Genomic DNA, 54036 nt, shown 5'->3' with positions numbered 1-54036 from the left:
GCCGCGCTCCCACGCCAGCTCGCCGAGGCGGTGCAGGGCCTGCGCCTTCTCCACGGGGGTGGTGGCCCGGTCCGCCGCCTCGCGGGCGGTGGCCAGGGCGTCCTCGCGCCAGCCCTGGTTGCGGTACATCTCGGCGGTCCGGGCCAGCGCCGGAACCCCCTTGCGCAGCTGCCCGAACCGCTCCGTCGCCGTGCCGGCCGCCCCGTAGTCGCCGAGGCCGTTGTACGCCTCGATCAGGACCGGGTACGTGCTCCAGGTCTTCGGCTCCCGGGCCCGTACGGTCTCGCCCCACCGCTTCGCCGCGACGAAGTCGTGCCGGGCGTTGGCGAGCGCGGCCAGGCCCACCCAGGCCTCCCCGTTGCCGCGTTCACCGGGCTGCTCCTCCAGCGAACGCCTCAGGGCCGCCTCGGCCCGCGCGTAGTACGCGGCGTCCGCGGAACGCCGCCCCCACTCGACGTACGCCGTGCCGAGCACCGCCCACGAAGGCGCGTCGGAGGGATGCTCCTCCACCCACTTCTGCCGGTCCCCGATGAGCGCCGTCAGGTCCGAGAGCGAGGCGGGGGAGCCGGCGGTCGCTGCCGCCAGGGCCCGGTCGACGGGCCCCGGCACCTTCGGGCGGTCCTGCCCGCCGTCCGGAACGGCCACCACCGCACCGGCCACCAGAACGGCCGCGGCGACCGCGCCGAGCGCGGCCCGGCGCAGCGTCGTACGCGCGGTGGGGGGCGGGGGCGGGAGGGCGGTCGCGCCCTCGGGCTCCTGGGGAGCGGCCGGGAGTTCCTTCGCGTCCGCCGTGCGCGGCGGGAAGGGGGACGGCTCGGGCGGCTGGCGGGGGTCAGGGTCCTGCTGCGGCGTGACATCCATGGCGATCACTCTGCGTCAGTATGAAGAGCACACCGCGCCTTGGGGGTGCCGTCGCAGACGGGTTCACACCATTGGCCCCGGGTGCCAGTCTTGGATCATGAATGATCTCCTCGCACAGCTGCGTGCCGGTCTGCCCGCCGAGGCTCTGATCACCGATCCGGACGTCACGTCCTCCTACGCACGCGACATGGCGGGCTTCTGCGACGCGGGTTCCCCGGCCGTCGTCGTGCTCCCGCGCACGGTCGAGCAGGTCCAGCACGTCATGCGCACCGCCACCGCGCTGCGCGTCCCGGTCGTTCCGCAGGGCGCCCGTACCGGCCTGTCGGGCGCGGCCAACGCCTCCGACGGCTGCATCGTGCTCTCCCTGGTGAAGATGGACCGGATCCTGGAGATCAGCCCGGTCGACCGGATCGCCGTCGTCGAACCGGGTGTCATCAACGCCGTGCTCTCACGCGCGGTGGACGAACACGGCCTCTGCTACCCGCCGGATCCCTCCAGCTGGGAGACGTGCACCATCGGCGGCAACATCGGCACCGCGTCGGGCGGCCTGTGCTGCGTCAAGTACGGGGTCACCGCCGAATACGTGCTCGGTCTCGAAGTCGTCCTCGCCGACGGGCGGCTCCTGACCACCGGGCGCCGTACGGCCAAGGGCGTCGCCGGCTACGACCTCACGCGGCTCTTCGTCGGCTCCGAGGGCAGCCTGGGGATCGTCGTCAAAGCCGTCCTCGCGCTGAGGCCGAAGCCTCCGCGGCAGCTCGTCCTGGCTGCCGAATTCCCCTCCGCGGCCGCTGCCTGCGACGCGGTCTACGCGATCATGGAGCGCGGTCACACGCCCTCACTCCTCGAACTGATGGACCGTACGACCGTCCGCGCGGTCAACGCGATGGCCGGCATGGGCCTCCCCGACTCCACCGAGGCACTGCTGCTCTGCGCCTTCGACACCCCCGATCCGGCCTCCGACCTGGCAGCCGTCGGTGAACTGTGCACCGTCGCCGGCGCCACCGAGGTCGTCCCCGCCGACGACGAGGCCGAGTCCGAACTCCTGCTCCAGGCCCGCCGGATGGCGCTCACCGCGCTGGATACCGTCAAATCCGCCACGATGATCGACGATGTGTGCGTACCGCGCTCGAAGCTCGGAGCGATGCTGGAGGGCACCGCCGCCATCGCCGCGGAGTCCGGCCTCACCATCGGCGTCTGCGCCCACGCCGGCGACGGCAACACCCATCCCGTCGTCTGCTTCGACCACACGGACCCCGACGAGTCCCGCCGGGCCCGCGAGTCCTTCGACAGCATCATGGCGCTCGGTCTCGAACTGGGCGGCACCATCACCGGCGAGCACGGCGTCGGGGTCCTGAAGAGGGAGTGGCTCGCCCGCGAACTGGGCGGGACCGGGGTCGAGCTGCAGCGCGGAATCAAGACGGTCTTCGATCCGCTCGGCCTCCTCAACCCCGGCAAACTCTTCTGACCCCGACACGCCGGGAGCACGGCAGCCGGATAAGGCCCTCACGCCTCACCCTCCTGGGAGGGGGACTCGTCCGCGGACCACGGGTCGCTCAGCCACAGGTCGTCGGCCGGCAGCGGCGCGAGCAGCTCGGCGAGCGCGTCGTCGAGGCCCAGCCGCTCGCTCTCCGTGCCCGGGGGCACCACCCGCAGCGTCCGCTCCACCCACGCGGCCACGGCGGCCGACGGCACCTCCAGCAGGGCGTTGCCATCGGGGGAGGTGAGGGCGATGCAGATGACGTTACGATCGTTGATCTTGGTCGGCCAGATGCGTACGTCTCCGTGTCCGCACGGCCGGAACACCCCTTCCACCAGCAGTTCCCGGGCGAACGTCCAGTGCACGGGGGACTCGGAGCCGATGTGGAAGGCGATGTGCACGGCGTACGGGTCGTTGGTGCGGTAGGTCAGCCTCGCGGGTACGGGGATGGAGAGTTCGGGCGACAGGACCAGCTTCAGTTCCAGCTCGCGTTCCACGACGTTCAGCATGTCAGTGCACGACCTTCCGGTGCTCGTGGACCGGTCCCATGACCGGCCCGCACAAGGAGAGAGCGCCCTCCCCGCCATCCATTACGCGACTTTTCAAAAAAACTTCGGACGGCGTGGAAAGTGGTCCCAAACAGTGGGACCGGCCCGGCGACACGTGGGCGTCTGATAGATGTGGACCCTTGTATTGAGGACGTCCGCACCTGCGACCGGACGGCCTGAGGCCTCGAAGAGATACGGGACCACGGTGATGAGCGCCCCAACCCCGGCACCCGGTGACGAAAGCCCCCGCGAGGGGTACTACCCCGATCCCTCCATTCCTGGATATGTCCGGTATTGGAACGGTGCGGCGTGGGTACCCGGTACGAGTCGGCCCGCGCCCCGGGGCGAAGCCACCTCCGCACCGCGGCAGGCCTCCTCCGTCCCCCGGATGGAGGAGACCGGCCCGATCTTCTTCGACGAGGTCGGCGAGGCGGGCGGTCCTGACGGAGTGCCGGACGGGGCGGGCGGGCCGGAACAGGGCGTCCCCGCCCGTACGGAGCCGGAACCGGCATCGGTCTGGCAGGCCGACACCTCCCGGCAGACCGGCTTCGGCGGCGACCGTGACCGGCGTGTCTCCTGGGGCGGTCCGGAAGCGGCGTCCGGCCGCCCGGACCCGGCGGGTGCCGATCCGCGCACCCCGGCCGGCGGCGCGCGGCCCGAACGCGCCGAACCGGCCCCGGCGGACCCGCGCGTGTCCGGCGCACCGGACCCGATGGGCGGTGCCCTGCCGGGAATGCGGGAGGGCGGTGACAGTGACGGTGGCAGCCGTGACGGTCGTGGCAGCCGTGGCGGTGGCGGTGCCGGGGTCCGTCCGCCGACCGACGGTACGGTCACGATCCGCGCCGTGGGTCCGGGCGGTGGTGCCCGCACTCCGCGTCCGCGCGAGGCGGGGCCGGTGCCCGCGGACGGCACGATGACGATCCGCGCGGCCACTCCGGTCGCCGGTCCGCCGGGCATCATGCCGGGCGGCACGCAGCAGGGGCCGCAAGGGCCGCAAGCGGTGCAGCCGTCGCAGGCACCCCAGGCGCCCCAGAGTCCGCACTCATCGCACGCACCGCAGGCCCCGCACGCTTCACAGCAGCCTCAGGTGCCGCAGCCGACCCGGGTGCAGGAGCCGGCGCGGACGACCGTGCTGCCGTCCGCCGCACTGCCCGCCGCGACCCAGGGCCCGGTGCGGGTGCCCGGCCCCGCCCAGCCCCCGGCCCCCGCTCCCGCGCCCGCCCCCGGACCCGGCGGCTCGACCTCCTGGGGGCAGCAGGCCCACCAGCCGGCCCGGCCGGAACAACACCAGCCGCAGGGGCAACCTCAGCCGCAGGGGCAACACCAGCCGCAGGGCCAACCTCAGCCGCCCCAGCAGCAGATGCCGCCCCAGCAGCGGATGACCGCCCCGCAGCCGGTGCCCGCCCAGCAGCAGGCCGGTGCCGGGGCGGATCAGCCGGTCGTGCCCTGGAAGCCCCCGGTCGACGACCCCTTCCAGCAGCTCGCCAGGGCCCAGACGTCGGCGCGGCCCGCCGGTCTCGGCAAGCGCTTCGCCGCCCGGCTGCTCGACAGCCTGGTCCTCGGCGCCGTTCTCGGTGCCGTCGGTTTCCCGCTGGTCTCCCGGGCGCTGGACCACATCGACGAGAAGATCACCGCGGCGAAGCAGTCCGGCGAGACGGTCACCGTCTGGCTCGTGGACGCCACCACGGCGGGTCTGTTCGGGGCCGTGCTCGGCGCGTTCCTGGTGCTCGGCTTTCTCCTGGAAGCGCTGCCCACTGCCAAGTGGGGCCGTACGCTCGGCAAGAAGCTCCTCGGCCTCGACGTGCGGGACATCGAGTCGCACGACTCGCCCACCCTGGGCGCGGCCCTGCGCCGCTGGCTGGTCTACGGGGTGCTGGGCATCCTGGTCATCGGTGTGTTCAACGTGCTGTGGTGCCTGATCGACCGCCCCTGGCGCCAGTGCTGGCACGACAAGGCGGCCCGCACCTTCGTGGCGGGCTGACCCGGCCGGGCCGACAGTGCGGCCGAGAGAGCCGGGCGGACGCCTTTGGGGGCCGTGGGCTGACGCCCCGTCCCCCGAAAGCACCTGAGCCGTTGCGGGCACCGGTGGGCCGGGGTGCACTGCCCCCATGAGTAACGACCAGCCGACGCCCGGCCAGCCGCCCGAGGACGACGATCCGTTCCTCAAGAAGCCGCAGGAGCCCCCGCCGCCGTCAGCGGGTTCGCCGTACGGCAGCCCTCCTCCGCCGCCTCCTCCGCCGCCGTACGAACCGGGGGGCTACGGCGGATACGGCGGGGCGGATCCGCTGGCCGGGATGCCGCCGCTGGCCCAGCCGGGCAAGCGGATCGTGGCGCGGCTGATCGACTTCCTCATCGTCTCCATTCCGCTGTATCTGATCTCGCTGCCCTGGGGCGGCGCGATCGACGTCACGTCGGACAACGGAAACGACGGATTCGGCGACGCCGTCGGCAACTCGTACAGCGGGCATCAGCTGGTGTGGTCGCTGATCGGGCTGGTGGTCTATGTCGCGTACGACACGTACTTCACCCACAAGGACGGCCGGACCATCGGCAAGCGGCTGCTGAAGCTGCGCGTCGCGATGCTCAACGACGGGCGGGTGCCGGACATCAACCCGTCGCTGATGCGGGCCGTGGTGCTGTGGCTTCCGGCACTGCTGTGCTGCCCGTGTCTGTGGTGGCTGATCAACATCGTGCTGATGTTCACCGACAAGCCCTATCGGCAGGGGCTCCAGGACAAGGCGGCGAAGACCGTTGTGGTCAGCGTCCCGTAGCGCGGCGCGGCAGCCGACGGGCGCCGGGGGCATCCGGGTGTACGGGGTTGCTCAGCGGCGCAGGGAGTGTTCCCCCGCGTGCTCACCGGCATGGGCCGCGGGTATCGCCGTTCCGATGTCGTCCGGGGCCTGCCGCGTGCGGGCCGCGTCCTGTCCTTCCGCCGGCCGGTTCCCGCGCACGGTTTTCACGTGCTTGGGCGCGGGTACGGTCATGGCCACCAGCAGACCGAGCACGAGTGCCGCGGCGCAGGCGAAGGCCATACCGAAGCCCGACTCCGTCCGGGACAGCAGCAGGATGGCGAGGCTGGAGAGGATGACGGTGGCCGAACCGTAGGCGAACTGTGCGGCAGTCGGACGCGGCATGGCGGTATCCGTCCTCGGGACATCGGATGGGACAGTCTCTGCAGCGGAATCGCTCGGCGCGGTCGAAGGGTGGAGCGGTCGAACGGTCGCGTCGACACACGGTCAAACGACTCTACGACGGTGGATGCCCGAGCCGGGCCGGTGGTAAGCACGGCCTAACCCACGGTGTCGGTGCACGGGGGGCGCACGGAGTCACGGAACGCCCCAACCAGCCGTGACCACGCGCCTGTTGGCCTGAGGGAGACGTCCGGATACCGGAAGGCCGCTCCCGCATAGTGCACTTGGTATGTGCAAGTCAAGGTCTGTCTTTTCTTTCATAACTCCGATCAAATGTCGTCACTTGTGACGCGTTGAACGCGCGCGGCCCTTCACCACCCCCCTGGCCGCGATCGCGGACGCCGGGGAGGACTGCATCAAGTGACCACTAAGAGACGGGCGCTCCGCGCCACCGCTGTTGTCGTGGCCATGGCCGCGACCGCCGCGACAGCGTCGGCATTCGCCACCGCTCAGGCAGACGACAAATCGTCGGGCTCGGGCGCGTCCATCGTCGACCGCCGTGACCCGGCACCGGAGAAGGGCCAGGAACACAACCTGGAAGGCCCCTTCAGCGAGCAGCAGGACGCCCAGCGCCAGGCTGCACTGGAGCAGGTTCTCTCCGGCGACAAGAAGGTTTCGACCCGCGGCGGCTCCAAGGTCGTCAGGCTCGACGACAAGAAGTACGTCGAGCTCGGCCGGGAGAAGACCGACAAGATCTTCACCATCCTGGTGGAGTTCGGCGACAAGGTCGACGACACGACCATGTTCGACCCGGACGGCGACGGCCCCAAGCCGCCCGTCAAGAAGTTCGGCGGCACGCCCGGACCGGCGCACAACAAGATCGCCGAGCCGGACCCCAAGAAGGACAACAGCACCGCCTGGAAGGCCGACTACAACCAGAAGCACTTCCAGGACCTCTACTTCGGTGAGGGCGAGGGTGTCGACTCGCTCAAGACCTACTACGAGAAGACGTCCTCCGGGCGCTACTCGGTCGACGGTGAGGTCTCGGACTGGGTGAAGGTCCAGTACAACGAGGCCCGCTACGGCTCCAACTACTGCGGTTCGACCAACTGCGCCAGCGTCTGGGACGCCGTCCGCGACGGTGTCAACGCCTGGGTCGCCGACCAGAAGGCCAAGGGCCGCACCCTGGAGCAGATCAAGGCCGACCTGGCTCAGTACGACCAGTGGGACCGTTACGACTTCGACGGTGACGGCAACTTCAACGAGCCCGACGGCTACATCGACCACTTCCAGCTGGTCCACGCGGGTGAGGACGAGTCCGCGGGCGGCGGCGCCGAGGGCACCAACGCCATCTGGGCGCACCGCTGGTACGCGTACGGCACCAACGCCGGTCTGACGGGCCCCGCGAACAACAAGGCCGGTGGCGCCCAGATCGGTGACACGGGCATCTGGGTCGGTGACTACACCGCGCAGCCCGAGAACGGCGGCCTGGGCGTCTTCGCCCACGAGTACGCCCACGACCTCGGTCTGCCGGACCTGTACGACACCTCCGGCGGCGGCGAGAACTCGGTCGGCTTCTGGTCCCTGATGTCGGCGGGCTCCTGGCTCGGCACCGGCACGGGCGAGATCGGCAACCTCCCGGGCGACATGACCGCGTGGGACAAGCTGCAGCTGGGCTGGCTCGACTACGACAAGGCCAAGGCCGCCACGAAGTCGACCCACAAGCTGGGCGTCGCGGAGTACAACACCAAGAACAAGCAGGCGCTCGTCGTCGAGCTGCCCGAGAAGGCCGTCACCACGACTGTCACCAAGCCCGCCGAGGGCTCGAAGCAGTGGTGGAGCGACATGGGTGACGACCTGTCGAACACCCTGACCCGCTCGGTCGACCTGACCGGCAAGTCCGCCGCGTCGCTGGACCTTTCGGGCTGGTACGACATCGAGGCCGACTACGACTACCTCTACACCGAGGTGTCGGAGAACGGCGGCTCCAGCTGGACCGCGCTCGACGGCACGGCCGACGGCAAGGCGCTCCCGCGCGACGCCAGTGACAAGCCGGCCCTGACCGGTGTCTCCGGCGCCGTCAAGAAGCTCTCCTTCCCGCTGAACGCCTACGCCGGCAAGAAGATCGACCTCCGCTTCCGCTACCAGACGGACGGCGGCGCGGGCGGCAAGGGCTTCACGGCCGACGCCCTCACGATCACCGCCGACGGTGCCGCGATCCTCACGGACAACGCCGAGGGCGACGACAACGGCTGGACCGCCAAGGGCTTCTCGCGGATCGGTGAGTCGTTCACCAGCGACTACCCGCAGTACTACATCGCCGAGAACCGTCAGTACGTGTCGTACGACAAGACCCTCAAGGTCGGCCCGTACAACTTCGGCTTCTCGCAGAGCCGTCCGGACTGGGTGGAGCACTACGCCTACCAGAACGGTCTGATGGTGTGGCTCTGGGACACCTCCCAGAAGGACAACAACACCTCCGCCCACCCGGGCCAGGGTCTGATCCTGCCGGTCGACTCGCACGCCAAGCCGCTGAAGTGGAAGGACGGCTCGGTTCTGCGCAACAAGATCCAGCCGTTCGACGCGCCGTTCAGCTGGTGGCCGAACCAGGGCTTCACCCTGCACAACGCCGACGTGCCGCTGAAGATCAAGCCGTCGCTGGGCGTCCCGGTCTTCGACGACCGCAAGGGCACGTACTGGTACGAGGAGAACCCGACAGGCAGCGTCAAGGTTTCTGACACCAACACCCGGATCTCGATCGTCAACGAGCCGCTCAGCGGCTCGACGATCACCGTGAAGGTTGGTCCGTCGACCAAGTAATTCAGTAAAACCGCAGGTCAAAGCATGATCGGCCGTCGCCCTCTAGCGGGCGGCGGCCGATCGTGTTTAGGTGCCTCTTGTTCTTATCCTTATTGACACGACGTCTCACGGGGGAGCACGGAGCATGGCAGGCGGAGGTTTCTGCAGGTTGCCGAACGGCACGGTGGTGGTGGCACTCGCCCTGACCCGGCCGGCGGACGGGGCCGGGCCCGGAGCCCCGGTACGGGTGCTGGTGCACGCGGCCAACCGGGCGCGGGCCCTGACCCGGCTGCGCAACCTGGGGCTGCGCGCGGTCTATCTCCGCGGCAACGCCCAGCCGCCCACGCCGGACGAGATAACGGCCGTGCTGCACCACCCGGACGGCCTGCTGTGGCGGGCGGCGCCCCAGGCGGCCCAGGAACTCTGGCACCCGATCCGGGCGCTGCTGGGGCCCACCGGCTATGCGGGCCCGGCTCGCCCGGCGGCGTAGGGCCCGCGGGCCCGCGGAGCGCCCTACAGGGGGCCGGCGACGACCGGCTTGCCGGTGAGTTCCACGCCCGCGCCGCGGAGCTCCTCCAGCGCCCGCTGCGTGGTCGCGCCGGCGACCCCGGCGGTCAGGTCCAGCAGTACGTGGGTGGCGAAGCCCTCGCGGGCGGCGTCCAGGGCGGTGGCCCGGACACAGTGGTCGGTCGCGATGCCGACCACGTCGACCTCGGTGACGGAGCGGTCGCGCAGCCACTGGGCGAGCCCGACCCCGTTCTCGTCGAGCCCCTCGAAGCCGCTGTACGCCGCGGCGTACGCCCCCTTGTCGAACACGCTGTCGATGGCACCGGAGGCGACCGCGGGGGCGAAGTTCGGGTGGAAGCCCACGCCCTCCGTTCCGGCCACGCAGTGCACCGGCCAGGAGTGCTCGAAGTCGGGCTGGGCCGAGAAGTGGTCGCCCGGGTCGATGTGGTGGTCCCGGGTGGCCACCACATGGCGGTAGCCGGCCTGGGCCTCGCCGATCAGGTCGGTGATGGCGGCGGCGACATCGGCGCCGCCCGCCACCGCGAGGCTGCCGCCCTCACAGAAGTCGTTCTGAACGTCCACGACGATCAAGGCGCGGTGCATGGCGGGTGTCCTTAGGTGGGGAGAGGCGGCGTGCCGGGCGCGAGCGGGGCTTCGGGGCCGGGGTGTGAACCGGGCTGGAGGGCAGCGGGGAAGGGAGCGGGCCGGGGGCGGGAACGAGCGGGACAGGATGCCATCGAGCGTAGAGACTCGGACGGCACAATCAAGCCCGTCCGGCAATCCCGGCCCCTCGGGCCGTTGCCCCGCCCCGGCCGCCTCACACCTGCCGGCCCGCGCCCGCCGGGTCAGATGTACTCGGTCGGGATCACCGGCTCGCCCCGCGACAGCTGGATCGCCGACATCGGCAGCCCCTTCCGCGCGGCCACATGCCGCTCGCGGGCGGCCTCCAGGGGCTCGCGGGCGACCACCTCGCCGCCCCGCACCAGCTCCACCAGCAGCTGCCGCCCGGCCAGCTCCTCGGGCACCGGACCGGTGCCGATCACCTCGGCCTCGGCCACCCCGTGCTCGTCCAGCCGGCGCGCGGCCCACTTGCGTCCGCCCACCGACGACTTCGCGCCGAGCGACTTCTTCGCGACCGGCCGCATCGTTTCGCCGGGGTCGGCGGAGGCGGCGCGGGCGACCAGCTTGTAGACCATGGAGCAGGTCGGCTGTCCGCTCCCGGTGACCAGCTGCGTGCCCACGCCGTAGGCGTCGACCGGAGCCGCGGCCAGCGAGGCGATGGCGTACTCGTCCAGGTCCGAGGTCACCACGATCTTCGTCGCGGTGGCGCCCAGCTCGTCCAGCTGCTGGCGTACCCGGTGCGCGACCAGCAGGAGATCGCCGGAGTCGATCCGGACCGCGCCGAGCTCGGGCCCGGCGATCTCGACCGCCGTACGGACCGCCTCGGTCACGTCGTACGTGTCGACCAGCAGTGTCGTGTTGCGGCCGAGCGAGTCCACCTGCGCCTGGAACGCGTCGCGCTCGCTGTCGTGCAGCAGGGTGAACGCGTGGGCGCTGGTCCCGACGGTCGGGATGCCGTAGCGGAAGCCCGCCGCCAGGTCGGAGGTGGTGTCGAAGCCGCCGACGTACGCGGCGCGCGCCGAGGCGACGGCCGACAGTTCGTGCGTGCGGCGGGCGCCCATCTCGATCAGCCCGCGGCCGCCCGCCGCGGCCGACATCCGGGAGGCCGCCGCGGCGATCGCCGAGTCGTGGTTGAGGACCGACAGGATCACGGTCTCCAGCAGCACGCACTCGGCGAAGGAGCCCTCCACCCGCAGGATCGGCGAGCCGGGGAAGTACACCTCGCCCTCCGGGTAGCCCCAGATGTCGCCGCTGAAGCGGTAACCGGCCAGCCATTCGAGCGTGGGCTCGTCGACGACGCGCTGCTGGCGCAGGAAGCCGATCATCTCGTCGTCGAAGTGGAAGTTCTCCACGGCGTCGAGCACCCGCCCGGTGCCCGCCACGACGCCGTAGCGCCGCCCCTCCGGCAGCCGCCGGGTGAAGGCCTCGAAAACCGAGCGCCGGTCCGCGGTGCCGGCCTTCAGGGCGGCCTGCACCATGGTCAGCTCGTACTGGTCGGTGAAGAGTGCGGTCGACGGCACACCGACCCGTCGCCCAAGGTCCGCTGAGTTCATGGCTGGGATGCTACCCCCTATTTCGTCAAAGTGACGAGATGTGGGGTCCGTTTGTGCGATGACCCCTTCCGGGTGGCAGCATGGGGTAGGTGAGCGTTGCTGCCCCCGTAGAGATCGAACGTCCAGAGTCGGCCGAAGAGACCGTCGCGGTCCCCGAGCCGGACGTCCCCTGGGTGACGCTGGTGCACAACGACCCGGTCAACCTCATGAGCTATGTGGCCTATGTCTTCCAGGCCTACTTCGGCTACTCGAAGGACAAGGCCCACAAGCTCATGCTCGATGTGCACCAGAAGGGCCGCGCGGTCGTCTCCAGCGGAAGCCGCGAGGAGATGGAGCGCGATGTCCAGGCCATGCACGGCTACGGCCTCTGGGCCACCCTGACCCAGGACCGCAACTAGGGCGGCGGCCGCGCCGGCGGGACGGGGCCGCGCGCCGGCCCCGCCCCACGCGCCCGTCATCCGCCGCTGTCCCGCCCCTGCCCCGCACGACCCACCATCGGAGAATCCATGGCCGGCCATTTCGAGGCCACCCCCGGCGGCGGCGCGTCCGTCGCGCTCGACGAGGTCGAGGTCTCCATCCTGCGCTCCCTCGCCGTCCAGCTGCTGGAGCTGATCGGTCCGGGCGACGAGCCCGCCGAGGGCGAGGACCCGCTCGCCGCGCTCTTCGCCGAGGGTCCGAGCGAACCGCCCGCCGACCCGGCCCTGGCCCGGCTCTTCCCCGAGGCGTACGGGAACGAGGACAAGGAGCTGCGCGAGGCGTCCGCCGAGTTCCGCCGCTACACCGAGAACGACCTGCGCACCCGCAAGCGCGAGGACGCCGTCGCCGTCGTACGCACCCTGGACGGGCTCTCACCCGTGGGGGAGGGCGGTGCCGTGCTCACGCTCACCGCCGACGAGTGCCGCAACTGGCTCGGCGCCCTGAACGACCTGCGGCTCACCATCGGCACCCGGCTGGAGGTGTCCGACGAGGACGAGGGGCAGGAGGGTTCGCTCTACCGCCTCTCCGACAGCGACCCGCGCAAGCCGATGGTGATGGCCTATCTCTGGCTGGGCGCGCTCCAGGAGACGCTCGTCGAGACGCTGATGCCGTAATCCGGACGCGAAGGGCCGTCCTGCGGAGCTGTCCCGCGGGGCGGCCCTTCGGCGCGTCCCGCGGGGCATCCTGCCGCGCTTCCTGCCGTGAGTCCTGCCGTGTGTTCTGCGGGGCGCTCGCTCAGCGGACGCTCAAATCGGAATAACGATCACGTCACCCGAACAGTCGACTTTGCAGCGGCTGGAAACTCTTGTCCGCTTTTTCCTGTGGTGTGCGCCACACAATGTCCCGTGGGTCGCCCGGGAGCCCGTGATAAATCTTCACGACCACCCGGGGACGCCATCCCTGTTCCCGGGGGCGCTACAAGTCGGCCGAACGCCGACGGCACTCCATCCATATCCGGGGGGATCAGGAACTGATCCGTCGCCTGTGAAGGCGCGGATCGGCGTGGAGAAAGGCGCACCACATGACATCGGCACAGGTCGACAAGGGGCACGCAGGCGACGATGCCGAGGGTGCCGGAAACAGCGGCGAGGGATACCGGCGCGGCCTGGGTGCCCGCCAGATCCAGATGATCGCCATCGGCGGAGCCATCGGCACCGGGCTTTTCCTCGGTGCGGGCAAAGCCATCGACCGGGCCGGTCCCAGCCTCATCCTGGCCTACGCGATCGCGGGCCTGGTCATCTTCTTCATCATGCGGGCCCTGGGCGAACTCCTCATGTACCGCCCGGTCTCCGGCTCCTTCTCGGAGTACGCGCGGGAATTCCTCGGCCCGTTCTTCGGGTTCGTGACCGGATGGACGTACTGGCTCTTCTGGGTCTTCACCGGAATCACCGAAGTCACCGCCGCCGCCACCTATATGACGTACTGGTGGAACATTCCGCAGTGGCTGTCGGCACTCGTCTTCACCTTCATTCTGTACGGCGCCAACCTCATCTCCGTGAAGCTCTTCGGTGAGCTGGAGTTCTGGTTCTCGATGGTCAAGGTCACCGCGATCATCGGCATGATCCTGATCTGCGCCGGAGTCCTCACGATCGGCTTCTCCGACGCCGCCGACAACGCGACCGTCGCCAATCTCTGGAACGACGGCGGATTCTTCCCCTCGGGCATCACCGGCACGCTGATGACCCTCCAGATCGTGATGTTCGCCTTCCTCGCCGTCGAACTCGTCGGCGTCACCGCGGGCGAGTCCAAGGACCCCACGACCGTCCTGCCCAAGGCCATCAACACCGTGCCGTGGCGCATCGCCGTCTTCTACGTCGGCGCGCTGATCATGATCCTCTCGGTGGTGCCGTGGAGCACGTTCAAGCCGGGCGTCTCGCCGTTCGTGAAGACCTTCGAGGAGATGGGCCTCGTGGCGGGGGCGGCGATCGTCAACTTCGTCGTCCTGACCGCGGCGCTCTCCTCCTGCAACTCCGGGATGTACTCCACCGGCCGCATGCTGCGTGACCTGGCGCTCAACGGGCAGGGCCCGAAGGCCTTCACCAGGCTGACGAGGAACGGCCTGCCGTTCGCCGGCACCACGTTCTCGGCCGCGCTGATGCTCGTCGGCGTCTGGATCAACTACCAGTGGCCGAGCGAGGCGTTCAACTACGTCGTCTCCTTCGCGACCATCTCCGGCATGTGGGCCTGGGTCATGATCCTGCTCTGCCAGCTCCGCTTCCGCGCGCTGGCCGACCGGGGGGTGCTCCCGCAGTCCGCCTTCAAGGCGCCCGGAGCCCCGTACACCAGCGTCTTCGCGCTCGGCTTCATCGGCATGGTCGTCGTGATGATGGCCATCGACAAGGACGCCCGGGTCTCGCTGTACTGCGCACCGGTCTGGGCCCTGATCCTCGGCGTCTCGTATCTGGTGCTCAAGGCCCGCAACCCCGGCAACACGGCGTTCATCAAGAGCTGACACCCGCGGCCGCCCGAGCCGGAGCGTCCGGCATGCGGACCCGCCCGTACCACTCCCCGGTACGGGCGGGTCCGTTGCCCGGGAGGCCGGTCCTATCCTGGGCGCCATGCTGACCATCACCAAGGAGCTCCACGACCGGATCGTGGCCCACTCCCGCGCGGACCACCCCGACGAGGCGTGCGGAGTCGTCGCGGGACCGGCCGGAACGGGACGGCCCGAACGTTTCATCCCCATGCTCAACGCCGCCCGCTCGCCCACGTTCTACGAGTTCGACTCGGCCGACCTCCTCAAGCTCTACCGCGACCTGGACGACCGCGACGAGGAGCCCGTGATCATCTACCACTCGCACACGGCGACCGAGGCCTACCCCTCCCGCACCGATGTGACGTACGCCAACGAACCCGGCGCCCACTACGTCCTCGTCTCCACCGCGGACACCGACGACGCGGGCCCCTTCCAGTTCCGCTCGTTCCGCATCGTGGACGGCGAGATCACCGAAGAGGACGTCAAGGTCGTCGACGCCTGCTGAAGGACGCCCGAGGGGACACCCGCCGAGGGTCGCCCCGCCTGCGTCGCGATCAGGTCTGGCACACTGCACCCAGACCCAAGGGGCGGCAGGAACCAGGAAGCCGGTGCAAGTCCGGCACGGTCCCGCCACTGTGACCGAACCCCGTCCACCAGGACCGGGGCTCGGCAGTCAGGAACTGGCCTGCCGCCTTCTCGCACCGACCAGGGGACGCGGAAATCCCCCGGAGAGGCCCTGCCATGTCCCGGCGCACCCCCGCGCTCATAGCCGCCGCCGTGCTGCTCCCGCTCGCCCTCACCGCCTGCTCCGCCACGGACGCCGACAACGGCTCCGCGGGCTCGGCCGAGGCCACCGGACCCTCCGCCGAGGGCTTCCCGTACACCGTCACGAACTGCGGTGTCACCACGACGTACAAGGCGCCGCCGAAGCGTGCCGTCACCATGAACCAGCACGTCACCGAAGTGATGCTGGAACTGGGGCTCGCCAAGTCCATGGTCGGCACCGCCTACCTCGACGACAAGGTCCTGCCGGAGTACGAGGACCGGTACGAGGCCATCCCGGTCCTGGCCGGGGAGTACCCCTCGTACGAGAAGCTGCTCGCCGCCGACCCCGACTTCGTCTACGGCGGCTACTCCACCGCGTTCACCGCGGGCGACGGCCGCAGCCGCGAGGCGCTGAAGAAGTCCGGCATCGACACCCGGCTCAACACCGAGTACTGCGCCAGGGACGCGACCGCGATGGAGACCCTCTACCAGGAGGTCCGCGAGGTCGGCCGCACCTTCGGCGTCGTTGCGCGCGCCGACGCGTGGATCGAGGAGGCGAAGGCCGCCAACGCCGCCGCGGCCGAGCGGCTCAAGTCCGCCCGGCCGGTCTCCGTCTTCGTCTACGACAGCGGCGACAAGACCGCGTTCACCGCGGGCGGCAAGGGCATCGGCAACGAGCTGATCACCCGGGCCGGCGGCCGCAATGTCTTCGCCGACCTCGACAAGCCGTTCGGCGACGCCTCGTGGGAGAACGTCGTCGCACGCAAGCCCGACGTCATCGTCATCTACGACTACGGCTCCACCACCGTCGCCCAGAAGAAGAAGCGCCTCCTGGAGGACCCGGCACTCGCCGACGTCCCCGCGATCAGGAACAAGCGCTTCGCCGTCCTCCCGCTCTCCGACGCGGTGCTCGGCGTGCGCGCCCCCGCGGCGGTCGGCAAGCTCGCCGCCCAGCTGCACCCGGAGATACCCGGGGACTCACCCACGAAGGAAGCCACGGACCCGGCCACCGCACCGTGAGCTGCCGCACCCCAGCCGCGCCGCGCCGGCTGCGCTGCGCCCTGGTCCTCGGCGCCCTCGCCGTCGTCCTCGGGGCCGCCGTCCTCGCCGCGCTCGCCCTCGGCTCCGTCCGCATCCCGCCCGGCCAGGTCCTGGACATCCTGACCGGGCGGGCCGGCCCGAGCCCGTTCCGTACGATCGTCCTCGACGTCCGGCTGCCCCGGGTCCTGCTCGGCGTCGTCGTCGGCGCCGGACTCGCCGTGGTCGGCACCGTCCTCCAGGCGCTCGTGCGCAATCCGCTCGCCGACCCGTTCCTCCTGGGCGTCTCCTCCGGAGCCTCCACCGGAGCGGTCCTCGTGATCGTCCTCGGCGTCGGCGCGGGCCTCGCCACCACCGTCACCATCCCGGCCGCCGCCTTCGCGGGCGCGCTCGCCTCACTCCTGCTCGTCTACACCCTGGCCCGCGGCGGATCCGGCCTCACCACCAACCGGCTCGTGCTGGCCGGAGTCGCCGTCTCCTACATCCTCTCCGCCCTCACCAGCCTCATCCTGGTCACCTCCGCCCGCGCCGACCACCTCCAGGAAGTCCTCTACTGGACCCTCGGCGGGCTCGGCGCCGCGCGCTGGGACATGCTCGCGCTCCCCTCGGCCGTCCTCGTCGCGGGTACGGCGCTGCTCCTCACCCTCGCCCGTCCGCTCGACCTGCTGCTCGTCGGCGAGGAGGGTGCCACCGTCCTCGGGCTCGACACCGCACGCTTCCGGGCCGGTGTCTTCGTCCTCGCCTCCCTGCTCACCGGCGCCCTCGTCGCCTACAGCGGGGCGATCGGATTCGTCGGCCTGATGGTGCCGCACATGGCCCGGATGGCCGTCGGCGCGGGCCATCGGGCCCTGCTCCCGGTCGCCGCGCTGGGCGGCGCGGTCTTCCTGGTCCTGGCCGATCTGGCCGCGCGCACGGTCGCCGCTCCCCAGGACATCCCGGTCGGCGTCCTCACCGCCCTGACCGGCGGCCCGTTCTTCCTCTGGATGCTCCGCCGCCGCCCCGAAGGAGCCCCGGCATGACCGGCCTTCGCCCCGAAGGAGTTCCCGCATGACCAGTCTGCGTACCGAAGGCCTCTCGTACGGGACCGGCGGCCGGCACCTCGTGGACTCCGTCGACCTGACCGCCGCCGACGGTGAGACGGTCGGCCTCGTCGGCCCCAACGGCAGCGGCAAGACCACCCTGCTGCGCTGTGTGTACGGAACCCTGCGCCCCACCCACGGCCGGGTCCTGCTCGACGGCGACGACCTCGCCCGCCTCCCCGTCAAGGCCCGCGCCCGGCGGATCGCCACCGTCCCGCAGGACGGCCAGGCCGGTTTCGAACTGACCGTCGCGCAGGTCGTCGCCATGGGCCGGGCCCCGCACAAACGCTTCTGGGAGGCGGACACCGCCGCCGACACCGAACTGGCGGCCGCGGCCCTCGACCGGGTCGGCATCGGCGCACTCGCGTCCCGTGCGTTCGCCTCCCTCTCCGGCGGCGAGCGCCAGCGCGCGCTGGTCGCCCGGACGCTCGTCCAGGAGCCGTCCCTCATCGTCCTGGACGAACCCACCAACCATCTGGACATCCGCTACCAGCTGGAGATCCTCTCGCTGGTCCGCGGACTCGGCACGACGAACCTCCTGGCCCTGCACGACCTGAACCTCGCCGCGTACTACTGCGACCGCCTCTACGTCCTGCGGGCCGGCCGGGTCGTCGCCTCGGGCACCCCCGCCGAGGTCCTCACCCCGGACCTGCTGGCCGACGTCTACGGAGTGACCGCGGAGGTCACCACCCACCCCACGACGGGCGCCCCGACCGTCGTCTACCTCCCGGGCGAGGGCACCCGTTCCGCATAGTGAACGTCTGTCATCCACCATGCGAGATCACACTCCGGATTTCCGGCCGGGAATCGATACGATGACCGCATGGTTCCCCATGACGTGAGCATCAAGACGCCGGGCACGCTGCTCGTCGCGCGGCTGCACGTCGACCTGTGCAGGCTTTCCAGCGCGATCTGTCCCGGCTGACGCCTGCCCGTGAGCCGCACGGCCTGAGCCGCGGTCCGAGCGCCACCCACACGCCCCACCCCCCCAGCGCGGGGGCGGAAACGCGCGCCCCACGCCACTTCCCCGCATCCGACAGGAGCCCACGCCATGGCCATCGAGGTCCGCATTCCGACCATCCTCCGCACCTACACCGACGGCGCCAAGGCGGTCGAAGGCAGCGGGGCGACGCTCGCCGACCTCTTCGTCGACCTGGACAGCCGCCACCAGGGCATCCGCGAGCGTGTCGTCGACGGGGGCGAGCTCCGCCGCTTCGTGAACGTCTACCTCAACGACGAGGACGTCCGCTTCCTCGACGGCATCGACACCAAGCTGAGCGACGGCGACAGCGTCACGATCCTCCCGGCCGTCGCCGGTGGCATGCGCTGATGCGTTACGACTCCCCGCTGGCAGCCGTGGGCAACACACCCCTGGTGCGTCTGCCCCGGCTGTCCCCGTCCGCGGACGTCCGTATCTGGGCCAAGCTGGAGGACCGCAACCCCACCGGCTCGGTCAAGGACCGCCCCGCGCTCCACATGGTCGAACAGGCCGAGCGGGACGGCCGTCTGACACCCGGCTGCACGATCCTGGAGCCGACCAGCGGCAACACCGGCATCTCGCTCGCCATGGCGGCCAAGCTCAAGGGCTACCGCATCGTGTGCGTCATGCCGGAGAACACCTCGCAGGAGCGGCGCGACCTGCTCGCCATGTGGGGCGCCGAGATCGTCTCCTCCCCGGCCGCGGGCGGCTCCAACACGGCCGTCCGCGTCGCCAAGGAGCTGTCGGCCGAGCACCCCGACTGGGTCATGCTCTACCAGTACGGCAACCCGGACAACGCGGGCGCCCACTACGCCACCACCGGCCCGGAGATCCTCAGCGACCTCCCGACCGTCACGCACTTCGTCGCGGGCCTGGGCACCACCGGCACCCTCATGGGCGTGGGCCGCTACCTCCGCGAGAAGAAGCCGGACGTCCGGATCGTCGCCGCCGAACCCCGGTACGACGACATCGTCTACGGCCTCCGCAACCTCGACGAGGGCTTCGTCCCCGAGCTGTACGACGCCTCGGTGCTGACCACCCGCTTCTCGGTCGGCTCGGCCGACGCGGTCGCCCGTACCCGCGAACTCCTCCAGCAGGAAGGCATCTTCGCGGGCGTCTCCACGGGCGCCGCGCTCCACGCGGCGATTGGTGTCGGCAACAAGGCGGTCAAGGCGGGGGAGAGCGCGGACATCGTGTTCGTCGTCGCGGACGGCGGCTGGAAGTATCTGTCCACGGGCGTCTACACCGCGCCCACCACGGAAGCCGCCATCGAAACGCTGCACGGCCAGCTCTGGGCCTGAGGGGCCCGGCCCCTGCGGCGGCCGAGGGCAGCCGGTCCGGAGATTCCGGCCTCTCCGGCGTTCGAGCAGCGGGGGTCCCGGGGCCGAGCACCCGGTTCCGGGAAGGGCGGGCAGGGGAGGGGCCCGCCGGGGGCGCCCCCGGTGGGCCCGCCCGTCACCCCAGCCCCCGTACCCGCTCCCACACCCGCGGGTCCACGCCGCCCACCCGCCGCCGGAATCCCCGTACCGCCACTTCCCGCAGCTCGTCCGTCTCCAGGAAGCTCGTCCGTCCCCGCGGGTCGCCCACCGTCCCGGGCGGCAGCGCGATCACCCCGGGCCGTTCCTCGTGATGCTTGCTGGTGATCTTGGCGACGACCGCCCGTTCACCCCGGACCGAGAGCACCAGGCACGGCCGGTCCTTCGACCCCGGCCCGTCCTCGAACGGCACGTCGGCCCACCAGATCTCGCCCGGCCGCGGTGTCCGGCCGCCCCCACCGCCCGTTCCGCGCCCCGGCGCCGAGGGCTTCCCCGGCGGCCGTGTCCGCCCGCCGGGCCGCTGTGCCCCGCGGCCCCCGCCGGCCCCGGCGCGTTCCCTGCCCGCACCGCGCCCGCCCGGCCGCCGGCCCGACCGGCCCCGCCCGTCCACCACCGCGGCGACGAGTGCGAGCAGGACCACGGCGGCCAGTGCCACCCACAGGGACGTGTTCATCCCCCGACCGTACCGGCGCCCCTACGGGCCCACCGGGCCGCGGTCCCCGGCGGCCTTCCATCGAACCGGTGACAGAGCAGGTGAGTTCCCCCACAACGGCAGGCCGCAGAGGAGCGACCAGCGGTTTCGCACCTTACGCTCGACGAACCGCTCAAATGAACCGCACGACCGCACGAACCCTCCCCGTTCCCACGTCTCGGAGGTTCACGTTCCATGAAGCTCACCGTCGTCGGCTGCTCCGGCTCCTTCCCGTCCGCGGGTTCGGCATGCTCCAGCTACCTCGTAGAGGCCGACGGCTTCCGGCTGCTCCTCGACATGGGCAACGGAGCCCTCGGCGAGCTGCAGCGCCACGTCGGCCTCTACGACCTCGACGCGATCTTTCTCAGCCATCTGCATGCCGATCACTGCATCGACATGTGCGCCTATTTCGTCGTGCGCTACTACCGGCACGACGGCGGGCGCCCCGTCCCGCTCCCGGTCTACGGCCCCGACGGCACCGAGCAGCGGCTGACCACCGCGCACGGCGACACCCCGTCCGACGGGGCGATGGGCGAGGTGTTCGACTTCCACACGCTCAAGTCGGGTTCGTTCGAGATCGGCCCGTTCTCGGTGCGTACGGAGAAGGTCTGCCACCCCGTCGAGACCTTCGGCATCCGCGTCGAACACGGCGGCCGCACCCTCACCTACTCCGGCGACACGGGGACCTGCGAGGCCCTGGACGAACTCGCCGAGGGCGCGGACCTGTTCCTCTGCGAAGCCTCGTTCGCGCACGGCAAGGAGGACATCCCGGACCTCCACCTCAACGGCCGGGAGGCCGGTGAGTGCGCCGCCCGCGCCGGGGCGGGACGCCTCGTCCTCACGCACATCCCGCCGTGGACCGACGCCGCCCGCAACGTCGCCGACGCCCGCGCGGTCTACCGAGGCCCGGTGGCGGTGGCCGCCCCCGGCGCGGTGTACGAGATCTGAGAGCGGCGGGGCACACCGGCCCGCGGGCCCCCGCCCTCCCCACGGACGGCGCGAAGCCCCCGTCCTCCGTGGGGAGGGCGGGGGCTTCGGTGCCGGGCGGCGGCCGGGATCCGGCCGGTCCTACTTCGCCTCGGCCTTGAGGATCTCGGCGAGCTCCTCGTCCGACTCACGGCCCGGGGTCGGCAGGTTGAACTTGGTGATCGCGAAGCGGAAGACCACGTAGTGGACGACCGCGAAAAAGTAACGCGACGGATGGCCACGTGGTCTGGACCACTCGGTGGTGTAGACCAGTTCTAGCACGGTGAGGGTGAGATAAGGAACCTGCGATTTACCACTTCTTCGCAGTAGCAGATCGGGCACGTTCGGTGACATGCCGAAGGCCCCCGGACCACGGGGTCCGAGGGCCTTGCGTGACCGGGTCCGAAGTCCCGGAGAGGTTCTGCTACTTGGTGAGGTCCTTCTCGATCTCCTTCTCCACTTCCTCCGGTTCGCGCCCGGGGGTCTGGAGGTTGAACCTGGTGATCGCGAAACGGAAGATGGCGTAGTAGATCACCGCGAAGCACAGCCCGATGGGGATGATCAGCCACGGTTTCGTGTCCAGATGCCAGTTGACCACGTAGTCGATCAGGCCTGCCGAGAAGCTGAATCCCGCGTGCACCCCCAGCGCCCAGGTGACCCCCATCGAGACACCGGTGAGGACGGCGTGCACGCCGTACAGCAGCGGCGCGACGAACATGAACGAGAACTCCAGCGGCTCGGTGACACCCGTGACGAACGAGGTGAGCGCCACGGACAGCATCAGACCGGCGACCTCCTTGCGCCGCTCCGGCCGCGCGGTGTGGGCGATGGCCAGAGCCGCGGCGGGGAGGCCGAACATCATGATCGGGAAGAAGCCGGAGGTGAACTGTCCCGCCGACGGGTCCTCGGCGAAGAAGCGGGAGATGTCTCCCTGCACCGTCACGCCGTCCGCCCCGGTGAACTCGCCCGCCTGGAACCAGAAGAAGGTGTTCAGGAACTGGTGCATGCCGATCGGGATCAGGAGCCGGTTCGCGAAGCCGAAGATGGCCGAGCCCCACGCTCCGAGGTCGATCAGCTGCTTGGAGAACCAGGTCAGCGCGTCACCGACCGGCTGCCACAGCAGGCCGAACAGCACGCCCAGGACCACACAGAGGAACGCCATCAGGATCGGAACCAGACGGCGCCCGTTGAAGAAGCCCAGCCAGTCCACCAGTTTGGTGCGGTGGTAGCGCTGCCAGACCACGGCGGTGAGCAGGCCGATGAGGATGCCGCCGAGTACGCCGGGGTTCTGCGGGGTGCCGTTGGGCATCGCCTCGGTCACCGAGTCGTCGACGGGGAAGGCGCCGAGCACGCCCCGGTAGACGAGGAAGCCGACCACCGCGGCCAGCGCCGTCGAGCCGTCCGCCTTCTTCGCGAAGCCGATGGCCACACCGATGCAGAACAGCAGGGGCAGGCCGGTGGTGCCGTCGAGGATGGCGTTTCCGCCGTTGAGCAGGACCCTTGAGGTCTTGTCCCAGAAGTCGCCGTGCAGATACGAGTTGAACAGGTTGCCGAGGCTGACCAGCAGGCCGGCCGCCGGGAGGACGGCCACGGGGAGCTGAAGGCTCCGTCCGACTTTCTGCAGACCCTGGACCGGTCCGTTCCACCACTTCTGCTGCGGTGCCGCAGCCGCGCTCGTACTCATCGGCATCCTCCCGGAACACGTCACGTTTGGCGGTCGTTGCAACTGGTGTAGACCAGTTGCGTTACGGTGCGGGGCCCGCCCGGAAGACAGGGCGCCGGTGATCGTCATCCTTTGGGATGGTTCGGTTACTCGCCTGCGAAGTTGGGCCAACCGTGCGTTAACGTGACGAAACGGACCCAGTGGTGGGCGCCGGAAGCATGCGAAATCCAGGGAGAAGCACATGGCCACCAAGGCTGAGAAGATCGTCGCCGGGCTCGGCGGCATCGAGAACATCGACGAGATCGAAGGCTGCATCACCCGCCTCCGCACCGAGGTCCATGACCCCAGCAAGGTCGACGAGGCAGCCCTCAAGGCGGCCGGTGCGCACGGCGTCGTGAAGATGGGCACCGCGATCCAGGTCGTCATCGGTACCGACGCGGACCCGATCGCCGCCGACATCGAAGACATGATGTGACCGCTGCGCCCCGGTGCGCGCACCACGGCACGACCGCGTGACAGGACGACGGCCCCACCCCTGACCGTCCGGGTCCGGTCCGCGCCCGCGGCCCCGCTCCTCCCTGGGGGGAGCAGGGCCCGCGTCGCTCCCGGGCGTTCCTCCCGTCCCCGCCGTACCGCCCGGCCGGAAGCTTCCTTCCCACCCGAACGGAGCCCCGCCGCCAGCGGATAAAGTCGACGCCATGTCTCGCATCGACGGCCGCACCCCCGAACAGCTCCGCCCCGTCACCATCGAACGCGGCTGGAGCAAGCACGCCGAGGGCTCAGTCCTCATCTCCTTCGGCGACACCAAAGTCTTCTGCACCGCCTCCGTCACCGAAGGCGTCCCGCGCTGGCGCAAGGGCAGCGGTGAAGGCTGGGTCACCGCCGAGTACTCCATGCTGCCCCGCTCCACCAACACCCGGGGCGACCGCGAATCCGTCCGCGGCAAGATCGGCGGCCGGACCCACGAGATCAGCCGTCTGATCGGCCGCTCGCTGCGCGCCGTCATCGACTACAAGGCCCTCGGCGAGAACACCATCGTCCTGGACTGCGACGTCCTCCAGGCCGACGGCGGCACCCGTACCGCCGCCATCACCGGCGCCTATGTCGCCCTCGCCGACGCCGTCGCCTGGGCCCAGGGCAAGAAGATCGTCAAGCACGGCCGCAAGCCGCTCACCGACACCGTCGCCGCCATCAGCGTCGGCATCGTCGACGGCGTCCCGCTCCTGGACCTCTGTTACGAGGAGGACGTCCGCGCCGACACCGACATGAACGTCGTCTGCACCGGCGACGGCCGCTTCGTCGAGGTCCAGGGCACCGCGGAGGCCGCGCCCTTCGACCGCACGGAACTGGGCTCCCTCCTGGACCTCGCCACCGCCGGCTGCGTGGACCTCGCCGCACTCCAGAACGAGGCACTCGCCCGCACCTCCGGCGAGTAACCGGGCGCATCGGGCGGGTAAAGAAGCAACCAAGTACGCACCACAGAGCGTCGTTACGTACACGGGCGCACGGGTCGAACCGTGCGCCCGTCCACGTATCGACCCCGGGGAGGGACCGCACCATGGCTTCGCGCCGCCACCACCGCACCGCACTCGCCGTCACCGCCGCCCTGCTGACCCTCACCGCCGCGGCCGGCTGCGGCGCCGTCGACAAGGCCATCGACTGCGTCCGTACCGCCGACGCCATCGCCACCAGCGTCAGCAACCTCCAGCAGGCCATCTCCAGCGCCTCCGACGACCCGACACAGGCCTCCGAGGCCCTCGACGAGATCGACAAGGAACTGAAGAACCTCGGCGACACCACGGACAACGCCGACCTCGGCAAGGCCGTCGACGACCTCCAGGCCGGAGTCACCAACGTCCGTGACGCCATCGAGAAGGGCGATGCCACCCCCGACATCTCGCCGGTCACCGACGCCGCCACCGAGATCGGCAACGTCTGCACGTCCTGAGACCGGAGACGGGCCCCGTGGGCCGTCCTGCCGCCCGCGGCGATAATCGGGGCATGACCCGCCTGATCCTCGCCACCCGCAACGCCGGGAAAATCACCGAACTCCACGCGATCCTCGCCGACGCGGGCCTTGCCCACGACCTCGTCGGCGCGGACGCGTACCCCGAGATCCCCGACGTCAAGGAGACCGGCGTCACCTTCGCCGAGAACGCCCTCCTCAAGGCCCACGCCCTCGCCAGGGCCACCGGCCACCCGGCCGTCGCCGACGACTCCGGCCTCTGCGTCGACGTCCTCGGCGGCGCCCCCGGCATCTTCTCGGCCCGCTGGTCCGGCACCCACGGCGACGACCGGGCCAACCTGGAGCTGCTCCTGGCCCAGCTCGCCGACATCGCCCCCGAACACCGCGGCGCCCACTTCGCCTGCGCCGCCGCGCTGGCCCTCCCCGACGGCAGGGAACGCGTGGTCGTGGGCCGCCTCCCGGGCACCCTGCGCCACACCCCGTCGGGCACGAACGGCTTCGGCTACGACCCGATCCTCCAGCCCGAGGGCGAGTCCCGTACCTGCGCGGAACTGTCCCCCGCGGAGAAGAACGCGATCAGCCACCGGGGCAAGGCGTTCCGGGCGCTGGTCCCGGTGGTCCGGGAGCTGGTGGGCTGAGCGCCCCGCCGTGAACGCGACAGGCCCGGTCCGCCCCGAAGGGCGGGCCGGGCCTGTGACGACGGTGCGCGAGGAGGGACTCGAACCCTCACGCCGCTAGGGCACTGGTACCTAAAACCAGCCTGTCTCACCAATTCCAGCACTCGCGCGTCCGGGGCAGTCTACAAGGGGATGCGGCCGGATCTCCGGGCAATAACGGCGCCGGTGGACCGGCACGGCACCGCCTCCCGGACCGTGCCCCGGACGAACGGACCGCGATCCGGGTCCGGTGGGCGCGGGGACGGCCCGGGGGCGGCGTCAGAACTTCGGATCCGGTGACTGGGCCGCGCAGATCTCCGCGGCCTCCGCCTCCGTCTCCACCGAGGGCGGGGAGCCGGCCAGGGGCTGCTGGGCCGTTTCCTTCATGCAGGCCACGGCGATCACCCCGACCAGCGCCGCCGCCATCGCGTAGTACGCGGGCATCAGGTTCGAACCGCTCCAGCTGATCAGGGCGGTGATCATCAGGGGGGTCGTGCCGCCGAAGAGCGACGCGGAGAGGTTGTAGCCCACCGACAGGGAGCCGTAGCGGACGTGGGTGGGGAACAGGGCGGGCAGCGCCGCGGACATCGTGCCGAGCATGCAGACCAGGGACAGGCCCAGCAGCAGCATCCCGATCGTGACGGCGGGGATGCCTCCCTGCCGGATCAGGAGGAACGACGGCAGGGAGAGGAAGAGGAAGCCGAGCATGCCGGTCATCAGCAGCGGCTTGCGGCCGAAGCGGTCGGAGAGCTTGCCGACCTGGTTGATGATCAGCATCAGGAAGACCATCACGGCGAGCAGGATCAGCAGCCCGTGGGTCTCGCTGTAGCCGAGCTCGTCGGAGAGGTACGTCGGCATGTACGACAGCAGCATGTAGTCGGTGATGTTGTACGCGCCGACCAGGCAGATGCAGAGGATCAGCGTCGGCCAGTACTGCCGGAAGATCTTGGCTAGGTCGCCCTTGGCGGTGGACTCGACGCCGTCCGCCGCCTCGCTCGCGTGGGCGGTGCCGCCCTCCAGCTTCTGGAAGGCCGGGGTCTCGTCGAGCCGCAGCCGCAGATAGAGGCCGACCAGGCCGAGGGGGCCCGCGACGAGGAACGGGATGCGCCAGCCCCAGGACTCCATCTGGGCGGTGTCCAGCAGCGCGTACAGCGCGGTCACCAGTCCTGCGGCGCCGACGTAGCCGGCGAGGGTGCCGAATTCGAGGAAGCTGCCGAAGAAGCCGCGCCGCTTGTCGGGGGCGTACTCCGCGATGAAGGTCGAGGCACCGCCGTACTCACCGCCGGTCGAGAAGCCCTGGAGCATCCGGAAGAAGATCAGCAGGGCGGGGGCCCAGACGCCGATCGTGCCGTGGGAGGGGATGAGGCCGATCGCGAAGGTGCCGACCGCCATCAGGATCATGGTGAGGGCGAGGACCTTCTTCCGGCCGACCTTGTCGCCCATGGGACCGAAGAACATTCCCCCGAGTGGCCTAACGAGGAAGGCCACGGCGAAGGTCGCGAAGGACGAAAGTAGCTGGGTGGTGTCGTTCCCGGACGGGAAGAAGACATGCCCGATGGTGACGGCCAGATAGGAATAGATACCGAAGTCGAACCACTCCATGGCGTTACCGAGCGAGGCCGCTTTCACCGCACGCTTGACCGCCTGGTCGTCCGTGACCGTGATGTCGGTCCGGCGAAGCCTGGGATTCCGGCGCTTGCGGGCGGCCCGGAAGAGCGCGGGGTGACGTTTGACCGCATCGGGGTCGGCCGCCTGCTGGGGGTCGGAGGCCGCCATGGCCGGGTCCTTTCCTCGGAGGGTGTTCCAGGAGAGGCTTCTGCGCGGACATGGCGGCTGCAAACCGAATCAGTGGCCGATTGCGATGTCCCTCACATGTTCCCGTCCGTCGTGAGACCGGTTACGCGTGGGGTCAGATACCCAGATCCCTGATGATCTTGGCTACATGACCGGTCGCCTTGACGTTGTAGAAGGCGTGCTCGATCTTGCCCTGCTCGTCGATGACAACGGTCGAGCGGATGACGCCCGTCACCACTTTGCCGTAGAGCTTCTTCTCGCCGAAGGCACCGTACGCCTCAAGGGTCTCCTTGGACGGGTCGCCGACCAGGGTGACCTTCAGGTTCTCCTTCTCACGGAACTTCGCGAGCTTCTCGGGCTTGTCGGGGGAGACACCGATGACGTCGTACCCGGCCTCGGCCAGCAGGTCCAGATTGTCGGTGAAATCGCAGGCCTGCTTGGTGCAGCCGGGGGTCAGGGCGGCCGGGTAGAAGTACACGATGACCTTGCGGCCCTTGTGGTCCGCGAGCGAGATCTCGTTGCCGTCGGCGTCGGGGAGCGTGAAGGCGGGGGCGGTGTCACCGGGCTGGAGTCGCTCGCTCATGGTTCTCCTCAAGTGGTACGTGGGGTGTACGGGACCGAGCGTAATAGGGGTGCCGCCGGGTGTCCGGGCGGTCGAGCTGACAGACTGTCGATGAAGGTTTACCGGACGACGACCACGGAGGCGGCGCAGTGTCGGATGCCAGGACCCCTGCGCAGATCGAGGCGGACATCATCACCAGGCGTGAGCAGCTCGCGGTGGTGCTCGACGAGATCGGGGTGCGGGTGCACCCGAAGACGATCATCGGCGACGCGAAGGCCAAGGTGGCCCAGTCGGTCGACCGGACGGCCGGGCGCGCGTTCGTCGCGGTGAACCGGTCGGTGTCGGACGTGAAGGCCCAGTTCGTGTCGCAGGACGGTACGCCGCGTCTGGAGCGGGTGATCCCGGCGGCGCTGCTGGTCGTCGGTGTGGTCGGGCTGCTCGCCGTGTCCTCGCGGCGCGGCAAGAAGTAGCGGGCCCTACCCCGGAGGCGTGCGGATCGGTGCGGGGCAGGTAGGTTTCGGGTCGTGAGCGACAACACCCACGACGACAAGCTGCCCATCCGTATGCTGCACGACCGCGTGCTGGTGCGGACCGATACGCCCGAGGGCGAGCGGCGCTCCGGCGGCGGCATCCTGATTCCGGCGACGGCGGCGGTGGGCCGGCGTCTGGCGTGGGCCGTGGTGGTCGCGGTCGGACAGAACGTACGGTCGGTCGAGCCGGGGGACCGGGTGCTGTACGACCCCGAGGACCGCGCCGAGGTCGAGGTGCGGGGCGTGGCGTACGTCCTGATGCGGGAGCGCGATCTGCACGCCGTGGCCGCGGACCGGTTCGAGGGTTCGGTCGATTCGACCGGGCTGTATCTGTAGCCCGCGTCCGCGGCACCCCCCCCCGCACGATGTGCGAAAGGGCCTGGTGACCGGCGTCACCAGGCCTTTTGCGCGTTCTTTGCTACGGTGGGGGGACCCCGACGAGACGCGCCGTACCGGGCTGGAAAAGACGACGCACCCGTGTTTTGTTCGCGAGTTCGCGTCGGAGGTGCCGTCATGGCCTGGGTTCTGTTGATCGTCGCCGGTCTGCTCGAAGTGGGCTGGTCGATCGGGATGAAGTACACCGAGGGGTTCACCCGGCTGTGGCCGAGCGTGTTCACCGGCCTCGGGATCGTCGCGAGCATGGTGTTGCTGTCCCATGCGGCGAAGACGCTGCCGATCGGTACGGCGTACGGCGTCTGGGTCGGTATCGGCGCGGCGGGCGCCGCGGTCCTCGGCATGGTGATCCTCAATGAGCCGGTGACGGCCGCCCGGATCTTCTTCGTGTGTCTGCTGCTGGTCGCCGTGGTGGGGCTGAAGGCGACCTCCGGGCACTGAGTCCGGGAAGCCCGGGGATCTCTCCGGGGGAAACCCACAGGCAGGGCCGGGAGGCCCCCGTACGCGTGGTCAGACGCGCGTACGGGGGCCTCCGGCGCCTTCCATGGAGCCGCCGTTGCCGCCCCCGTCACCGCCCGTGGTGCCGGTGCCGCCGTCCGTCCCGCCCCCGGTGCCTCCGGTTCCGCCGTCGCTCTGGCCGGCGTCCGTGCCTCCGTCGGTCCCGCCCGTGGTGCCGCCGGTGTCCGTACCGCCCGTGTCCGTACCGCCGTCGGTCGGGCCGGGGGTGGTGGGGGCGCTGCTCGGGGGGCTGCTCGGAGGCGTGCTGGAGGGGGTGTCGCTCGGCTCGGCCGGTTCGGTGGTGCCGGGGTCCTCCTCGGCGGGCGGGGCGGTCTCCGCCGCGCCGGGCTCCAGGTCGAGGTCGAATTCCTTGACGTCAGAGGAGCGCAGGGCGGCCCCGGTGTAGGCGGCCCAGGTCGCGGCGGGGGCCCCGCCGCCGTTGACGCGGGGCAGTCCCAGCGCGCCGTAGAGCGGCTTCTGCGCCCCGGTGTCGGGGTCCTGGCCCATGACCGCGACCACGGTCGCGAGGTCGGGGGTGTACCCGGCGAACCAGGCGGCCTTGTCCTCCTCGGCGGTGCCGGTCTTGCCCGCGGCGGGGCGGCCGGCGGCCTGGGCGGCGGTGCCGGTGCCGCCTTCGACGACGCTGCGGAGGATCGAGGTGGTGGTGTCGGCGGCCTCGCGGGAGACGGTCTGCTTGGTGTTCCGGACGGGGAGGGCGATCTCCTCGCCGTCCTTGCCGACCTTGGCGACGAGGGTGTACGCGCCGTGCTTGCCGTGGTTGGCCAGGGTGGCGTACGCCTCGGTCATGTCGAGGACGCTGGCGGTCGCGGGGCCCAGCGCGATGGAGGGGGACGCGGTGAGGTCGGGGGTGTTCTCGGGGATGCCGAGGGCGACGGCGGTGTCCTTGACCTTGCCGGGGCCGACGTCCTGGGCCATCTGTGCGTAGACGGCGTTGACGGACTTGTCGGTGGCCGTGCGGACGGTGACGGGGCCGTAGCTGACGTCGTCCTCGTTGGCCGGGGCGTAACCGGTGGAGCCGTCGCGGCCCTGGACGGTGCGCTTGTTGGTGCCGTCGTAGACGGTGTTGGGGGTGATGCGCCGCCCGTCGAGGGTGGTGGAGCCGTTGGCCACGGCGGAGGTGAAGACGAACGGCTTGAAGGTGGAGCCGACCTGGTAGTCGCGGCGGGTGGCGTTGTTGACGTACTGCTTGGTGTAGTCGATGCCGCCGTACATGGCGACGACCTCGCCGCTGCCGGGGTCGATGGAGGCACCGCCGACGCGCACGTTCCGGTCGGCGGGCCGTTCGTCGCTGGTCTTGGACATCACCTGGGAGTCGACGGCCTTGACCAGCGCGTTCTGCTTCTTCTTCTCCAGCGTGGTGGTGATGCGGTAGCCGCCGGTCGCGAGGGTCTTCTCGTCGATGATCCCGTTGCCCGTGAGGTAGTCCTCGACGGCCTGGACGAGATAGCCGCGCTGTCCGGAGAGCCCGGTGGCGGGCTTGGCCTTGCCGGGCACGGGGAACTCGGTCGCCTCGCGTTCGGCGCTGCTGAGCCAGTCCTCCTTGACCATGCCGTCCAGGACGTAGTTCCAGCGGCCGAGGGCGGCGGGCTTGTTCTCGGGGTGGACGACCACGTCGTACGCGCTGGGGGCGTTCAGCAGCGAGGCGAGATAGGCCCCCTCACCGGTGGTGAGCTCCTCGACGTTCTTGCCGTAGTACGCCTGGGCGGCGGCCTGGATGCCGTAGGCGTTGCGGCCGAAGTAGCTGGTGTTGAGGTAGCCCTCGAAGATCTGGTCCTTGCTCTCCTCGCGGTTGAGCTTGACCGCGATGAAGAACTCCTTGGCCTTGCGGACGACGGTCTGCTCCTGGCCGAGGTAGTAGTTCTTGACGTACTGCTGCGTGATGGTCGAGCCGCCCTGCTTGCCCTTCCCGGTGAGCGTGTTCCAGCCGGCGCGGACCATCGCCTTCACGTCCACGGCCCGCTCGGAGTAGAAGTCCCGGTCCTCGGCGGCGAGCACGGCGTGCTGGACGGTGAGGGGGACCTGCGAGAGCCGGACGTTCTCCCGGTTGACCTCGCCGTCGCGGGCGATGACGCTGCCGTCCTTGTAGAGGTAGACATTGGACTGCGCGGTGGCGCTCGCGTTGGCGGCGGGGATGTCGACGATCTGGTACCCGGCGATGAAGCCGCCGACGAGCAGCAGGGCGATGCCGAGTACGGTGCCGAGCACCATGCGCCAGGTGGGAATGATGCGGCGCCAGCCGGTCCTCCTGGGGCGCTTCGTGCGCCCCTTCCTGCCCTTCGCGCCCGGCGCACCACTGCCGTCGCCGCCCTGACCGGGCGTGGCCGCGGCGGCTGTGTGGTCGCGCGGGGCCCAGTTCTGTGGCTCGTCGTTCATGTCGGTGGTGACTCCTCGGGCGCGGTCGGTTCTCCCAATAGTGCCCGTTTCGCCGGGAAACCATCGGATCATCCTTCAAGGAGGGGGCACGGGAAAAGCGGTCGCGGACCTCGCCCGCACGCCACTAGGGTCGTGCGCTTTGGTGCCGGAGCCCGGTGGCGGCGGGGAATGGGGGAGACGTGCGGCTCTACGCGGTGGTGGCGGCCGGTGGTTTCCGGCGTCATGCCACCTACCGGATGGCGACGGCGGCGGGGGTGTTCACCAACACCGTCTTCGGTTTCATCATGGCGTACGTCTATGTGGCGCTGTGGGACGAGCGCCCGCAGCTCGGCGGCTACGACACCTCGCAGGCACTGACCTACGTGTGGCTGGGACAGGCGCTGCTCATGACCTGCTCCATGATGGGCGGCGGCTTCGAGGACGAGCTGATGGAGCGCATCCGCACCGGCGACATCGCCGTCGACCTCTACCGGCCCGCCGACCTCCAGCTGTGGTGGCTGGCGGGTGACCTGGGCCGGGCGGCGTTCCATCTGCTGGGGCGCGGCATCGTCCCGATGGCACTGGGCGCGCTCGCCTTCGATCTGGCCCTGCCCTCCTCGCCGTGGACCTGGCCGGCGTTCCTCGTCTCGGTGGCGCTGGGTGTGGTGGTCAGCTTCGCCGTGCGCTTCCTGGTCTCGCTGTCGGCGTTCTGGCTGATGGACGGGGCGGGCGCGATGCAGATCGCCTGGCTGATGGGGCTGTTCTTCTCGGGGATGCTGCTGCCGCTGAACCTGTTCCCCGGGGCGCTGGGCGAGGTGGCGCGGGCGTTGCCCTGGTCCTCGCTGCTCCAGGTGCCCGCTGATGTGTTCCTCGGCAAGCACACGGGGTGGGGGCTGGTGCGGGCGTACGCCTTCCAGGCCGGCTGGGCGGTGGCCCTGCTGGGGGCGGGGCGGCTGATGCAGACCGTGGCGACCAGGAGGGTGGTGGTTCAGGGTGGCTGATACGGCGGTGGCCGAGGATTCCGGGGCGGAGCCGGACGGGGCCGCGTCGCGGGAGCCGTGGGCGGCGTTCCCGGGCGGGTCCTCGGCCGGTTTCGCGGGACGGGCCCGGGTGATGGCCGACGGGCTCCGGGCGTACGGGCTGATCGTGGCGATGTGGCTGCGCTCGACGATGGCGTACCGCGCCTCGTTCGTCATGACGACGTTCGGGAACTTCGCGGTGACGGCGTTCGACTTCGTCGCCCTCATGCTGATGTTCTCGCACATCGACGCGCTGGGCGGCTACTCGCTGCCCGAGATCGCCCTGCTGTACGGGACGTCGGCGACCGCGTTCGGGCTGGCCGATCTGACGCTGGGATCGATGGACCGGCTGGGCAGGCGGGTGCGGGACGGGACGCTGGACACCCTGCTGGTGCGCCCGGTTCCGGTACTGGCGCAGGTGGCGGCGGACCGGTTCGCGCTGCGCAGGCTGGGGCGGGTCACCCAGGGGCTGCTGGTGCTCGGGTACGCGCTGATGTCGCTGGACATCGCGTGGACGCCGCTGAAGGTGCTGACGCTGCCGCTGATGGTGCTGAGCGGGGCGGCGATCTTCGGCGCGGTGTTCGTGGCGGGGGCGGCGTTCCAGTTCTTCGCGCAGGACGCCTCCGAGGTGCAGAACTCCCTCACGTACGGGGGGACCACGCTGCTCCAGTACCCGCCGACGGTCTTCGCGAAGGATCTGGTGCGCGGGGTCACGTTCGTGGTGCCGCTGGCCTTCGTCAGCTGGCTGCCCGCGCTGTACGTGCTGGGCCGGGAGTACCCGTTGGACCTGCCGCGCTGGGTGGCGTTCCTGCCGCCGGTGGTGGCGGCGCTGTGCTGGGTGCCGGCGGGGCTGGCCTGGCGGGCGGGGCTGCGGGCGTACCGCAGCACGGGCAGCTGAGAGGCCCGGTCCGGGGATCAGGACACCGAGGGAGAGAGACGGAGCATGGGTTCGGACACGGCCACGGATACGGACACGGATACGGATACGGGGAAGGGCGCGGGCGGCGGCGCGGGCACCGGCGGCGACGCGGACTTCATCGCGCTCGACGGCGTCGAGAAGGTCTTCGACGTACGCCGCAGAACGGGCATCCTGCGCCGGGAGCGGCGCGAGGTCAGGGCGGTCGACGGGATCACCTTCCGTGTGTCGCGCGGCGAGATGGTCGGGTACATCGGCCCGAACGGAGCCGGCAAGTCGACCACGATCAAGATGCTGACGGGGATCCTCACGCCGAGCGGGGGCAGCCTGCGGGTCGCGGGCATCGACCCGTCCCGGGAGCGCACGCGGCTGGCGCACCGGATCGGCGTGGTGTTCGGGCAGCGCACCACGCTGTGGTGGGACCTGCCGCTGCGGGACTCGTACCGGCTGATGCACCGGATGTACCGCATCCCGGACCGCCGCTTCCGGGAGAACCTGGACCGCTGCGTCGAACTCCTCGACCTGGGCGAGCTGTTGGAGGTTCCGGTGCGTCAGCTCTCGCTGGGGCAGCGGATGCGCGGGGACATCGCGGCGGCGCTGCTGCACGATCCCGAGGTGCTGTACCTGGACGAGCCGACGATCGGCCTCGACGTGGTCTCCAAGGCCAAGGTCCGGCAGTTCCTGCGGGACCTGAACGCCGAGCGGTCCACGACCGTGCTGCTGACCACGCACGATCTGACCGATATCGAGCAGCTGTGCAAGCGGGTCATGGTGATCGACCACGGCCGGCTGATGTATGACGGGGCGCTCGCCGGACTCCATGAGGTGGGCGAGAGCGAGCGGACGCTCGTGGTCGATCTGGAACGTGAACTCCCCCCGATCGAGCTGGACTCGGGCCCGGCGGACGGCGAGGGGGCGGGGTCCGTCCCGGGAGTGCGGGTGGTGAAGGTGGAGGGGCCGCGGCAGTGGCTGACCTTCCCCGCGTCGGTGTCGGCCGCCCCGCTGGTGGCGCGGATCGCGGCACGGTATCCGCTGGTCGACCTGTCGGTGAAGGAGCCCGACATCGAGGCCGTGATCGCGAAGATGTACGCGTCGGCACCCTGAGGCCCGTACCGCGGCGGGCGGGCGGTGCGCCGGCCGGGTGCGGCGCATGGGTGGTGCGGGCCGCTGTGCTGTGACGGGAGCGGTTGGTTTCAATAGGCTGCGCGGTATGACAAGTGAACTTCCGGAAATGCGTGCCTCCGACGCCGAACGTGAGCGCATCGCCGAGACTCTGCGCGAGGCGGTGGCCGAGGGACGGCTGGAGATGGAGGAGTTCGAGCAGCGCCTCGACGCGGCCTTCAAGGCCCGTACGCATGGGGAGTTGGAGCCGCTGGTCCGGGATCTCCCGGCGCCGGGCACCGTTGTGGCGCCCGTCGGCGCGACCTCGCCCGCGAGGCCGGGTGCGTCGCGGAACTGGCCGTCCCGGGTCGGGGGTCCCGCGACGTCGAACGGGGCCTTCGCGTTCTGGGGCGGGTTCAACCGCAAGGGGCGCTGGACGGTGGGCCGGAAGTTCACCGCCTTCGCCATGTGGGGCGGCGGTGAGATCGATCTGCGCGAGGCGAACTTCGAGGACCGCGAGGTCGTGATCCGCTGCTTCACGATCATGGGCGGGCTGCATGTGACGGCGCCGCCGGAGCTGAACGTCGAGGTCAAGGGCATCGGCATCATGGGCGGCTTCGGCGAGGGCTCGAACGAGGGGGGCGAGCCGGATCCGGATTCCCCGCGGGTGCGGATCACCGGATTCGCGCTGATGGGCGGCGTCGGCGTGGAGCGCAAGCGGACCAAGGCGGAGCGGCAGCGGCTGAAGGACGCGGAGCTGGCACGGCAGCGGGAGCTGGACCGGGACCGGGACCGGAACGGGCTTGACGGGCCGGGAGGCGCGGACGGGGGCGGCCGCAAGGAGCTGGGCTGAGCCCCCGCCCGCTCCGGCGGACGGCAGGTCGTCGGAGCGGGGTCGGACCTCGTCAGAACGCGTCGGACCTCGGGGCCCCCACCAGGGCCTTGAGGTCGATGTGACGGCCCAGGGTGCGATAGCCGTCGTCGTTGAGGTGCAGATGGTCGCCGGAGTCGAACGACGGCAGGAGGCGGTTGGGCGCGTACGGGTCCCGCACCGCCCGGTCGAAGTCGACGTACGCGTCGAAGACCCCGCCCGCCCGTATCCGCTCGTTGACGGCCACCCGTACGGCGTTGCGGGCGGGGGTCCAGGTCCGGTACCCCTCGTACGGCGTCAGCGTCGCCCCGACGACCCTCAGCCCGCGGGCGTGCGCCCGCTCGGTGAGGGCGCGGAGGCCGTCCACGACGCGCTGCGGGTCCGTCTCCTGCGGGGCCTGCTGCACATCGTTGATGCCCAGCGCGACGAACACGGTCTTCGCCCCGGCCACCGACAGCACATCGCGTTCGAAGCGTCCGGTCCCGCCCTGGCCGCCGATCCGGGTGCGCCCGTCGCGCAGGAGCCGGTTCCCCGCTATGCCCTGGTTGGCGACGCCGTACGTGCCGCGCAGCCGGTCGCTCAGGACGTCGGTCCAGCGGGCGTTGGCGTCGGTGGTGGAGCCGCTGCCCGCGGTGATCGAGTCGCCGAGCACGACGACCGTGCCGGCGGCGGACTCGTTGCGGACGTCGACGGCGGTGAGATAGCGCCACCGGGTGGTGCTCCAGGTGCCGTGGTCGTCGGCCAGGTAGGACGTCTGGTGCGCGTTCGGGTGGAAGGTGACGGGCCCGCCCCCGTGCGGGGTCCGCAGGGTGACCAGCAGGTCGGCGTCCGGGGCGACGGGCACCACGACCGGGTCGCTGACGACCTGTCCGCCCGCGGCGATGGTGACGGTGGGGGCGCCCTTGAAGGTGACCGGGCGGGTGTTGACCGTGGCCTGGTCGACGACGAGGGGGGCCGCGCCGAAGAGGTTGGAGAGGGTGATGCGGGCCGCGTCCCCGCCGACGCTGGTGTGCACGGTGTTACGGATGGTGCGCCCGGGGAAGCCGTGTCCGGTGCCCGGTTCGGCGCTGACGGCCGCTCCGGTCCAGGTGGCGACCCAGGCGCCGGCGGAGTTGGCCTTGGCGGCGGGGTTGCGCGCCGCCGCGTGCGTCTCGGCGGCGGTGAGCGGTGCCGGACGGGGGCCGGAGAACAGCGTCGTACCGAACGCCGCCGCGGCGGCGAGTGCGGCGGTGCCCGCGACAAGGGCGGTGAGCAGGGCATACCCCTGGCGCCTGGGCATGTGCGGTGTGTCTCCTTGTGCTGATCGGGCTGGTCCCATGATGCGACAGGCCGCGGGGAACTCGACGTGCGGCCCGGGAGTAGGTGAGGTAAGGACAATGCGTACGGCACGGGGGAGATGCGTACGCGGACGGGTGGAGCGGATGGAACGGGCCGGAGCCGGAGAGCAGGACGCGGTGCGGAAGTCAGTGGAGGGTCCACAGGACCCGGGTGCCTCGGCGGACCCGGAGGAACCGGCGGACCCGGAGGAACCGGCGGCCCCGGAGGAACCGGCGGCCCCGACGGGGCAGGGCGGTTCGTCCGGTCCGGGCGGGGACGGCGGGTCGGGCGGCGACGGCGGGTCGGGCGGGCAGGGCGGGCCGGGCGCCGCGTCCGGGGACGGGCCGGGCGGTGCGCCGGGGTCCGGGCGCCGGGCGTCCACGCCGCTCGCCTCGTTCGCGTACACCGCCGCCGACGAGGAGAAGCGGCGCGGAGTACGCCGTATGAAGACCACGGCGACCGGCCTCCTTCTGCTCGTCGCGCTCGTGTACGTCCTCGCCACATGGGCGAAGAACGCGGGGGTGGGCGGCTGGCCGGGCTACGTCGCGGCGGCTGCCGAGGCGGGAATGGTGGGTGCGCTGGCGGACTGGTTCGCCGTCACGGCGCTCTTCCGGCGCCCGCTGGGCCTGCCCATCCCCCACACCGCCATCATCCCCACCAAGAAGGATCAGCTCGGAGCGTCACTTGGTTCCTTCGTAGGGGAAAACTTTCTCTCCCCGGGGGTCGTTCGTGACCGAATTCACGCCCTCGGCGTCGGCCGGCGGCTCGGCGCCTGGCTGGCGGAGCCGCAGCACGCGGACCGTGTCACCGCCGAACTGGCGACCGCGCTGCGCGGGGCCCTGACCGTCCTGCGGGACTCCGACGTCCAGGCGGTGGTCGGCGAGGCCATCACCCGGCGGGCGGACGCGGCCGAGGTCGGCCCCGGACTCGGCAAGATGCTGGAGAAGGTCGTCTCGGACGGCGGCCACCGCAGGGTCGTGGACCTCGTCTGCGCGCGGGCGCACGACTGGCTGGTCGAGCACGGCGACTCGGTGATGGACGCGGTGCAGGGCGGCGCCCCGGGGTGGACACCCCGGTTCGTGGACAAGCGGGTGGGCGAGCGGGTCTACAAGGAGCTGCTGCGCTTCGTCACGGAGATGCGGGACATGCCCGGCCATCCGGCGCGCGGCTCGATCGACACGTTCCTGACGGACTTCGCGGCCGACCTCCAGTCGGACTCCGACACCCGGGCCCGGGTGGAGCGGCTGAAGTCGGAGATCCTGGGCCGCCGTGAGGTCCAGGACGTCATCGCCTCGGCCTGGTCCTCCGTCCGCACGATGATCATCGCGGCGGCGGAGGACGAGCGGAGCGAGCTGCGGCTGCGGGCCCGTGCCTCGCTGATGTCGCTCGGCGCCCGGCTGGCGACGGACGAGCGCCTCCAGGGCAAGGTGGACGGCTGGCTGGAGGACGCGGCGGCGTACGTCGTCACGACGTACCGCGCGGAGATCACCTCACTGATCAGCGACACGGTGGCGGGCTGGGACGCGGACCAGACCTCGAAGAAGATCGAGGCGCACATCGGCCGCGACCTCCAGTTCATCCGGATCAACGGCACGGTGGTCGGCGCGCTGGCGGGGCTGGTGATCTATTCGGTGTCGCGCGCCGTCGGAGGGTAGGCGGTCGTCGGGCGGATACGTGTGGGGCCGGGCGCAGAACGCGCGCCCGGCCCCATGTGTGTCCACGGCCCCATGTGTGTCCGCGGCCGCTCCATTTCAGCGGTTCTTCGTCGGGCGGCCTTGAGGCAGACTGCCTTTCGATACGCGGCCTTTCGACACGCGGCCTTTCGTCAGGCGGCGCGGCGGGTGACCGCCCAGGACGCGGCGGCCACGCCGCCCGCGACGGCGAACACGGCGGGCCACGCGCCGACCTTCTTGGCGAGCGGGTGCGATCCGGCGAACGCGGCGACGTAGGCGACGGTCAGCCCGGCGGCCGCACGCGGTCCCGCCTGCCGGTTCCACTCGTACGCGGCGAGCGACCCGGCGGCGGCGAGCGCGACCCCGCCCAGCGGGCGCTTCTTGGTCCAGCGGGCGACACCGTAACCCCCGACGAGTCCGCTCGCCGCCACCGCCGCTGCTGGAACCTTCGCCATTGCCGCCACCTTCGCTCTCATGTTCCCGGCTCTCGCCACCGAGGCCGTCTTCAAGTCTCGCCACCGAGGCTAACGCGCTGTCCGCACAGAAGCCGTGCGCAGGGGGTGCACAAGCGTTTACCCTGGAGGTGAACGCTTGTGCACCCCCTGCTCGCCCGTGCACGCTCCTGCCCGTGCACCCCCTGTCCTCGCCGGCTCCCTTCCCGCCGGACGCCGTACGGAGATCGCATGCCAGCGGACCAACCAGCGACAGCCGCCCCCCACCCCCGCTTCGCCGTGGGCGTCCTGGCCTTCTGCGGGGTCGTCGTCGCGATCATGCAGACCATCGTCGTCCCGCTGCTCCCGCACATCCCGGAGCTCACCGGTGCCACCCCCGCCGCCGCGAGCTGGCTGGTCACCGTGACGCTGCTGACGGGCGCGGTGTTCACGCCGGTGCTCGGCCGGGTCGGTGACATGTACGGCAAGCGGCGCGTGCTGGTGGCCTCGCTCGGGGTGCTGGTCCTCGGCTCGGTGCTGTGCGCGGTCAGCTCGCACATCGGCGTACTGATCACCGGCCGGGCCCTCCAGGGCGCGGCGCTCGCCGTCGTCCCCCTGGGCATCAGCATCCTGCGGGACGAACTGCCCCCGGATCGTGTGCTGTCCGCCGTCGCGCTGATGAGTTCGACGCTCGGCATCGGCGCGGCCGTGGGCCTGCCGGCCGCGGCGCTCGTCATCGAGAACTTCGACTGGCACACCATGTTCTGGGTCTCGGGCGTCATCGGTGTCATCGACATCGTGCTGGTGCTCCGGCTCGTACCGGAATCATCGCTCCGCTCCCGCGGCCGGTTCGACGCCGTGGGGGCGCTGGGGCTGTCGGCGGCCCTGGTCAGCCTGCTGCTCGCGGTCACCCAGGGGGCGGACTGGGGGTGGACCTCGGCGCGTACGACCGGGCTGCTGGTCACCGCCGTGGTCGTCGGCCTGCTCTGGGGGGCGTACGAGCTCCGTGTCCGCAACCCGATGGTCGACCTGCGGGTGTCGGCCCGCCCGGCCGTCCTGCTCACCAACATCGCGGCGCTGCTCATCGGCTTCGCGTTCTACGCCAACTCCCTGGTCACGGCGCAGATGGTGCAGGAGCCGAGGGCGACGGGGTACGGGCTCGGCGCCTCGCTCGTCGTCAGCGGGCTGTGCCTGCTGCCCGGGGGCCTGGCGATGGTGGCGCTCTCGCCCGTGTCGGCGCGGATCTCCGCCGCGTACGGACCCAAGGTCAGCCTGCTGGTGGCCGCCGCGGTCATGGCCCTCGGATACGGGGTGCGGTACTTCACGAGCCACAGCCTGTGGCTCATCGTCGCGGGCGCGACGGTCGTCTCCTCGGGCACCGCCATCGCGTACTCGGCGCTGCCCGCGCTGGTGATGCGCGGGGTCCCGGTGAGCGAGACGGGGGCGGCCAACGGTCTGAACACGCTGATGAGGTCGATCGGACAGGCGTTCTGCAGCGCGACGGTCGCCGCCGTCCTCGCCGGCCTCACCTTCGAGGTGGGCGGCGCCACGGCCCCCACGCTCCGGGCGTACCAGCTGGTCTTCCTGATCGCGGCGGGCGCCTCCCTGCTCGCCCTCGCCGTCACGCTCTGCCTGCCGGGGCCGGGTGGCCGGGGGAAGACGGGTACGGTCGGAACGACCCGCGAGAACCGGAGGGCCGGTGCGCGGACGATCCCGATCCAGGAGGGCGCATGACCGGCGGCCGGTCCACGACGGACGCACGGGCGGGGGATCCCGGCTCCGATTCCGGCACGGGCAAGGACGCGATCCTGCGGGCCGCGCGGCGGGCGTTCACGCAGCGCCCGTACGCGGAGGTGACCATCAGGGCGGTCGCGGCCGACGCCGGGGTCAGCCCGTCCCTGGTGGTCAAGCACTTCGGGCGGAAGGAAGACCTCTTCAACACGGTGGCCGACTTCGGCCCCGACGCCCAGGAGCTGTTCGACGCCCCGCTGGCGGGGCTCGGCCGCCACATGGTGCTCGCGCTCGTACGTCACCGGCGGGAGCGGCAGCGGGACCCGCTGCTCCGGGTCGTCTTCTCCCTCGGCAACACCGACGAGCGCTCCCTCCTGCGCGACCGCTTCCACGAACAGATCACCCGGCACCTCGCCGCCCGGCTCACCGGCCGCGAACGCACCCTGCGCGCCGAGCTGATCGGGGGCCAGCTCCTCGGCCTGGGCGCCACGCTCAGTCTCCACCGCGAGGGCGCGGGTTCCACGGCCACCGCCGAACACCTGGCGGACCTGTACGCTCCGGGGCTCCAGACGCTGGTCACGGGCACGGCCGGCTGACGGGCGAGGACTGCGGGGGCGTGCCGTCCGGCGGCTTCGGCAGGCCGCCCGGCGCCGGCGGCTCCGTCGATGGGAGCGGCTCCCGGGCGCGGCTCGGTCGACGGGCGCGGCTCCCGGGCGCGGCTCAGGCCGTGTAGCCGTCCGGGCGGACCAGGAGCGTGTCCTCGCGGTCGCTCGCCCAGTGGACGACGGCCGTGCGCGCGTCACCCGGATCCGCCTGCCCGCGCGGCAGGACCCGGACGAACTTCCCGGCGCGCAGGGCCTCGTACAGCCGTCCCTCCTGGAGCCGGATGTCGGGGACCCGTCTGACCCCCGGTCCGTACGCGTAGCCGATCCCGCTCAGCCTCCCGAGCAGATGGCGGGTGGCGGCGGGCAGACGGCCGACGGTGAACGAGGCGAGGGCACGCACCCCGCGCTGCAGGGGAGTGTGCGCCATCGCGAGGCGCAGCATGCCGCCGCTGCTGCGGATCACGTCCCGGCCGATCGGGTGCCGTTCCGCGTGATAGGTGTCCAACAGCCCTTCCGCTTCCTGGCCGTTGACAACGGCGGCGAGCTTCCAGCCCAGGTTCGCGGCGTCCTGGAGGCCGGTGTTCATGCCCTGACCGCCCACGGGCGAGTGGGTGTGCGCGGCGTCCCCCGCGAGCAGTACGCGGCCGACCCGGTACTGAGGGGCCTGCCGCTCGTCGCTGTGGAACCTGGACAGCCAACGGGGGTCGTGCATGCCGAAGTCGGTGCCGAAGCCCTGCTCGACGACCGCGCGCACCTCAGCCAGGCTGACGGGCTCGTCGTCGGCGGCGGTGCCGGTGGCGGCGGTGCCGGAGTGGATACGGAGCCAGCCGCCCACGCGCCAGTAGCCGTCGCCGAACGGCGCGGCGATGGCGAAGGCCTGCCCCGAACCGTTGACCGCCACCACGCGTTCCGGCTCCTCGGTCAGCCTGACGTCGGCGAGCACGATCGACGTGATCACGGAGTGACCGGGGAAGGGCAGCCCGATCGCCTCCCGGACGGCGCTGTGGATGCCGTCCGCGCCCACCAGGTAGGCGGAGCGAAGGGTTTCGGTGGTGCCGTCGCGACCGGCGAACTCGACCGTGACGCCCTCGTCGTCCTGCGAGAGTCCGGTGACCCGGGCCCCGTGCCGGAAGGTGACGCCGTGCTCGACCGCCCGGCGCAGCAGGAGCTTCTCCACCTCAAACTGCGGCGTGGCCAGCAAGTACGGGAAACGGGTGGGGAGTCGGGAGAGGTCGAGGGTGAGCGAGCCGAAGAGCCGGAGTTCGGTGACCTTGCGCTCGGTCGTGGCGAGCTCGTCGGCGAGGCCCCTCGCGTCGAGCTGTTCCATGGTGCGGGCGTGCACACCGAAGGCGCGGGTCAGGCTGCTGATGCCCGCGGGGCGCTTCTCGATGACGGTGACGGACACGCCCGCGGCGGCGAGGTCGCCGGCGAGCAGCAGTCCTGTGGGTCCTGATCCGACGATGGTGACGGTGCCGTTCATGGTGGCCTCCCGTGGTCGACGCCAGCTGGTCGACACTTGTGGGTCAACGGCTGTGGGTCAACGCTTGTTGTCAACGGTAGAACGCCGCTCGGATGCTGTCAACGCTTGTTGGCCTACGCTTGTTGGCCTCTGCTTGTTGGCCCTCGTCCGTTGACCTACGGTTGTTGACATGACGCGAGACGTGAAGCAGGACCCGACGCCGGAACCGCGGTCCCGCCGCTCCGACACCACCCGCGCGAGCATCCTCACCGCGGCGCTCGAACGCTTCGCGGCCGATGGCTACGAACGGGCCACGATCAGGGCGATCGCCAAGGACGCCCGTATCGATCCGTCGATGGTGATGCGCTACTACGGCAACAAGGAGCAGCTCTTCGAGGCGGCCTGCACGGTCGACCTGCGCCTCCCCGATCTGTTGACGGTCCCCGAGGCGGAGGTGGGCCGCACGCTCGTGGCCCACTTCGTCGACTTCTGGGAGCGGAGCGGCGCCCCGACCGCGCTGCTCAGGGTCGGCGTCACCAACCAGGGGGGCGCGGAGCGCATGCAGGAGATCTTCAAGCAGCAGCTGCTGCCGCTGGCCGCCCGGATCTGCCCCGCCCCGACCACGGCCCCCGTACGCGCCGCCCTGGTCGCCTCCCAGATGCTCGGGATGGCCCTGACCCGCTATGTGCTGCGGTTCCCGGTCTCCGCCGCCATGACCCGTGACGAGATCATCGACTGGCTGGCCCCGACGATCCAGCGCTACCTGACCGCCGAGACCCCGACCGCCGTACCACCGACTACGCGCTGAAGCGGCCGCACGGCTCTGGGCTCACGGCCCACGGCCCACGGCTCAGGGCTCAGGCCAGGGCGTTGAGAGCCACCTCGGCGGCACCGGCGATGAGGGCGTCGTCGCGCTCCGCGTCACGTGTGTCACGCCGGGAGAGGACGGCGATGGTGATCGGTGCGGCGTCGGGGGGCCAGACGATGGCGATGTCATTACGGGTGCCGTAGCCGCCGGTACCGGTCTTGTCGCCGACCTGCCAGCCGGCCGGGGCGCCGGCGCGGATGGTCCGGTCGCCGGTGGTGTTGCGCTTGAGCCAGTCGGTCAGCAGGGCGCGCTTGCCGGGGGAGAGGGCGTCGCCCAGGACGTAGGCGCGCAGATCGGTGGCGAGAGCACGCGCGGTGCTGGTGTCGCGGAGGTCACCGGGTACGGCGTCGCTCAGCTCGACCTCGTAGCGGTCGCAGCGGGTGACCCGGTCACCGAGGGCGGCGAGCGCGCTCTGCAGCCCGCGGGGGCCGCCGAGTTCACGGAAGAGCAGGTTGGCCGCACCGTTGTCGCTGTACCGGACGGCGGCGTCGCACAGCTCCCGCAGGGTCAGTCCGGCGCCGATGTGCCGCTCGGTGACGGGCGAGTGTCCGACAGGGACCTCGCGCCCGTACCGTACGCGCCGGTCGAGCTGCTTGAGGGAGATCCTGTCCATGACGGCCGCGGCGAGCAGGGCCTTGCAGGTCGAGGCGTAGGCGAAGCGCTCGTCGGGCCGGTGGGTGACGTAGCGGCCGGTGCCGGTGTCGAGCGCGTAGACGCCCAGCCGGGCATCGTACCTACGCTCAAGTGCCTGGAAAACAGGCCCGGTTCGACGCCCGGCCGGCCGCTCCGGACTGCCGGAAGCGGAGCCCGAGCCTGAGCCCGAGCCGGAGCCCGAGCCTGAACCCGAACCGGAGCCCGAGCCCGAACCCGAGGGAGCCGCGTCCTCCGGTCTGTCGCCGTCCGTCCCGCACCCGGCGAGGGGGAGCGCGGCGAGTCCCGTCAGGGAGATGAGCGCGGTACGGCGGGGAACGCGGGTACGCATGGTGGGCGGACTTCCGTTCGTTCGTCGGGCCCAGCGGCGGGAGTGGGCGAGGAGCGTGACCGGTGGAGGGACGGCGGGCATGACCGGAAGCTCATACCCCTCCGTTCCCCACGCATGCGGACCTACGGGGCAGGGGGAGCGGCAGCGGCCGCCGCGTCCACCAGGGCATCGAGTGTGGCCGCCAGCTGCCGCCGCATCTCCGGATCGGTGCTGATCCCGTCCGCGCCGACGGTGTTCCGGTCGAGCGCGACCCGTACGCAGGCCGCGTCCACGACGGCCGCACCCGTGTAGCCGAGCACGCCGCGCAGTGTCTCCGACGCCCCCTCCCCCCGGCCGGGCGCGGCGGCGTTCAGCCACGCGACGGGCTTGTCACCGATCTCGGTGCCGCCGACGGTCCAGTCGAGGAGGTTCTTGAACGACCCGGGCAGCGTCCCCGCGTACTCCGGCGTACAGATCAGCAGGGCGTCGGCGGCATCGATCGCGGCCCGCATCTCTGTCACCGGCTTCGGCAGCGGATCGGTGTCGTCGTCGGGGTTGAAATGGGGCAGATCCCCGAGGCCCTCGTAGAAGACGGTGCGTACGGAGGCGGGGGCCACGTCCTGCGCGGTGCGCAGCACGGTCTCGTTGGAGGACCCGGCCCGCAGACTGCCGGACAGCAGAAGGACTACGCGTGAGGTAGGCATGTCCTCAGAACTCCTGACGGCACCGGACTTGTTCCGTCAGCCCTGTGTGAGAAACGCGGCCGACCGGCACGGGTCGCACACCAGGACGTACCCGCAGCCTCCCCCGAAGTTGGCGGCGGTCGCACTGTCGTTGCCCTCCTCCAGATGCCCGACGAACGTCATGAGCTGCCTGCAGCCGGGGCAGGCGGGCGCCCGGTCCTCGTAGAACCAGTCCGCCTCACCGCCCAGCGACCCCAGCACCAGGCGCCCCCTGCCGCTGCGCAGGCGGTACTGCTCGCGCGCGTCGTTGTACGTGTCCTCGTCGACGGTCTCCAGCCTGATCGCCGAGACCGCGCCCAGCAGGGTCTCGCCCTCGGCCGGGACGGCTGCCGGTACCAGCCCCTCGCGCGGGAACAGAAAGGCCCGATTGCCTCCCTCGAAGGCCTCCCACTCCTCGCACAGGCCGGGGTCGTTCTCGCACTGGAACACGGACACCACCCCCTGTTCGACCGGCAGGTGCGCCAGGAACTTCATCGCGCCCTCGCAGGTGTCGCAGTGCGGCCACGAGAAGTCCGCGGGGACGAGAGGTATCCCTCCGGTGCGCGGCTCGTCCGCCGTCTCGTCGGTCGTGCCGTTGTAGATCATCAGTGTCTGTGCCATGGGGCAGGAGCATACGGAGGACGTGTGACAACGGACCTGCGGCAACGGACCTGTGACAACGGACTCGTGGCTACGGGCCTGCGGCACCGGTCCCGTGACCCCTCAGGCAGGCACCGGCTCGATCCGCGACGCCTGCTTCCCGGCCCGGTCCAGGCTCAGGCGCACCAGCATGACGACCAGCGCGGCGACGGCGAATCCGGCTCCCGCCCAGGGCAGCTGGCGCGTACCGGCGGAGGAGATGACCCATCCGCCGACCGCGGTGCCGAGGGTGATGCCGAGATTGGAGAAGGAGATGAAGAGGCTGTTGCCGAACTCGGGGACGTCCCGCGCGTCGCGGCCCAGCCAGCTCTGGGTGACGATGAGCCCGCCGGAGTGCACGGCTCCCCAGACCAGTACGCCCACGACCATCGGGGCGAACCGCGGCCCGATCGCGTACACGAGTACGTAGACGAGCAGGCAGAGGACCGGATAGGCGAGCGCGGTACGGGTGAGGTTCCGCTGGAGCAGGCTGCCGAAGGCGAAGTTGCCGAGGATCATCACGATGCCGAAGGCCATCAGCATGGCGCTGACCCAGGAGCCGTTCATGCCGGTGACCTCGCCCAGGTACTCCGCGAAGTAGCCGTAGACGGAGAACATCGACGCGAAGATGAACACGACCGACGTGATGGTCAGCCACATCCGGGACTGCTTGAGGACGCTCAACTGGGTGCCGTACGAGACGCGTTGTCCGACCGGCATGTCCGGGAGCAGACGCAGGATGCCGAGGAACGCGACGAGGTTGACGAGCGCGGCGAACCAGAAGGCCGTGGAGAGCGACAGGTGCTCGGCGAGGTACGAGGTCAGCGGCACCCCGAAGGCGAACCCGACGGTGACACCGGCGAAGACGGTCGTCGTCGCCCGCGTGGCGGCCTTGGAGCCGTCCGGGTCCTCCGCGTCGGCCGTGCCCTCGCTGTCCTTGGTCATGGCCATGCGGGCGGCGGTGGCCAGCGCGACCGAGAAGAAGACCGGATGGAAGACGGCCGGGATGATGCGGAAGGCGAGCATCACCTCGTACTGGGTGGTGAGCGCGTACACGGCGTTGGAGAGGGCGAACACCGCGATCGCGGCGGCGAGCACCTTCTTGCGGTTGATCCCGGAGGCGAGCAGCGTCGTGAAGGGCCCGGTCACCGCGATGACCAGGGCGAACGCCCCGACGAGCCAGCCGGCGGTGGAGGGCTGGACGCCCAGCTCGGCGGAGAGCTGGGGGAGGACGCCGACGATGCCCATCTCGGTGGTGATGATGCCGAACACGCCCAGGGCGAGTACCAGGACGGCGGCGGAGGTCTTTCTCATCACGGCCTTTCTTTAAATCTAGAAAAGTAGATATATGGATCGCGGGAATGCCTCGCAGGCCCACGGGTGCGCGAGGCGCGGCGCGGGGCGTGGAGGCGCAGGCGTACGGGGTGCGGAGACGCGGGGCGCGGGCGCGGGTGTGCGGGCCGGGGTTACAGCTCGTCGCGTACGTGGGCGGCGAACTCGGCGATCACCGGCTCGTTGCGCCGGTAGTACGTCCACTTGCCGACGCGCTCCGAGGTGAGGAGGCCCGCGTCCCTGAGGGTCTGGAGGTAGCCGGACACCACGGACTGGGCGAGCCCGGCCCGCTTCTGGATGTCGCCCACGCACACGCCGATGTGGAAGCCCAGCCCCTGCTGCGTGTAGGAGTCCTCGTCGAAGTACTTCTCGGGGTCCCTCAGCCACTGCATGAACTGCAGACGGGCGGGATTGGCGAGGGCCTTGTGCACGGCCAGGGGGTCCATGGAGGCACCTCTCTGCGGGTCCTTGAATCTTCGGATCTTCATGAGCCCATCGGCCTCACTGTATGTATCTAGCTTTCTCGATATGTAGGGGCAAGTCAAATCGCACGTGCGAGCACCATGGGCGGTCGGGCGGCAGGCCCCTGTCCGGGGGTGCCGTGCCCGCGTGGAGAGGGCCCTGGAGGAGGATGGCGACACCGTCTGGCTGTCGCCCTCGACCGGGCACACGCGACTGGAGGAACGTTTGGCACGCACGGCTCACCACTTCCCCCGGTCGCGGACGAGGGAGGCGCTCGACGAGCGCCCCGGCAGCCCGTGGCACCGCGCGGTCGTGCATGACCTGCGCTACAGCACGCGAAGTCTCACCGAGGCGGCGGACGAGTGCCGCAGGCCACGGCCCCGGGCGGTGCGCCGCCGCGTTCAGGTGTACAGCTTCCCCCGACACAACCGCGATGCGGGTGTGGGCCGTTGGTCGGCGCAGGAGGAGCGACGGGCGAGGCAGCGGCTGCGCTCGCGGGTGGGACGGCTGCGGCGCCTGATCGACGCCGGTCCGGGCGGAGGCGTCGACGCGCAGGCGGCGGACCTGGTGGAGATCCCACCGGCGAACCACCGGCACAGCTCGCTCCGGCTGGCGTAAGTCCCGCTCGTGTGGTGGGAGATGGGACCGGTGCGGTACGGTGACGGAGCAATCACCCTCTGTGCGTTCGCAGGCGCATGGAGCGGCCCCCGGCGGTGCTGTAACACCGCGCGAGGGCCTACACCGCCAGTGCCACCGAGAGGCAACCGGAAATGCTGCGTCATGTTATCGCGCCCTCTTCGGGCTATACGAAGGCATCGAACAACGTCGTGCGTACGCGGCGGATGAGCAGCGATGCGAAGATCCTTCTCCTGTACGTCCAGGGCCTCCCCGAATCCGCCAGGAACCGCCCCTTGAGCGAACTGGCCAACCGGTTGGACATGACGGGCCGTTCGTACCAGCAGGCGAAGAGGCAGCTGATCGAGAACGGCTTCGTGCACGAGTGGCGGAGCCAGGGCGAGGGTGGCCGCTGGACCACCGAGCAGCTGTTCACGAATGTCCCGCTGACGAGTGCCGAGGCGGGGACCCTGAGGGACGGTCCGTCCATGCCCTCGCCACCGAGTGAGCAGTCTCCGACGGTCGGTCGGCCGACCCCTCGGCGGGCTGGTGGCTATCAACCGGTAGAAGACGACAGAGATAAGACCACTCCCCACCCACCCTCCGAAGCGGAACCGGACCCACGGCCCACGGCACAGGCTCCGTACCCCCCGAATCCCTCCCCGGCCTCTTCCCTGGCCCCACCCGAGACACGCTCATCCCCGAACCAGGCGATTTCCCCCTCGCCGAACCCGGCCCAACTGGCCCTGGCCGAACGCATCCTGCTCTCCCTGCGCCACACCCGCCGCGAACTGCACCTGGGAGTCCGCGAGGCGCGTGCCCTGGCGCTGGAGGCGGTGAAGTGGCTGGAGCGCGGCCTGGGCGAGGCCGACCTCCGCCAGGCGTTACTGGCCGAGCGCCCGGAGGGCGGCGTCCGTTCGGCGGTCGGCTTCCTCCGCTACCGCCTGACCCAGAAATGCCCGGAACCCGCTTCCGTACCCGCACCCCGTCCCGCTTCCGCCCCCGCCTCCTCCCCGGTCCGTGACCTGATCACCTGCGCGGGCTCGGGCTCCAGCTCAGGCTCGGGCTCCGGCGAGACCCCCGGCGAGGAGCACGTCTTCCGCCCCCTGGGCGACGAAACGGAATGCGCCGAGTGCCGCCGGGCCACGGCCTACGAGGCCTGGCTCCAGGACACCGACACCCACCACTTCCCCGAAGGCACCCCCTGGCGCGAACGCTTCGCCACGGTCAGAGCCACAGAAGGCCTCCCGGCGGCGGCGCTGCGGGGCGCGTGAGGCCGCGGCCGGGAGGCCCGGCTTCAGCGCCGCCGCGCCGTTCGCGCCCAGTAGTCCGCGAACGGTACGGCGGCGGCCAGAGCGCGGTCACGGTAGCTCTGATATCGGGACAGGTCCCAGGCGGGAATCCGTTCGCCGCCGATGAAGGCACCCTCGGCGGTGTAGTGCATTCGGTACGCCTCCTGGTTGTCGAACAGCCAGAAGTCCTGGTCGGGCAGTCCTGTTGGGGCCTGTTCCGCCAAGTCGATGATGCCGATGGACTCCCCGGCCTTGGTGTTGCCGAGATAGGCCGCCAGTTCGTAGCGCAGATAGTCCGACAGGGGTGAGCGCAGGACATGAACGCGGGATACGTGTTTGCCCTTGTCCGTCATCGAGCGGACCCATGGGTTGTCATCCCAGTCGGGCCCCATGTCCTCACCCGCCAGGAAGCGTTCGAACTCCTCCCGCTCCTCCTCCACGTCGTAGACGGCCAGGGTCTCCAACCGGAAGGCGGTCCGTTCGAAGGTCTCGAAGAGCCGACCGAACGCTTCACTTCCGAGCATGTAAGTACCCCTCACCCTGGCCGACTTGGCCGGGAAATCGACTGCTGGTCCGGTGTCCCGGTGACTTCGGGAAGGTTTTCATCGTCGCTGTCGCAGGGTGCCGACGAGCTCGGGAAGCTGGGCGCGGGGAAGGTGAAGGACGGCGTTCGCGGCGAGACCGCCAGGTTCGAGAGGAACATTCACGCGCCACGAGCCAGGGCGCCAGGGACGGCGTACGTGCTCACCGAAGGTGGTGGTGTCGGCCAGCAGGGCGACCAGACGCTGGGCATCAAGGACCGGCATCTTCAGGAGGGCGTAACCCCTGTGGTAGGCGATGAAGCCATTGCCGCCGTAGCCGAGCGGCGTCTCTCGTTGGGCGCGGACGCCGGCCGTGGCTTCTCCCACGTCCTGGCAGCAGGCCGTGGTGGTGTAGCCGCGGCGCCAGAGCTCACGGACAACGGGGACCATCTCCGTGTCGATGTCGGCCTGTTCCCCATCGGGGGCGGTGAGCGTCTCATACGGGTGGACAGGCGGATCCGTGGCCATCAGGGTTCCCTTCGTCCGCTGCACCGATGGGCGGCCCATCGGGCGGCGGCATCGGCGAGGCGCTGAACGGGGCGGCGCAACCAGGGCGGGACCTCACTGCCGGCCGTGGCAGCCTGCTGGAGTTCGATATACCGGTGCGCCGGGATCTTCATCCCCTTCGTGCTTCCGGGACGTAAGACGAGGTGGTCGCCCAGGAATGGGGCGACGATCAGGTCATACACGGGATCCTCCCAGCCTTCGGGGCGTCGTAGTGGGTGCCCATGGATGCAAGCGCGCGTGCCGTCCGACGCTCCTGCTGAAGACCTTGATGAGCGCGCTGCTCGTGAGCGGCGAGATAGGGACACACGAGAGCCACGGCATGCCCGCCGAGGGGACGGAGCCGCTCCCGTACGTGCGCCGCCAATGGGAGCCACACCTGCGGTGCGGCTTGCGGGAGAGGTTCGGGTTCTCCGAGGCGAGACGGGGCACTGTTGGTGTTCCATTCCAGCCCGGTCCGGCAGCTGTCCTGACTGAGCGGGCTCGGCTCCGTGCGGCTGATCGTGAGGACCGCGCTCATCGGATTTCGCCCTCCGGCTCGCATCGGGCGCACTCGCAGCTCGGGGAGGTGAGGGCGTCCATGGATGGCCTCTCGGTTGTGAGGCCGATGCCTTCCGCCGTATCGACTCGCAGAACACCGTCTCCGCCTTGCTCTGCGGCCAACAGGGACAGCAGTGCCCGTGCTTCGCTTCTCATGACTCGGCGCCCCTTGAAGACAGGCTCGACGATCTGATTCGCCAAGCCTTCCTGTCTCTAGGCAACCGCTTGACTACGTACGGCGGTAGCGTTGGAGCTGGTGCGGGACTTGAAAGCCTTGAAAGTTCCTGAGAGAGGGGTGAGTTGGGGACTGTGGTCAGCAAAGAGCCCAACTCCGGCCTTGCCCGGCTTCTCACAGAAGCCAGATGGACGCATAGCCAGTTCGCGCGTGCGGTGAACCGTGTCGGGACGGAGACCGGCATCCGCTTGCGATATGACGAGTCAGGCGTAAGCCACTGGCTTGGCGGCACAGTGCCGCGTGAGCCCGTCAGGGCTTGCATCCTCGAAGCCCTTTCGCGGAGGCTGTCCAGACCGGTGACCTCTACGGAGGCCGGGCTCCCAGTGTCCAGAGCGGTACCACCGGAGGCCGCGGACATGGTGGTGGAGCTGATCGACCTGGGCAGACAGGACATGGACCCCTCTCGCCGCCGAGTCCTGGGCGCCGGTCTCTTCTCCGTGGCGCTGACGATTCCCGGGTGGCCTGACGTGATCGGCCGGGCGGAAGCCGTTCAGTCCGGGCGGATCACGCGCATAGGGATGAGTGAAGTTGACATGGTCGTCGCCATGACTGAGCGGGTCTCGGACCTGGACGATCAGTTCGGCGGCCGTCACGCCCGTCCGATGGCCGCATCGTTCATGGTCAACACGGTGGCGTCCTACTTGCGTGCTGACGCTCCCACTCCGGTCCGGCAGGCGATGCTCTCTGCGGCTTCGGATCTCCTCTATCTGACCGGTTACATGGCCGTCGACGAAGGCCTCCACGGCCTTGCACAGCGGTACTACATCAAGGCGCTCGAACTGGCTGGTGCGGCTGAGGACCACCTCACCTACTGCACCACCCTGCGCGGAATGAGTGTGCAAGCTGTCGACCTCGGCCATGGAGCGAAGGCCATGCAGCTGGCCGATGCCGCCGCTGCCGCGTCTCCTCAGGCCGGCCCAAGGATGCGTGCCTTTCTCGCCGGACAGCAGGCTCACACAGCCGCTCAGACAGGTGACCGTGTCAGCGCGATGCGATTCATCCGCGAAGCTGAAGCGGCGATGGACCGTGCGGAGTCCCGTAGCGCACCATTCGGTTCGTACGACCCCTCCTCCCTCAACTACCACATCAGTCAGGTGCGTTATGAGCTCGGCGACGTTTCCGGCGCCGTCGAAGCCATGCAGCAGTCCGACAAGCTCCGCTTCGGTGTCTACCGTCGGGCGCGGGTCCGGCACAGGGCAACCCTCGCGGAACGGCAGCTGGAGCTCGGCCATCTGGAAGCAGCCTGCGCGACCTGGAACCAGGCACTTGACGACTACCCCATGGTTCAGTCCGGGCGCGCGGACGACCGTGTCCGAGCGATGTTTGGCCTTCTGCGCCCTCACTTGAACAATCCGACCGCCCGGGATCTGTACAACCGGGCAAGGGGTATTGCCCCGCCGGCCCTTGTCGGCTGATCCGGCGAGGGCAGGCGGGTCACGACGTGAGCCGGCTCTCGGGTATCGCTGAAGCCTGGTCGCGAACGACGTCGACGAACTGCTCCCAAGCAGTGGCTCCGAACGTCAGCCGAGGGCCGGCCGCCCGCTTGGAATCCCGGACTGCTGCGCCCCGGGCAAGACTCGCGACCTCCAGGCACTCGGTGGTGTTTCCGCCGCTGTAGGAGGACTTGAACCAGGTCAGAGTCTCGTCGGACGGGACAGGGGGAACCATCAGATCTCCTTGCGTACGCGCTCGATCATGGCCGAGGAAGCAGCCATGTCCAACGCTTGTGCGCGGAGATAGTCGAACGCAAGCCGGTACTGGTCAAGTTCCTCGTCCTTCTCCATGTGTCAGACGCGACGGGAGACAGTCCTCGTCCGTGGAAGCACGAGTGCCTGACACTGCAAAGGGGCTTAGGTAGAGAGCCGACACGGCAACCGGCGAAGCGGCTGTTGCGCCCGGCGCGAGTCGTACGCTGGGTGGCGAAGGGTGGTGTCGCATGTCGGACGAACTCGCGGACAACCTAAGGAAGTACCGACGGGCGAGTGGGCTCAGTCAGGAGCAGCTCGCGCATCGGTCGGGGCTCTCGGTCGGACCCATCCGCCGAATCGAGCAGGGCGCCGATGGGGTGCGGATGGAGACCCTTCATCAGATCGCCAGAGCCCTGGGAGTCAAGACGTCGGACCTGATGGCAGCCGGTCCGCCGGAGCCTGTCAGGCATGACGATCCGAACAGCTTGAATCTGCGCGAGTTGCGCATCGCGCTCACTCCGGCGATCGGTCTTCTCCCCGTGAGCGCGCCTGCCGGTGAGGAGCCGGACCTGCGTCGTCTTCGGCGCATGACGCACGACCATGCGGTGCTGTACTTCGGTGACAGCTACAAGAGCATCGCGGCCGATCTGCCCGCGCTGATTCGCGCGGTGAGTGATGCCGTCGCGTACTACGACTCGGGTCAGGAGCACAACGAAGCCCTGGTGGCCCGATCGGAGGCGCTGCAACTGGTTGGT

Annotated in this window: 56 protein-coding genes, 1 tRNA gene, 2 pseudogenes and 2 riboswitches (2 of these 61 only partly in view); of the genes and pseudogenes, 35 read left to right on the top strand and 24 right to left on the bottom strand. The window is 70.5% G+C overall.

Features of this window, described 5'->3' with window-relative positions:
• A protein-coding gene (locus ACIGJO_RS19800; RefSeq protein WP_399959651.1) for a tetratricopeptide repeat protein crosses the window boundary here: on the bottom strand, nucleotides 1–861 show its 5' end (the start). 897 nt of this gene lie to the left of the window's left edge; the window shows 861 of its 1758 coding nt (coding positions 1–861); the start codon lies at nucleotides 859–861; its stop codon lies off the left edge, out of view.
• Nucleotides 862–958: 97 nt separating this feature from the next.
• On the opposite strand from ACIGJO_RS19800, the gene ACIGJO_RS19795 reads away from it, so the two are divergent.
• Nucleotides 959–2326 carry an FAD-binding oxidoreductase gene (locus ACIGJO_RS19795; protein WP_399959649.1) on the top strand — a complete coding sequence of 456 codons (1368 nt, stop codon included), beginning with the start codon at nucleotides 959–961 and terminating at the stop codon, nucleotides 2324–2326.
• Nucleotides 2327–2364: 38 nt separating this feature from the next.
• Here ACIGJO_RS19795 and ACIGJO_RS19790 read toward each other — a convergent pair whose 3' ends face one another.
• Nucleotides 2365–2847, bottom strand: a complete 483-nt coding sequence (locus ACIGJO_RS19790; RefSeq protein ID WP_399959647.1) for an SsgA family sporulation/cell division regulator — start codon at nucleotides 2845–2847, stop codon at nucleotides 2365–2367.
• 247 nt (nucleotides 2848–3094) lie between these two features.
• Here ACIGJO_RS19790 and ACIGJO_RS19785 point away from each other — a divergent pair, with 247 nt between their 5' ends.
• Nucleotides 3095–4867: an RDD family protein gene (locus ACIGJO_RS19785; protein WP_399959644.1), complete on the top strand. Its 1773-nt coding sequence runs from the start codon at nucleotides 3095–3097 to the stop codon at nucleotides 4865–4867.
• A gap of 127 nt (nucleotides 4868–4994) precedes the next feature.
• On the top strand, nucleotides 4995–5657 hold the full coding sequence (locus ACIGJO_RS19780; RefSeq protein WP_399959642.1) for an RDD family protein: 663 nt from the start codon (nucleotides 4995–4997) through the stop codon (nucleotides 5655–5657).
• A 51-nt stretch (nucleotides 5658–5708) separates the two neighbouring features.
• Here the strand turns inward: ACIGJO_RS19780 and ACIGJO_RS19775 are convergent, their stop codons facing one another.
• Nucleotides 5709–6020 (bottom strand): hypothetical protein, encoded by a 312-nt coding sequence (locus ACIGJO_RS19775; RefSeq protein ID WP_399959640.1) that lies wholly within the window; start codon nucleotides 6018–6020, stop codon nucleotides 5709–5711.
• Between the two features lie 417 nt (nucleotides 6021–6437).
• On the opposite strand from ACIGJO_RS19775, the gene ACIGJO_RS19770 reads away from it, so the two are divergent.
• Both ACIGJO_RS19770 and ACIGJO_RS19765 read left to right on the top strand, forming a co-directional pair.
• Nucleotides 6438–8837 (top strand): immune inhibitor A domain-containing protein, encoded by a 2400-nt coding sequence (locus tag ACIGJO_RS19770; protein WP_399959638.1) that lies wholly within the window; start codon nucleotides 6438–6440, stop codon nucleotides 8835–8837.
• Nucleotides 8838–8961: 124 nt separating this feature from the next.
• On the top strand, nucleotides 8962–9306 hold the full coding sequence (locus tag ACIGJO_RS19765) for a hypothetical protein (RefSeq protein WP_399959636.1): 345 nt from the start codon (nucleotides 8962–8964) through the stop codon (nucleotides 9304–9306).
• A 23-nt stretch (nucleotides 9307–9329) separates the two neighbouring features.
• On the opposite strand, the gene ACIGJO_RS19760 is transcribed toward ACIGJO_RS19765, so the two are convergent.
• Both ACIGJO_RS19760 and ACIGJO_RS19755 read right to left on the bottom strand, forming a co-directional pair.
• Complete coding sequence (locus tag ACIGJO_RS19760; protein ID WP_399959634.1) at nucleotides 9330–9926, bottom strand: isochorismatase family protein; 597 nt, start codon at nucleotides 9924–9926, stop codon at nucleotides 9330–9332.
• A 242-nt stretch (nucleotides 9927–10168) separates the two neighbouring features.
• Nucleotides 10169–11497: a nicotinate phosphoribosyltransferase gene (locus tag ACIGJO_RS19755; RefSeq protein WP_399959632.1), complete on the bottom strand. Its 1329-nt coding sequence runs from the start codon at nucleotides 11495–11497 to the stop codon at nucleotides 10169–10171.
• Nucleotides 11498–11586: 89 nt separating this feature from the next.
• On the opposite strand from ACIGJO_RS19755, the gene clpS reads away from it, so the two are divergent.
• The 10 genes from clpS to ACIGJO_RS19705 all read left to right on the top strand — a co-directional run bounded on the left by clpS (nucleotide 11587) and on the right by ACIGJO_RS19705 (nucleotide 19612).
• The gene (gene clpS / locus ACIGJO_RS19750) at nucleotides 11587–11895 is read left to right on the top strand and encodes an ATP-dependent Clp protease adapter ClpS (RefSeq protein WP_399959630.1); all 309 of its coding nucleotides are present in this window, start codon (nucleotides 11587–11589) and stop codon (nucleotides 11893–11895) included.
• Between the two features lie 108 nt (nucleotides 11896–12003).
• A complete protein-coding gene (locus ACIGJO_RS19745) occupies nucleotides 12004–12588 on the top strand; it encodes a DUF2017 domain-containing protein (protein WP_399959628.1) in 585 nt (194 codons plus the stop codon).
• Between the two features lie 407 nt (nucleotides 12589–12995).
• The gene (locus tag ACIGJO_RS19740; RefSeq protein ID WP_399959626.1) at nucleotides 12996–14426 is read left to right on the top strand and encodes an amino acid permease; all 1431 of its coding nucleotides are present in this window, start codon (nucleotides 12996–12998) and stop codon (nucleotides 14424–14426) included.
• A gap of 106 nt (nucleotides 14427–14532) precedes the next feature.
• Entirely contained in the window at nucleotides 14533–14955 is a 423-nt protein-coding gene (locus ACIGJO_RS19735) for a Mov34/MPN/PAD-1 family protein (RefSeq protein ID WP_399959623.1), read from the top strand.
• A 34-nt stretch (nucleotides 14956–14989) separates the two neighbouring features.
• Nucleotides 14990–15154, top strand: a riboswitch (cobalamin riboswitch).
• Between the two features lie 37 nt (nucleotides 15155–15191).
• Nucleotides 15192–16235: an ABC transporter substrate-binding protein gene (locus ACIGJO_RS19730; protein WP_399959621.1), complete on the top strand. Its 1044-nt coding sequence runs from the start codon at nucleotides 15192–15194 to the stop codon at nucleotides 16233–16235.
• Nucleotides 16232–17272 carry a FecCD family ABC transporter permease gene (locus ACIGJO_RS19725; RefSeq protein ID WP_399959619.1) on the top strand — a complete coding sequence of 347 codons (1041 nt, stop codon included), beginning with the start codon at nucleotides 16232–16234 and terminating at the stop codon, nucleotides 17270–17272. Before ACIGJO_RS19730 ends, ACIGJO_RS19725 begins: the two co-directional genes overlap by 4 nt.
• A gap of 28 nt (nucleotides 17273–17300) precedes the next feature.
• The gene (locus tag ACIGJO_RS19720; protein WP_399959617.1) at nucleotides 17301–18086 is read left to right on the top strand and encodes an ABC transporter ATP-binding protein; all 786 of its coding nucleotides are present in this window, start codon (nucleotides 17301–17303) and stop codon (nucleotides 18084–18086) included.
• A gap of 69 nt (nucleotides 18087–18155) precedes the next feature.
• Nucleotides 18156–18257 (top strand): putative leader peptide, encoded by a 102-nt coding sequence (locus ACIGJO_RS19715; protein ID WP_323179689.1) that lies wholly within the window; start codon nucleotides 18156–18158, stop codon nucleotides 18255–18257.
• A 126-nt stretch (nucleotides 18258–18383) separates the two neighbouring features.
• Nucleotides 18384–18662: a MoaD/ThiS family protein gene (locus ACIGJO_RS19710; RefSeq protein WP_399959614.1), complete on the top strand. Its 279-nt coding sequence runs from the start codon at nucleotides 18384–18386 to the stop codon at nucleotides 18660–18662.
• Nucleotides 18662–19612 carry a PLP-dependent cysteine synthase family protein gene (locus ACIGJO_RS19705; RefSeq protein ID WP_399959612.1) on the top strand — a complete coding sequence of 317 codons (951 nt, stop codon included), beginning with the start codon at nucleotides 18662–18664 and terminating at the stop codon, nucleotides 19610–19612. The genes ACIGJO_RS19710 and ACIGJO_RS19705 overlap by 1 nt, the downstream gene beginning before the upstream one ends.
• 154 nt (nucleotides 19613–19766) lie before the next feature.
• Here the strand turns inward: ACIGJO_RS19705 and ACIGJO_RS19700 are convergent, their stop codons facing one another.
• On the bottom strand, nucleotides 19767–20300 hold the full coding sequence (locus tag ACIGJO_RS19700; protein ID WP_399959610.1) for a type II toxin-antitoxin system PemK/MazF family toxin: 534 nt from the start codon (nucleotides 20298–20300) through the stop codon (nucleotides 19767–19769).
• Between the two features lie 213 nt (nucleotides 20301–20513).
• Between ACIGJO_RS19700 and ACIGJO_RS19695 the strand changes: the two genes are divergently transcribed.
• Complete coding sequence (locus ACIGJO_RS19695; protein ID WP_399959608.1) at nucleotides 20514–21266, top strand: MBL fold metallo-hydrolase; 753 nt, start codon at nucleotides 20514–20516, stop codon at nucleotides 21264–21266.
• A 120-nt stretch (nucleotides 21267–21386) separates the two neighbouring features.
• On the opposite strand, the gene ACIGJO_RS19690 is transcribed toward ACIGJO_RS19695, so the two are convergent.
• The gene (locus ACIGJO_RS19690; protein WP_399959766.1) at nucleotides 21387–21566 is read right to left on the bottom strand and encodes a hypothetical protein; all 180 of its coding nucleotides are present in this window, start codon (nucleotides 21564–21566) and stop codon (nucleotides 21387–21389) included.
• Nucleotides 21567–21708: 142 nt separating this feature from the next.
• Nucleotides 21709–22968, bottom strand: a complete 1260-nt coding sequence (locus ACIGJO_RS19685; RefSeq protein ID WP_399959606.1) for a PTS transporter subunit EIIC — start codon at nucleotides 22966–22968, stop codon at nucleotides 21709–21711.
• Between the two features lie 208 nt (nucleotides 22969–23176).
• Between ACIGJO_RS19685 and ACIGJO_RS19680 the strand changes: the two are divergent.
• The 4 genes and pseudogenes from ACIGJO_RS19680 to rdgB all read left to right on the top strand — a co-directional run.
• Nucleotides 23177–23422, top strand: a pseudogene (locus ACIGJO_RS19680) (glucose PTS transporter subunit EIIB); the annotation flags it as partial.
• Between the two features lie 223 nt (nucleotides 23423–23645).
• Nucleotides 23646–24383 carry a ribonuclease PH gene (gene rph, locus ACIGJO_RS19675; RefSeq protein ID WP_399959603.1) on the top strand — a complete coding sequence of 246 codons (738 nt, stop codon included), beginning with the start codon at nucleotides 23646–23648 and terminating at the stop codon, nucleotides 24381–24383.
• 122 nt (nucleotides 24384–24505) lie between these two features.
• On the top strand, nucleotides 24506–24895 hold the full coding sequence (locus tag ACIGJO_RS19670; protein WP_399959601.1) for a hypothetical protein: 390 nt from the start codon (nucleotides 24506–24508) through the stop codon (nucleotides 24893–24895).
• 53 nt (nucleotides 24896–24948) lie between these two features.
• On the top strand, nucleotides 24949–25551 hold the full coding sequence (gene rdgB / locus ACIGJO_RS19665) for an RdgB/HAM1 family non-canonical purine NTP pyrophosphatase (protein ID WP_399959599.1): 603 nt from the start codon (nucleotides 24949–24951) through the stop codon (nucleotides 25549–25551).
• A gap of 65 nt (nucleotides 25552–25616) precedes the next feature.
• Here rdgB and ACIGJO_RS19660 read toward each other — a convergent pair.
• The 3 genes from ACIGJO_RS19660 to bcp form a co-directional block, all read right to left on the bottom strand.
• Nucleotides 25617–25700, bottom strand: a tRNA-Leu gene (locus tag ACIGJO_RS19660).
• A 148-nt stretch (nucleotides 25701–25848) separates the two neighbouring features.
• Nucleotides 25849–27345, bottom strand: coding sequence for a glycine betaine/L-proline transporter ProP (gene proP, locus ACIGJO_RS19655; protein ID WP_399959597.1), 1497 nt, complete (start codon nucleotides 27343–27345; stop codon nucleotides 25849–25851).
• 133 nt (nucleotides 27346–27478) lie between these two features.
• Nucleotides 27479–27946, bottom strand: coding sequence for a thioredoxin-dependent thiol peroxidase (gene bcp / locus ACIGJO_RS19650; protein ID WP_399959594.1), 468 nt, complete (start codon nucleotides 27944–27946; stop codon nucleotides 27479–27481).
• 128 nt (nucleotides 27947–28074) lie between these two features.
• Here bcp and ACIGJO_RS19645 point away from each other — a divergent pair, with 128 nt between their 5' ends.
• The 3 genes from ACIGJO_RS19645 to ACIGJO_RS19635 all read left to right on the top strand — a co-directional run bounded on the left by ACIGJO_RS19645 (nucleotide 28075) and on the right by ACIGJO_RS19635 (nucleotide 29289).
• Nucleotides 28075–28395, top strand: a complete 321-nt coding sequence (locus ACIGJO_RS19645; RefSeq protein WP_399959592.1) for a DUF3618 domain-containing protein — start codon at nucleotides 28075–28077, stop codon at nucleotides 28393–28395.
• Nucleotides 28396–28449: 54 nt separating this feature from the next.
• On the top strand, nucleotides 28450–28791 hold the full coding sequence (locus tag ACIGJO_RS19640; protein WP_399959590.1) for a GroES family chaperonin: 342 nt from the start codon (nucleotides 28450–28452) through the stop codon (nucleotides 28789–28791).
• A 71-nt stretch (nucleotides 28792–28862) separates the two neighbouring features.
• A riboswitch (guanidine-III (ykkC-III) riboswitch) is annotated at nucleotides 28863–28931 on the top strand.
• Nucleotides 28932–28968: 37 nt separating this feature from the next.
• The gene (locus ACIGJO_RS19635) at nucleotides 28969–29289 is read left to right on the top strand and encodes a multidrug efflux SMR transporter (protein ID WP_266931412.1); all 321 of its coding nucleotides are present in this window, start codon (nucleotides 28969–28971) and stop codon (nucleotides 29287–29289) included.
• A gap of 69 nt (nucleotides 29290–29358) precedes the next feature.
• On the opposite strand, the gene ACIGJO_RS19630 is transcribed toward ACIGJO_RS19635, so the two are convergent.
• On the bottom strand, nucleotides 29359–31740 hold the full coding sequence (locus tag ACIGJO_RS19630) for a transglycosylase domain-containing protein (RefSeq protein ID WP_399959588.1): 2382 nt from the start codon (nucleotides 31738–31740) through the stop codon (nucleotides 29359–29361).
• A gap of 179 nt (nucleotides 31741–31919) precedes the next feature.
• Between ACIGJO_RS19630 and ACIGJO_RS19625 the strand changes: the two genes are divergently transcribed.
• From ACIGJO_RS19625 to ACIGJO_RS19610, 4 genes are all read left to right on the top strand, one after another.
• Nucleotides 31920–32720, top strand: a complete 801-nt coding sequence (locus ACIGJO_RS19625) for an ABC transporter permease (protein WP_399959586.1) — start codon at nucleotides 31920–31922, stop codon at nucleotides 32718–32720.
• 7 nt (nucleotides 32721–32727) lie between these two features.
• Nucleotides 32728–33636: an ABC transporter permease gene (locus ACIGJO_RS19620; RefSeq protein WP_399959758.1), complete on the top strand. Its 909-nt coding sequence runs from the start codon at nucleotides 32728–32730 to the stop codon at nucleotides 33634–33636.
• A 45-nt stretch (nucleotides 33637–33681) separates the two neighbouring features.
• Nucleotides 33682–34758: an ATP-binding cassette domain-containing protein gene (locus ACIGJO_RS19615; protein WP_399959584.1), complete on the top strand. Its 1077-nt coding sequence runs from the start codon at nucleotides 33682–33684 to the stop codon at nucleotides 34756–34758.
• A 127-nt stretch (nucleotides 34759–34885) separates the two neighbouring features.
• Complete coding sequence (locus ACIGJO_RS19610) at nucleotides 34886–35608, top strand: DUF1707 domain-containing protein (RefSeq protein ID WP_399959756.1); 723 nt, start codon at nucleotides 34886–34888, stop codon at nucleotides 35606–35608.
• 52 nt (nucleotides 35609–35660) lie between these two features.
• Here the strand turns inward: ACIGJO_RS19610 and ACIGJO_RS19605 are convergent, their stop codons facing one another.
• Entirely contained in the window at nucleotides 35661–36905 is a 1245-nt protein-coding gene (locus ACIGJO_RS19605) for an SGNH/GDSL hydrolase family protein (protein ID WP_399959582.1), read from the bottom strand.
• A gap of 142 nt (nucleotides 36906–37047) precedes the next feature.
• Here ACIGJO_RS19605 and ACIGJO_RS19600 point away from each other — a divergent pair, with 142 nt between their 5' ends.
• On the top strand, nucleotides 37048–38598 hold the full coding sequence (locus ACIGJO_RS19600; RefSeq protein WP_399959754.1) for a DUF445 domain-containing protein: 1551 nt from the start codon (nucleotides 37048–37050) through the stop codon (nucleotides 38596–38598).
• Between the two features lie 170 nt (nucleotides 38599–38768).
• Here the strand turns inward: ACIGJO_RS19600 and ACIGJO_RS19595 are convergent, their stop codons facing one another.
• Nucleotides 38769–39071, bottom strand: a complete 303-nt coding sequence (locus tag ACIGJO_RS19595; RefSeq protein WP_266931401.1) for a hypothetical protein — start codon at nucleotides 39069–39071, stop codon at nucleotides 38769–38771.
• A 228-nt stretch (nucleotides 39072–39299) separates the two neighbouring features.
• Here ACIGJO_RS19595 and ACIGJO_RS19590 point away from each other — a divergent pair, with 228 nt between their 5' ends.
• Nucleotides 39300–40781: an MFS transporter gene (locus ACIGJO_RS19590; RefSeq protein WP_399959580.1), complete on the top strand. Its 1482-nt coding sequence runs from the start codon at nucleotides 39300–39302 to the stop codon at nucleotides 40779–40781.
• Nucleotides 40778–41374, top strand: coding sequence for a TetR family transcriptional regulator (locus ACIGJO_RS19585; protein ID WP_399959578.1), 597 nt, complete (start codon nucleotides 40778–40780; stop codon nucleotides 41372–41374). The genes ACIGJO_RS19590 and ACIGJO_RS19585 overlap by 4 nt, the downstream gene beginning before the upstream one ends.
• Nucleotides 41375–41498: 124 nt before the next feature.
• Here the strand turns inward: ACIGJO_RS19585 and ACIGJO_RS19580 are convergent, their stop codons facing one another.
• Entirely contained in the window at nucleotides 41499–42863 is a 1365-nt protein-coding gene (locus ACIGJO_RS19580; RefSeq protein WP_399959575.1) for an FAD-dependent monooxygenase, read from the bottom strand.
• 169 nt (nucleotides 42864–43032) lie between these two features.
• Here ACIGJO_RS19580 and ACIGJO_RS19575 point away from each other — a divergent pair, with 169 nt between their 5' ends.
• Nucleotides 43033–43650 (top strand): TetR family transcriptional regulator, encoded by a 618-nt coding sequence (locus ACIGJO_RS19575; RefSeq protein ID WP_399959573.1) that lies wholly within the window; start codon nucleotides 43033–43035, stop codon nucleotides 43648–43650.
• 49 nt (nucleotides 43651–43699) lie between these two features.
• Here ACIGJO_RS19575 and bla read toward each other — a convergent pair whose 3' ends face one another.
• The 5 genes from bla to ACIGJO_RS19550 all read right to left on the bottom strand — a co-directional run bounded on the left by bla (nucleotide 43700) and on the right by ACIGJO_RS19550 (nucleotide 47852).
• On the bottom strand, nucleotides 43700–44692 hold the full coding sequence (gene bla, locus ACIGJO_RS19570) for a class A beta-lactamase (RefSeq protein WP_399959571.1): 993 nt from the start codon (nucleotides 44690–44692) through the stop codon (nucleotides 43700–43702).
• A gap of 122 nt (nucleotides 44693–44814) precedes the next feature.
• Nucleotides 44815–45375, bottom strand: coding sequence for an NADPH-dependent FMN reductase (locus ACIGJO_RS19565; protein WP_399959569.1), 561 nt, complete (start codon nucleotides 45373–45375; stop codon nucleotides 44815–44817).
• Nucleotides 45376–45411: 36 nt separating this feature from the next.
• Complete coding sequence (locus ACIGJO_RS19560) at nucleotides 45412–46014, bottom strand: hypothetical protein (protein ID WP_399959566.1); 603 nt, start codon at nucleotides 46012–46014, stop codon at nucleotides 45412–45414.
• A 102-nt stretch (nucleotides 46015–46116) separates the two neighbouring features.
• Complete coding sequence (locus tag ACIGJO_RS19555) at nucleotides 46117–47346, bottom strand: MFS transporter (protein ID WP_399959564.1); 1230 nt, start codon at nucleotides 47344–47346, stop codon at nucleotides 46117–46119.
• A 152-nt stretch (nucleotides 47347–47498) separates the two neighbouring features.
• The gene (locus ACIGJO_RS19550) at nucleotides 47499–47852 is read right to left on the bottom strand and encodes an ArsR/SmtB family transcription factor (RefSeq protein WP_399959562.1); all 354 of its coding nucleotides are present in this window, start codon (nucleotides 47850–47852) and stop codon (nucleotides 47499–47501) included.
• A 199-nt stretch (nucleotides 47853–48051) separates the two neighbouring features.
• Between ACIGJO_RS19550 and ACIGJO_RS19545 the strand changes: the two genes are divergently transcribed.
• Both ACIGJO_RS19545 and ACIGJO_RS19540 read left to right on the top strand, forming a co-directional pair.
• The gene (locus ACIGJO_RS19545; RefSeq protein WP_399959560.1) at nucleotides 48052–48444 is read left to right on the top strand and encodes a hypothetical protein; all 393 of its coding nucleotides are present in this window, start codon (nucleotides 48052–48054) and stop codon (nucleotides 48442–48444) included.
• 152 nt (nucleotides 48445–48596) lie between these two features.
• The gene (locus ACIGJO_RS19540) at nucleotides 48597–49715 is read left to right on the top strand and encodes a hypothetical protein (RefSeq protein WP_399959558.1); all 1119 of its coding nucleotides are present in this window, start codon (nucleotides 48597–48599) and stop codon (nucleotides 49713–49715) included.
• Nucleotides 49716–49738: 23 nt separating this feature from the next.
• On the opposite strand, the gene ACIGJO_RS19535 is transcribed toward ACIGJO_RS19540, so the two are convergent.
• Both ACIGJO_RS19535 and ACIGJO_RS19530 read right to left on the bottom strand, forming a co-directional pair.
• Nucleotides 49739–50257 (bottom strand): DUF6879 family protein, encoded by a 519-nt coding sequence (locus ACIGJO_RS19535; RefSeq protein WP_399959556.1) that lies wholly within the window; start codon nucleotides 50255–50257, stop codon nucleotides 49739–49741.
• A gap of 78 nt (nucleotides 50258–50335) precedes the next feature.
• A complete protein-coding gene (locus ACIGJO_RS19530; protein ID WP_399959554.1) occupies nucleotides 50336–50782 on the bottom strand; it encodes a hypothetical protein in 447 nt (148 codons plus the stop codon).
• Between the two features lie 885 nt (nucleotides 50783–51667).
• Between ACIGJO_RS19530 and ACIGJO_RS19525 the strand changes: the two genes are divergently transcribed.
• Complete coding sequence (locus ACIGJO_RS19525) at nucleotides 51668–53008, top strand: tetratricopeptide repeat protein (protein WP_399959552.1); 1341 nt, start codon at nucleotides 51668–51670, stop codon at nucleotides 53006–53008.
• A gap of 19 nt (nucleotides 53009–53027) precedes the next feature.
• On the opposite strand, the gene ACIGJO_RS19520 is transcribed toward ACIGJO_RS19525, so the two are convergent.
• The gene (locus tag ACIGJO_RS19520) at nucleotides 53028–53261 is read right to left on the bottom strand and encodes a DUF397 domain-containing protein (RefSeq protein ID WP_399959550.1); all 234 of its coding nucleotides are present in this window, start codon (nucleotides 53259–53261) and stop codon (nucleotides 53028–53030) included.
• Nucleotides 53261–53377 (bottom strand): annotated as a pseudogene (locus ACIGJO_RS19515) (XRE family transcriptional regulator); the annotation flags it as partial. The gene ACIGJO_RS19520 and the pseudogene ACIGJO_RS19515, both read right to left, overlap by 1 nt.
• A 152-nt stretch (nucleotides 53378–53529) precedes the next feature.
• Between ACIGJO_RS19515 and ACIGJO_RS19510 the strand changes: the two are divergent.
• Nucleotides 53530–54036: the start of a helix-turn-helix domain-containing protein gene (locus tag ACIGJO_RS19510; RefSeq protein ID WP_399959548.1), read on the top strand. The gene runs 735 nt beyond the window's last position; 507 of the gene's 1242 nt are visible here — the first part of the coding sequence; it begins with the start codon at nucleotides 53530–53532; its stop codon lies off the right edge, out of view.

Source organism: Streptomyces sp. NPDC079020, assembly GCF_044542225.1.
Classification (GTDB): Bacteria; Actinomycetota; Actinomycetes; order Streptomycetales; family Streptomycetaceae; genus Streptomyces.
The sequence above is the reverse complement of the archived record's forward strand: the minus strand, read 5'-3'. Positions and strand labels throughout refer to the sequence as shown.

Bases quoted from the DNA above. Each gene is read 5' to 3' on its own strand.
- ACIGJO_RS19795 (WP_399959649.1), top strand. From the start codon at position 959: ATGAATGATCTCCTCGCACAGCTGCGTGCCGGTCTGCCCGCCGAGGCT.
- ACIGJO_RS19790 (WP_399959647.1), bottom strand. From the start codon at position 2,847: ATGCTGAACGTCGTGGAACGCGAGCTGGAACTGAAGCTGGTCCTGTCG.
- ACIGJO_RS19785 (WP_399959644.1), top strand. From the start codon at position 3,095: ATGAGCGCCCCAACCCCGGCACCCGGTGACGAAAGCCCCCGCGAGGGG.
- ACIGJO_RS19780 (WP_399959642.1), top strand. From the start codon at position 4,995: ATGAGTAACGACCAGCCGACGCCCGGCCAGCCGCCCGAGGACGACGAT.
- ACIGJO_RS19775 (WP_399959640.1), bottom strand. From the start codon at position 6,020: ATGCCGCGTCCGACTGCCGCACAGTTCGCCTACGGTTCGGCCACCGTC.
- ACIGJO_RS19765 (WP_399959636.1), top strand. From the start codon at position 8,962: ATGGCAGGCGGAGGTTTCTGCAGGTTGCCGAACGGCACGGTGGTGGTG.
- ACIGJO_RS19760 (WP_399959634.1), bottom strand. From the start codon at position 9,926: ATGCACCGCGCCTTGATCGTCGTGGACGTTCAGAACGACTTCTGTGAG.
- ACIGJO_RS19755 (WP_399959632.1), bottom strand. From the start codon at position 11,497: ATGAACTCAGCGGACCTTGGGCGACGGGTCGGTGTGCCGTCGACCGCA.
- ACIGJO_RS19745 (WP_399959628.1), top strand. From the start codon at position 12,004: ATGGCCGGCCATTTCGAGGCCACCCCCGGCGGCGGCGCGTCCGTCGCG.
- ACIGJO_RS19740 (WP_399959626.1), top strand. From the start codon at position 12,996: ATGACATCGGCACAGGTCGACAAGGGGCACGCAGGCGACGATGCCGAG.
- ACIGJO_RS19735 (WP_399959623.1), top strand. From the start codon at position 14,533: ATGCTGACCATCACCAAGGAGCTCCACGACCGGATCGTGGCCCACTCC.
- ACIGJO_RS19730 (WP_399959621.1), top strand. From the start codon at position 15,192: ATGTCCCGGCGCACCCCCGCGCTCATAGCCGCCGCCGTGCTGCTCCCG.
- ACIGJO_RS19720 (WP_399959617.1), top strand. From the start codon at position 17,301: ATGACCAGTCTGCGTACCGAAGGCCTCTCGTACGGGACCGGCGGCCGG.
- ACIGJO_RS19715 (WP_323179689.1), top strand. From the start codon at position 18,156: ATGGTTCCCCATGACGTGAGCATCAAGACGCCGGGCACGCTGCTCGTC.
- ACIGJO_RS19710 (WP_399959614.1), top strand. From the start codon at position 18,384: ATGGCCATCGAGGTCCGCATTCCGACCATCCTCCGCACCTACACCGAC.
- ACIGJO_RS19705 (WP_399959612.1), top strand. From the start codon at position 18,662: ATGCGTTACGACTCCCCGCTGGCAGCCGTGGGCAACACACCCCTGGTG.
- ACIGJO_RS19700 (WP_399959610.1), bottom strand. From the start codon at position 20,300: ATGAACACGTCCCTGTGGGTGGCACTGGCCGCCGTGGTCCTGCTCGCA.
- ACIGJO_RS19695 (WP_399959608.1), top strand. From the start codon at position 20,514: ATGAAGCTCACCGTCGTCGGCTGCTCCGGCTCCTTCCCGTCCGCGGGT.
- ACIGJO_RS19685 (WP_399959606.1), bottom strand. From the start codon at position 22,968: ATGAGTACGAGCGCGGCTGCGGCACCGCAGCAGAAGTGGTGGAACGGA.
- rph (WP_399959603.1), top strand. From the start codon at position 23,646: ATGTCTCGCATCGACGGCCGCACCCCCGAACAGCTCCGCCCCGTCACC.
- ACIGJO_RS19670 (WP_399959601.1), top strand. From the start codon at position 24,506: ATGGCTTCGCGCCGCCACCACCGCACCGCACTCGCCGTCACCGCCGCC.
- rdgB (WP_399959599.1), top strand. From the start codon at position 24,949: ATGACCCGCCTGATCCTCGCCACCCGCAACGCCGGGAAAATCACCGAA.
- proP (WP_399959597.1), bottom strand. From the start codon at position 27,345: ATGGCGGCCTCCGACCCCCAGCAGGCGGCCGACCCCGATGCGGTCAAA.
- bcp (WP_399959594.1), bottom strand. From the start codon at position 27,946: ATGAGCGAGCGACTCCAGCCCGGTGACACCGCCCCCGCCTTCACGCTC.
- ACIGJO_RS19635 (WP_266931412.1), top strand. From the start codon at position 28,969: ATGGCCTGGGTTCTGTTGATCGTCGCCGGTCTGCTCGAAGTGGGCTGG.
- ACIGJO_RS19630 (WP_399959588.1), bottom strand. From the start codon at position 31,740: ATGAACGACGAGCCACAGAACTGGGCCCCGCGCGACCACACAGCCGCC.
- ACIGJO_RS19615 (WP_399959584.1), top strand. From the start codon at position 33,682: ATGGGTTCGGACACGGCCACGGATACGGACACGGATACGGATACGGGG.
- ACIGJO_RS19610 (WP_399959756.1), top strand. From the start codon at position 34,886: ATGCGTGCCTCCGACGCCGAACGTGAGCGCATCGCCGAGACTCTGCGC.
- ACIGJO_RS19605 (WP_399959582.1), bottom strand. From the start codon at position 36,905: ATGCCCAGGCGCCAGGGGTATGCCCTGCTCACCGCCCTTGTCGCGGGC.
- ACIGJO_RS19600 (WP_399959754.1), top strand. From the start codon at position 37,048: ATGGAACGGGCCGGAGCCGGAGAGCAGGACGCGGTGCGGAAGTCAGTG.
- ACIGJO_RS19595 (WP_266931401.1), bottom strand. From the start codon at position 39,071: ATGGCGAAGGTTCCAGCAGCGGCGGTGGCGGCGAGCGGACTCGTCGGG.
- ACIGJO_RS19590 (WP_399959580.1), top strand. From the start codon at position 39,300: ATGCCAGCGGACCAACCAGCGACAGCCGCCCCCCACCCCCGCTTCGCC.
- ACIGJO_RS19585 (WP_399959578.1), top strand. From the start codon at position 40,778: ATGACCGGCGGCCGGTCCACGACGGACGCACGGGCGGGGGATCCCGGC.
- ACIGJO_RS19580 (WP_399959575.1), bottom strand. From the start codon at position 42,863: ATGAACGGCACCGTCACCATCGTCGGATCAGGACCCACAGGACTGCTG.
- ACIGJO_RS19575 (WP_399959573.1), top strand. From the start codon at position 43,033: ATGACGCGAGACGTGAAGCAGGACCCGACGCCGGAACCGCGGTCCCGC.
- bla (WP_399959571.1), bottom strand. From the start codon at position 44,692: ATGCGTACCCGCGTTCCCCGCCGTACCGCGCTCATCTCCCTGACGGGA.
- ACIGJO_RS19565 (WP_399959569.1), bottom strand. From the start codon at position 45,375: ATGCCTACCTCACGCGTAGTCCTTCTGCTGTCCGGCAGTCTGCGGGCC.
- ACIGJO_RS19560 (WP_399959566.1), bottom strand. From the start codon at position 46,014: ATGGCACAGACACTGATGATCTACAACGGCACGACCGACGAGACGGCG.
- ACIGJO_RS19555 (WP_399959564.1), bottom strand. From the start codon at position 47,346: ATGAGAAAGACCTCCGCCGCCGTCCTGGTACTCGCCCTGGGCGTGTTC.
- ACIGJO_RS19550 (WP_399959562.1), bottom strand. From the start codon at position 47,852: ATGAAGATCCGAAGATTCAAGGACCCGCAGAGAGGTGCCTCCATGGAC.
- ACIGJO_RS19540 (WP_399959558.1), top strand. From the start codon at position 48,597: ATGCTGCGTCATGTTATCGCGCCCTCTTCGGGCTATACGAAGGCATCG.
- ACIGJO_RS19535 (WP_399959556.1), bottom strand. From the start codon at position 50,257: ATGCTCGGAAGTGAAGCGTTCGGTCGGCTCTTCGAGACCTTCGAACGG.
- ACIGJO_RS19530 (WP_399959554.1), bottom strand. From the start codon at position 50,782: ATGGCCACGGATCCGCCTGTCCACCCGTATGAGACGCTCACCGCCCCC.
- ACIGJO_RS19520 (WP_399959550.1), bottom strand. From the start codon at position 53,261: ATGGTTCCCCCTGTCCCGTCCGACGAGACTCTGACCTGGTTCAAGTCC.